Below are 57,671 nucleotides of genomic sequence, written 5' to 3'. Positions count from 1 at the left end.
TGCAGAGTTCTTCGACGAATCACAGATTTATCGTATCGACCATTATCTGGGTAAAGAAACGGTTTTAAACCTTGTAGCATTGCGCTTCGCCAACTCCATTTTTGCGACTAACTGGGATCACAATTGTATTGACCATGTGCAGATATCGGTGGCGGAATCTGTCGGCATTGAAGGGCGCTGGGGATACTTTGACGAAGCCGGTCAAATGCGGGATATGGTGCAAAACCACTTGTTGCAAATTCTTACCCTCATCGCGATGGAGCCACCTACAACGTTAGATGCTGACAGCATTCGAGACGAAAAATTAAAGGTGTTAAAAGCGCTTCGACCAATAGATGCCTCTAATGTTCGTGAAAATACAGTACGTGGTCAATACATCAGTGGCTTTGTTAAAGGTCAAGAGGTTCCAGGTTACTTAGAAGAGGAAGGGGCAAACGAGCGCAGTGAAACTGAAACCTTTGTTGCGCTTAAAGTTGAAATCGATAACTGGCGATGGGGCGGCGTGCCGTTTTACCTAAGAACAGGTAAACGCATGCCAAATAAAGTGAGTGAAGTCGTTATCTACTTCAAGCGACAGCCTCACAATTTATTTAAGGAAAGCTTTTCCCAATTACCACCGAATAAGCTCACCATTCGCTTGCAGCCAGATGAGGGCGTAGAAGTGACGGTGATGAACAAAGTCCCCGGCCTAACAACCTCAGGCAACATGGATTTGCAAAAATCTAAGCTTAATTTGAGCTTTTCTGAAGCGTTTAAAGATGAACGTATTGCTGACGCTTATGAGAAGTTGCTGTTGGAAGTGATGATTGGCAATCAAGCGTTGTTTGTGCGTCGTGACGAAGTCGAAGCCGCATGGAAATGGGTAGATGGTATTTTTTCAGCATGGAATGCCAGCAATGAGCCGCCAGAGCCTTATCAGGCTGGAACATGGGGACCAGTAGCCTCTATCGCATTATTGGCACGAGATGATCGCGCGTGGTACGAAAGTCGAATTGGGAAAAAACGATGACTCTTTTAGTAAATGAATTTGCCTCTCAAGAGGCGTTAGTGGAAGAATTTGCCTCAACCATTACGGCGTTATTACGTGAAGGAATTAAGGAAAAAGGGAGAGCCAGTTTGGTGGTCTCTGGTGGTAGAACACCCATTGCATTGTTCAACAAGCTATCCACCAGTCAATTACCGTGGGAGAACGTCGATGTCACCCTCGCTGATGAGCGCTGGGTGGATGCATCTGACGACGCGAGTAATGAAAAATTGGTGCGTACACACCTATTAAAGGATAACGCTGCAAACGCCAATTTTGTTAGCTTAACCACCTCTGATAATGACGCGAATAACGCAGTTGGGGAAATTTCACAACGGGTGACTAACATTTCCTCGCCTTTTGATGTCTTAATTTTAGGTATGGGTGAAGACGGCCACACTGCGTCGTTATTTCCATGCGCTAAACAAATAAAAGAAGGCTTAACGACCGAAGCTGATTGTTTGGCAGTAACGCCGGGCGAAGCGCCTCACCAACGTATGTCGTTGAGTTTAAAAAAATTATTAGAAAGTAAACGTATCTTCCTGCACCTTACAGGCAACAGTAAAAAGCGTGTTGTTGAACAAGCACAGTCGGGTGACGATCCGTACGAAATGCCAATACGCGCAATAATTCAAAACGCACAAGTTGAACTTATGTGGGCGCCTTAAGCGCCTTCAAAGGAAGAGAATATGAATACGATTATTCAAGAAGTAACCGAACGCATCATAGAACGTAGTCATAAAACGCGTAAGGCTTATTTAGAAAAGATTGAAAACGCAAGACGTAATGGACCTCACAGAGGGGTGTTGTCGTGTGGTAATTTGGCTCACGGTTTTGCAGCATGTAATCAGGAAGACAAAGCTGATTTACGGAGTATGACAAAAGCCAATATTGCGATTGTATCGTCATACAATGACATGCTGTCAGCACACCAACCCTATGAAACTTACCCGCAACGTATCAAGCAAGCCATCAGTGACGTAGGCAGTGTTGCGCAATTTGCCGGTGGCGTACCTGCGATGTGCGACGGTGTAACTCAGGGTAATCCGGGTATGGATTTAAGCTTGATGAGCCGTGACGTTATTGCAATGTCATCAGCAGTTGCACTTTCTCACAATATGTTTGATGGCGCGTTGATGCTGGGGATTTGCGATAAAATCGTTCCTGGACTGCTACTTGGCTCGCTAAGTTTTGGCCACCTTCCGGTCGTATTTGTGCCAGCCGGTCCTATGCCATCAGGGATCCCTAACAAAGAAAAAGCGCGCGTGCGTCAAGCGTTTGCCGAAGGAAAGGTCGGCCGCGAAGAGTTATTAGAAGCCGAGTCGAAAAGTTATCACTCTGCTGGAACTTGTACCTTTTATGGTACAGCCAACAGTAACCAACTGGTAGTTGAAGTGATGGGCTTACATTTGCCAGGTGCGTCATTTGTTAACCCAGGCACGCCGCTTCGGGATGCACTCACAGACGCAGCAGCGAAACAAGTAACGCGTTTAACAGATTTGGGTGATAACTACACCTCTATTGCCAGTATTCTTGATGCAAAAGCATTGGTGAATGGCCTTGTTGCATTGTTAGCAACAGGGGGATCAACCAATCACACCATGCACCTTATCGCAGTCGCAAGAGCAGCGGGCTATATCGTTAACTGGGATGATTTTTCTGATATTTCTAACGCGGTTCCATTGCTGACGCGCATTTATCCTAATGGATCGGCGGATATTAATCACTTTACGGCTGCTGGCGGTATGTCTTTATTATTCAAAGAGTTACTTGATGCTGGCTTACTCCATAACGATGTTAATACCATTTGTGGTCGAGGTTTAGAACAATATACAAAAGAGCCTCGTCTGGAAGACGGTGAGCTAGTTTGGCGCGATGGACCTACGTCCTCATTAGACAAAGATGTACTTGCGAGTGTCGCTACTCCGTTTAAGCCCGATGGTGGTTTGTCAGTGCTACACGGTAACTTGGGACGCAGTGTGATGAAAACGTCTGCCTTACGCCAGCCTCATTGTCATATGAAAGCACCTGCTGTGGTGTTTGAAGATCAGTTTGAATTAGACGAAGCGTTCAAGTCGGGTGCGTTAGATAAAGATTGTATTGTCGTAGTACGATTCCAAGGGCCATCGGCGATTGGCATGCCAGAACTTCACCGTTTAACGCCGCCTTTAGGTGTACTTCAAGACCGTGGCTACAAAGTCGCATTGGTGACAGACGGAAGAATGTCGGGTGCATCAGGTAAAGTACCCGCAGCTATACACGTGACCCCCGAAGCCTACAAAGGTGGTTTGCTTGCAAAAGTGCAAGATGGTGACATGATTGAGTTAAATACAGAAACGGGCGAAATGAATTTGCTTGTAGACGCAGAAGAATTAGCTAAGCGACCCGCAAAACAGGCAAATATTGCGCACCATCAAGTGGGCATGGGCAGAGAGATGTTTGCAGGAATGCGCACCACACTCACAGGGGCTGAGGAAGGCGCGTGTTCGTTGTTTGTAGAGCAGGAGCAGCAACATGTCGGCTAAGTTCGTGGCTGATGTTGGCGGAACCAATATTCGCATAGGGCAAACTGAAGGCGGTGAACTAACCTACATTAAAAAATTCTTATGTGCGGATTTTGACACCATTGCCGATGCGTTAAATGCCTATTTTTCGGCATTTCCAGACATGCATTTCAGTGCTGGCTGTATCGCTATCGCCTGTCCAGTGAATGGCGACTGGATTAAAATGACAAATCATACTTGGGCATTTTCGGCTAACGAGCTGCAACAAACACTATCGTTAGAATGGTTAGGGGTAATAAATGACTTCACCTCGGTAGCGCATTCTATTCCGGCACTGAGTGAGCACCAAAAAGTAAAAATTGGCGGTGGCGAGCCCTCTGAGCATGGCAATATCGCGGTATTTGGGCCAGGAACCGGACTCGGTGTCGACCACCTTACTTGGACAGAGGCTGGCTGGAAAGCACTAGACGGCGAGGGTGGACACGTAGATTTTGCTCCTATGGATGAGTTTGATTTTGCTATTTGGCAACATATTAAAGCCTTGCATGGTCATGTTTCTGCGGAAGAAGTACTGTCTGGCAGGGGGATCGTTCACATCTATCAAGGCATTGCCGCATTGCTTGATCTTGAGCCTGAACTAAACGAACCGGCCTCAATTACCCAAAAGGCGATTGAGGGTTCTTGCCACTTATGTGCCAAAACACTTCAGCAGTTTTGCAAAATAATGGGGAGTTTCGGCGGCAATTTAGCCCTCAATCTCGCGACGACAGGCGGCGTATATATCGGCGGCGGCATTGCTTCACGTTTTATTGAATTCATTCAAAGCAGTGACTTTAGGCAGCGCTTTGAAGACAAGGGACGGTTTGCTGATTACGTACAGCGGATACCGACCTATATAATCACAGAACCTGACCATGGCTTGCTGGGCGCAGCTGCCTATCTTGAACAGAACTACGCAGGATAAAATATTATGACAAAGAATTGGAAAGTGTCGTCAGACGAAGTATTTGCCCAAGGTCCTGTTGTACCTGTTCTTGTTATTAAAGACATAGAGCATGCAGTTCCTTTGGCTAAAGCCTTGATTAAAGGTGGGATAAAGGTGTTGGAGGTAACCCTGCGTACTCCTGTTGCCATTGAGGCAATTCGTCGTATCGCAGAGGAGGTGCCTGACGCTTTGGTGGGTGCTGGCACAGTCACAAACGAAGCACAATTAAAACAAGTGACAGATGCGGGCGCATTGTTTGCTATAAGCCCAGGCATGACGTCGGAACTACTTGATGCAGGTAACAGCGGCAGTATTGCCTTGATACCGGGTATTTCATCTACGTCAGATCTAATGAAAGGGTTAGATAAGGGCTACACACACTTCAAGTTTTTTCCGGCCGAAGCATCAGGTGGTGTTAAAGCGATAAAATCTATCAGTGGGCCATTTCCAGATGTGAAGTTTTGCCCCACTGGGGGAATAGGGCCTGAAAACTACTTGGAATACTTGTCGCTTCCCAATGTCATGTGTGCAGGTGGCTCGTGGCTTGCACCCGATGATGCAGTAGTAAACGGTGAGTGGGATAGAATTAGTCAATTAGCAAGTGACGCGGTAAAAGGCGCTTCATCGCTAAATACCTAAACGACACTGATTGATTATCATGATTCGTCCTACACTAGCTAGGTAGTTAAAAGGCCAGCGTCAGTCGCTGGCCTTTTATATTTATGTTTTTTTCGTGTACAGCAAGCAACTTAACGAATACGTTGTACTATCACATGTTTTTCATTGGGAGCGACTACTTTAGTCGTTGTAACAGCCGTTTCAACGCACAACATGTTTCTAAACCCTTCATTTGTCATGTCTGCCATTGATGTAGATTTATCTGCCCAAGGGTTCCACACAACAATACTGTCATGCCCCTCAGAGTGAACGAGAGTGTGCTTGTCGTTGTTGTTGATAGACAGTGATGATGGTTGACATAAGTGAACGCGATCAGTTTCTGCGCTAAAGCGATATGGCTCAGGAGTTTGAAAAATGGCAAATTGCTGAGTTTTATCTTTGTACTCTCCGCTCAAGCCTGTTAATTCCGTGTGTTTAATGTCATCCACGGCGAAGTAGGTATGCAGTGCGGCAGTGTAAGACAAACTTGCATCGCCTAGGTTTTTCGTAATAAGTGATATACAAAGCTCGTCACCGACATGAACGTCTAGAAGTAGCGAAGCCTCTCCCAGAAACCCTTTTCCTTGCACACAACTAGGTGCCAATTGTAATTGCGTGCCTGTGTCACTTTCCTGAATGTGAATAATACGCCACGTTTGGTTTCTTACGTATCCGTGGGAAGGTAGGGAAGTATCTGCTTGCCCATGAAGATCACCGAACCAAGGCCAACAAATCGGAATGCCGCCTCGTATGGCCTTGCTGCCATCCATAATGGCAGCATCACTGACCCATAGTCGATCACGGCCATCTGATTTTGGAACATACGATAGAATATGGCCACCAAATAATGAGATTGTGGCTGTAGACCAACGATTATCGATTTCAATTAAGTCGATATTATTGCGATGCACCAAGCGGGCAGATTCACTAAGCTGTTCCATTTCGTTGTCTCCTCCATAAAAAAAGGCGACCTACGTCGCCTTAATCTAAACACGTAAAAAGGTATTATTTACTGATATGCGCGACTAAGTCCAAAACTTTATTGGAGTAGCCTACTTCGTTGTCGTACCAAGAGACGACTTTTACGAATGTATCGGTTAACGCAATACCTGCGCCAGCATCAAATACCGACGTTCGAATGTCGCCATTAAAGTCAGACGATACCACTGGCGATTCGGTGTAACCCAAAATACCATTTAACTCGCCCTCAGACGCATCTTTGATGGCTTGGCAAATTTCATCGTAGCTAGCTGGCTTGCTCAAATTAACCGTTAAATCTACCACTGACACGTTGGCGGTTGGAACGCGAAATGCCATCCCCGTTAGCTTACCATTTAATGCGGGGATCACTTTTCCTACCGCTTTAGCTGCGCCAGTTGATGACGGAATAATATTTTGCGAGGCACCACGACCACCGCGCCAATCTTTTGCAGACGGTCCATCTACCGTTTTTTGCGTCGCGGTAGTGGCATGCACGGTAGTCATTAAGCCGTCAACAATGCCAAATTTATCGTTCAGTACTTTGGCTAATGGTGCTAAACAATTTGTTGTGCACGATGCATTAGAGACAATGTCTTGCCCGCCATAACTTGCATGGTTTACACCCATGACGAACATAGGCGTATCATCTTTAGATGGGGCAGACATTACGACTTTCTTTGCACCTGCCTGTATGTGTTTACGCGCACTTTCATCGGTCAAGAAAAGTCCTGTCGACTCTACGACTACGTCTACGCCGACATCGCTCCATGCTAGCTGCGCGGGGTCTTTTTCTGCTGTCACGCGAATCGTTTTGCCATTAACAATTAACTGACCATTATCTACTGACACCGTCCCCTTAAATGGGCCATGTGTGGAATCATACTGAAGCATATAAGCCATGTAATCGACATCTAATAGGTCATTAATTGCGACGACTTCAATATCTGAGCGCTCAGTCGCTGCGCGAAAAACAAATCGACCAATGCGACCGAATCCATTAATACCAACTTTAATTGTCATGGGGATTCCTTACACTTAACACTTAAAAAGAATAATTGTAGTAATATAATTACATAAAGTGCAGTAAATGTCTTACATTCCTGCGAAATAATTACATATTTACGTAAGTATATTACATTTATTCTAATGCAAACGTATTCAAATACGACTATGTTTTAGTTTCATTGATAATGTTGCCTACTAAGTTTAGTTAAGATTTTGACAGGATACCTATTTCGATGACTTCTTCTCTTATTGATGCGCTGGTCGAACAAAAGGGCATTGAATCCAATTACATCGACGCGTGGGGTGAGCCCGCAACTATTAAAGAAGAGAGCAAGAAGAAGCTCTTGCGTGCAATGGGCTATGCCATTGATAACGAAGAAGAATTAATTAGCCAACTGAATCAAGAGTGGCAAAGTGCGTGGTTAAGGCCCCTTAATCCCGTTCAGGTAAATAGGCAGTCTGATAGCTTACTTACCACGATACGTCTGCCGCTTGAGCTGGTCAATGACAGCTACACGCTTGTTGTTGAAACCGAACAAGGCGATACACACACTCACACCATTGTCCCATCAGATGCTGAGCTGATAAACGCTGAACACATTAACGACATGGAGTGTCAGGAATATTTAATCGAATTACCGTTTGAACTCCCGCTGGGATACCATACCGTAACCCTCAATGCGGATGACGGCGAGCACTTAGGGGACATGCGGCTTATTATGGCTCCCGTATCGTGTTATCACCCTGAAAAAATTGAGAACGGTGAAAAAGCGTGGGGGTTGAGTGTCCAGTTGTATTGTGTGCGCAGTCAGCACAATTGGGGAGTAGGTGACTTCACTGACTTAGCCGAATTGGTAAAGCATGCTGCCAACAATGGCGCGCAGTTTATTGGCCTCAACCCGATACATGCGCTATATCCAGCTAACCCAGATGCTTGCAGCCCTTATGGGCCAAGTAGTCGTCGCTGGCTAAATTTTATCTATATTGACGTTGAGTCGGTTGAGGGATTTGATGATGCTTCCGTTCAAGCCATCTATTCAAATACCGAATTCCAAGCCGCATTGCAAACAGCAAAACAAGCAGAGTATGTTGATTATAAAACAGTTAGCAACCTTAAGTTGCAAGTGCTACGTGCTATTTTCGACAACAAGTACACGTCTTTGGTTGAGCGCAACAATAAGCAATCCCGCGCCTTTAAAGCCTTTATAAAAGACGGGGGCGAGAGCCTTGAAATGCTGGCGGTATATGATGCAATTCAAGCTCATTTGTCAGAACAGGGAAAGCCCAGCTGGGGTTGGCCAGTGTTTCCTGACAACCTTAATGAGTTCCACAAGCCGGCCGTGAAGAAGTTTAAACAGTCACACAAAAAAGACGTCTACTTTTATTTTTACTTGCAGTGGTTGGCAGCTAAACAACTAGAAACAGCCAACCAAGTAGCAAAAGACAGCGGCATGTTGATCGGACTTTACCGTGACCTAGCCGTTGGCGTAAGCGAGGGAAGTGCCGAAATATGGGGCAACCGTGATCTTTATAGCACCGAGGCGAGCGTTGGCGCGCCGCCTGATATTTTAGGGCCGCTTGGCCAGAATTGGGGGTTGCCTCCAATGCTTCCTGAAAAACTCTATGAGCAGCGTTACCAACCCATTATTGATTTGTTTGATGCGAATATGAAAGCAACAGGCGCATTGCGTATCGATCACGTGATGGCACTGTTACGTTTGTGGTGGGTACACAAAGGAGATAACGCTAAAGAAGGCGGGTACGTTTACTACCCTGTAGATGATCTTTTGGCTATTTTGGCATTAGAAAGCCACAGACATAAGAGTTTGGTAATCGGCGAAGATTTGGGTACGGTTCCGGAGGAAATCCGCGAAAAACTAGCTGAAAACGGCGTATATTCATATCGTGTTTTCTTTTTTGAACAAGCAGAGGATGGCGGTTTTTATTCTCCCTCTCACTATCCTGTTCAATCCATGTCGACACTGACCACACATGATATGCCCACATTGATCGGGTATTGGCATTGTTTAGATCTAGCACTAGGTAAAGACATTGGCTTGTATCCAACGGAAACGATTTTATCGACCTTGTACCACAGCCGCCATCAGGATAAACAACGCATTTTGGACAGTCTTCACGGTCATCATTCCATTCCAGAATGGATGGATAGACACGTCGATCATCTGGGCATGTCGCAAGAATTGAACTATGGTATTCAAAAGCATATGGCGTCGGGTTCCAGCGCATTATTAAGCTTGCAGCTTGAAGATTGGCTGGAAATGGATAAACCTGTCAATATTCCAGGAACGTTTAACGAATATCCAAACTGGCGCAGAAAGCTGTCGAAAAACTTAGAAGACATTTTTTCCGATGAGAATGTTCAGCAACTTGCTGCTGATTTAACCTACTTGCGGAAAAAAGCAGGTCAATAATCATTAATGCAGCGTGAGGGTTCTGTATGCAGCTCCCTCACATATCACAAGGTTCGTGCATGCAGTTATATCACCAATTCGAGCAGGCGATTTGCGATTCGCCTTTTGATTTTTTAGGTTTAACACCCAACAAAAACACAACCAGGGTTCGAAGCTGGCAACCCGGAGCATTGACGGTGATGTTGTTTGATCTCGAATCTGGACGTGACATTGCAGCCTTACAGCGCGTTGATAAAAGTGATTTGTTCGAGGCATCGATAAAAACGAAAAGCTTGCCTAAGCGTTATGGGTTTCGAATTGAAAACCGTGAACATGTCTATGAGGTGATTGACCCTTATCAATTTCAGGACGAAGCTTATCATGCCGTACATTTTATTGATCATGCCCCCGCTAATATTTATAAACAGCTAGGCGCGCAGGTTATATCGCTAGATGTGGGAATTGATGCACCTGTAAATGGCACGCGTTTCGCCGTATATGCACCAGACGCGCGTGCAGTATCAGTCATTGGTGATTTTAACTTTTGGGATGCGACATGCCATCCCATGCAAAAAACCTCACTGGGCTACTGGGTCTTGTTCGTGCCAGGTGTGCATGCGGGCCAAAGGTATAAATATCAGATTAAAGATAACAGCGGTAACGTACTTCCACACAAAGCCGATCCGGTTGGCTTTAGTGCCGAGCAATATCCCTCTCATGCTTCTATCGTTTACGATCATCACAACTACGAGTGGAACGACAGCGAATGGTTCGACACAACTAAAGGGCAGTCTCCTTATCAACGCCCTATGAGTATTTATGAAGTGCATTTAGGTTCGTGGAAGCGACCTGATCATCCCACGGGTAGGCGTTATTTAAGCTACATTGAGTTAGCAGACGATCTAATTGATTATGTTAAATCCATGTCGTTTACCCACATTGAAATTCTCCCTGTATCGGAATATCCGTTTGATGGCTCGTGGGGGTATCAGCCAGTAGGGCTTTTTGCCCCGACCAGTCGATTCGGCGACCCAGATGCCTTTAAGTATTTTGTGGACCAGTGCCATCAACAAGGAATTGGAGTGATTATTGATTGGGTTCCGGCGCATTTTCCTGAAGATGGACATGGATTAGCGCGCTTTGATGGCTCACATGTGTATGAATATGCCGACCCGCAAAAAGGTTGGCACCCAGACTGGAATTCATGCATTTACGATTTTGGTAAGGAATATGTCAGGCAGTTTCTGGTTGCAAACGCCTTATATTGGTTCGAACACTTCCATGTAGATGGGATACGCGTCGATGCAGTTGCATCCATGTTGTATTTGGATTATTCCCGGAAAGAAGGAGAGTGGACGCCAAATATTGATGGCGGTAATCACAATTATGAGGCTATCAGCTTACTTCAATGGATGAACACAGAAGTATACCAAGCTTTTCCGTATGCGATCACGATAGCCGAGGAATCTACCTCTTTTGCTGGGGTATCAAAGCCAGTTCACCACGGAGGCTTAGGATTTGGATTTAAATGGAATATGGGATGGATGCACGACTCTCTGCATTACATGAGTAAAGATTCTGCATATCGGCGCTATCACCACAACGAAATGACCTTTAGTATGGTGTATAGCTACTATGAGAATTTCATATTGCCACTCTCACATGATGAAGTGGTACACGGAAAAGGCGCTTTGCTGCGGAAAATGCCGGGAGACGAATGGCAGCAAGCAGCTAATTTACGTGCTTATTTAGCCTTTATGTTTGCTCATCCTGGCAAAAAACTTAACTTTATGGGCAACGAAATAGGCCAAACCACCGAATGGAACCATGACAGCAGCGTTGCGTGGGACTTACTGCAATACGATAAGCACAAAGGCATTCAAGAACTAATAAAACGATTAAATGATGTCTATCGCTCGATACCGGCTTTACATGAACTTGATCATGACCCTGCGGGGTTTAGCTGGATCGATCATCAAAACGCTCAGCAAAGTATTTTTAGTTTTATTCGCCGTAGTACAAACAATGTGCGCAATGTGTACGTCATCTCTAACTTTACACCCGAGCCTAAAAAAGGTTTTCGTTTGGGCGTTGAACATGAGGGCCAATACGAGGTTATCGTAGATACCGACTCCAAACATTTTTGGGGTAGCGGGTTTGCGCCTGAAGACACCACCATTTCATCAGATCCATTAGGTTGGAATCAACTGCCATACTCAATTAATCTTATCTTGCCGCCTTTGGCAACCTTGTTTATTGTGAGCAAAGGCTAAATACATGGGGACACAAGCCTTTAATGTCAGCCGCGATGGTTCACCTTTTCCATTAGGTTCAACACCTGAACAATCAGGCACTAATTTCGCGGTATATTGTCCCCATGCAGAAAGCGTAGAACTGTGTTTCTTTAGATCTGAAACAGAAGAATTTATCGGTTCAGTGATGCTGCCGGCTAAAACAGGAAAAGTCTGGCATGGTTTCGTTGAGGGAGTTCAGGTAGGTCAGCTATACGGCTACCGAACGCATGGTAAGTCATTGCCTGAAATGGGTTTACACTTTCACCCACAAAAACTCCTTATTGATCCCTACACTGTGTGCCTAAATCGTCCTCTTGTATGGAACGATCGACAATACAAAAATGACAGCCAATTTATGATGGCTAAGTCTGTTGTCGTTGATTTATCTGGTATAAAAGACAAAGACCCTGAATCACGCCCTAAGATACCCGCATCGCAAACCTTGATTTATGAAGCCCATGTAAAAGGGTTAACCGCGTTGCATCCAGATGTCCCCGACGCACTGCGCGGTAAATATAAAGGCGCTGCTTCTTCAGCGATCATTTCCCATTTAAACGCATTGGGCGTGACCACCATTCAGTTCATGCCTGTGATGTCTTTTATGCCAGAACCCTTTATCGTAAACAAAGGGCTGACTAATTATTGGGGATACAATCCAGTTAACTTTTTTGCACCCGAGTCACGTTATGCCATCGTGAATCCCATTACCGAATTCCGTGAAATGGTAGACGCCTACCACAATGCGGGGATTGAAGTGATTATTGACGTAGTATTTAATCATACCGCTGAAGCAGGCGCTAACGGGCCCGTTTTATCGTTTAAAGGATTTGACAATACATCCAGTTACCTATTTGCAAAAAGTGAGTACGGTGTCATGGATTACCAACATTATTTGAACAACTCAGGGTGTGGTAACAGTCTTAACATGTCGAGTCCGTTTATTCTGACGTTAATAATGGATGCCTTGCGCTTTTGGGTCTCCAAAATGGGGGTGGATGGATTCCGTTTTGACCTTGCAGGCAGTTTGGGTCGTGATCCTTATGAATTCTCATCCCAATCCGGCTTTTTTAAAGCCATTCGACAAGATCCTATTTTACGCTCCGTGAAGCTAATTGCTGAACCTTGGGATATTGGACATGGCGGATATCGGCTTGGACAATTTCCATCAAATTGGTTTGAATGTAATGACAAATACCGAGATACCATTCGTCATTTTTGGCGCGGTGATAAAGGGATGACGGGCGATTTTGCAACGCGTATTTTGGGATCTAGAGATATCTTTCCTAAAGGTAGTCGGCATATTCATTCTTCTATTAACTTCGTGACGTACCATGATGGTTTTACGCTTCAAGATTTAGTTCAATACGAACAAAAACATAACGATGCCAACAAAGAGAATAATCAAGATGGGCATAACCACAATATCAGTGCGAATTATGGTGTAGAGGGTCTTACCAGTGATACCCGAATTTTAGCGTTACGAGAGAAGCAAAAAAGGAACCTGTTCGCAACACTGCTGCTTTCTCAGGGCATTCCACACATGCTGGCAGGAGATGAATTAAGCCGAACGCAACAGGGTAATAACAATGCGTACTGCCAAGATAATGATATTAATTATCTTGACTGGGACCTTAACGATACTCAAGAAGACTTTTTAGCATTTTGTCGGCATGTGATTGCACTTCGCAAAGCAAAGCAGTTATTGCGCAACATGTCGTTGCCCGATGATCATTATTTCAAAGGCCACAATGTTGCCGCCGTTAATTGGTTTAAAATGGATGGCGCGAAAAAGATCCCCCAAGATTGGCAAGATCCTGAAAATCAAGCGTTTGCAGTCGAGATTATTGGCTGTCATCGTTGCGACAATGAGCATCTCCTCATTGTATTTAATGCGTTTGATAATGACGTAAGGTTTCAACTACCGGATTTATCTTCAGGTTGTTGGCAGCTTCGTCTAGATACACGATACAAAAAAATAACAGACATGCCTGAGGTGAAAACACACGGATTTTTCCTTCAGGCATACCGAAGTATTACTCTGTTCGAAAGAGTAACTGGTTAATCTTTAGGGGATGTGTATAATCCGCCCCGAAACGACAATATGACAAAGTGAGAGAGCAAATGGCAGGCGATAACACATTGTGTGATATAGGGTTTATTGGTCTTGGAGTGATGGGGAAAAACCTGACACTCAACTTAGCCGATAATGGGTACAAAATTGCTTGTTTTGACTTAGACAAAGAAAAAATTGAAGGCATAGTTAAGCAAGACGAATTGGAAAGGGGAGACAAACCTCCACGTGTTATTCCTTGTCAATCTTATACTGAACTTCTCAATCATCTTAAAGCTCCTCATCTCATCATTCTCTCTGTTCCCGCTGGTGCCCCTGTAGACCATGTTTGTCAACTGCTTATCGATGCAGGTATCAAACCTGATGATATCGTTATCGACACTGGAAATAGCTTGTGGACAGACTCTGTTGAACGTGAACAACTGTACAAAGGTAAGTTTATCTTTTTCTCTACCGCCGTCTCTGGCGGAGAAGTGGGCGCGCGATTTGGGCCCTCTTTGATGCCGTCAGGTGATCCTTATGCGTGGACACGAATAGAGCCCGTATTAAAGGCAATTTCCGCGAAAGTCGATCCGAAAACCGGTAAGCCTCTAGAGTCATTTGAACCTGGTAAGCCCATTAAAGAAGGCGATCCGTGTGCAACCTATATAGGCCCAGTAGGCGCAGGGCATTATGTCAAGATGGTCCACAACGGGATCGAATATGCCGATATGCAGCTCATTTGCGAAGTGTATCAAATCATGCGTGATAGCCTGCATATGTCACCAAAAGAGATTGCAGCCACGTTTAAAGAATGGAATCAGGGTAAGCTAAATAGTTATTTGATTGAAATCAGCGCGGAAGTTTTGGAGCAAAATGATGCAAAGACTGGTAAGCCCCTTGTTGATTTGATTCTTGATCAAGCAGGTCAAAAGGGAACCGGTTTATGGACTGCTGTGAGCGCACTGCAAGTAGGTAGCCCAGCACAAACCATCACGCAAGCCGTGTTTGCTCGAAGTATTTCAAGTTTGAAAGACGAACGAATTGAAGCAAGTAAAATATTGAAGGGGCCTGCGTGCATTCCTGTTCCGGAAGAAGAGAAGCAAGCGGCAATTACCCGTTTACATGATGCGCTGTACTGTTCAAAAATTTGTGCTTATGCACAAGGCTTCCAATTGATGGCGTTAGCGTCTAAAGAGCAGGGCTGGTCACTGGATTTCGCTGAAATCGCGAAAATTTGGCGAGCAGGGTGTATTATCCGTGCGGTTTTTCTTCAGTCGATTACAAACGCCTACGAGAACAATGATAGCCTTGCCAATTTGTTGTTGGATCCGTTTTTCGCTGAGCAAATTGCGACTTTTCAACAAAATTGGCGACAAGCCATTGCGGATGCAACGATGTCGGGTATTCCTTGCGCGGCGATGAGCTCTGCGCTGAATTACTATGATTCTTACCGCACAGAAACATTACCTGCAAACTTATTACAGGGGCAACGGGACTTTTTTGGTGCGCACACTTACGAGCGCACTGACGAAGCAAGGGGTAAAAAGTTCCATACAGAATGGAGCCAACCCGGCAGACCAGAAATTAAAATCAAAAAATGATCCTAGCCACTGGCTATGCTATAAAAAGACGACCTTGTGTCGTCTTTTTTAATGTTATGACTCTAAAAACACCTAGCCAATGGCAATCTGAATTAACCCCTGAAGAATACCGTGTTTGTCGAGAGCAGGGTACCGAACGGCCATTTACAGGAACGTTGTTATCTGTGAATGATAAAGGAGAGTACTTTTGCAAATGTTGTCAGGCAAAGTTATTTGATAGCGAGAGCAAATTTGATGCTCATTGTGGATGGCCCTCATTTGATCAACACAGCGAAGAGGACAACGTTGCGTTCAAAGAAGATAACAGCCACGGCATGCAACGCATAGAGATTGTGTGTAAACAATGCGATGCCCATTTGGGACATATCTTTGATGATGGACCGACTCGGACGGGCAAACGCTATTGTGTCAACTCTGTATCCCTCACGTTTAAAAACGAAAACGGAACGATTCAGGGATGAAACACCCATTATGGTGAATATTTGTGCAAACAGCATTTAATTTGCATGAAATGTTTTTTCAGTAATTTGACTATTTAGTCAGGTTTGAATGGTGAATTTGGTTCTTGTATCTCGTATTTATGACTAATATTTCAAAAATTGGTGTAAAAGCGTCCATCGTTTGAGCATATGGACGTAACACCAATTCTTAATGGTAAAAACTTTCAGAAATATATCGCTTAAACCGCCTAATTTTTGATTTTTCGTAACTTTCCAACAATTTGGTGATTCCGAAAGTTTTCATTACACTAGCGCCGTTTTTTATACAGGAGAGATCATATTCTCTCTCAAAGAAGCGGTAGACCAATAATAATAAAAACGGCAATTTCTCATCGAGAGATTTACCATCCTACCCACCCTACATTTATTGTTGTTAAAGGCGTTAAGTAATGAACCAACAATTAGAACAGGAATTGTTAAATAGCTGGCAGGAGCGTCAGGAATACGCAGAAATGATGCAGCCTTTGCTTGGTAAACTTTACCGTGACAAGGCAATCGAAATTTCAGTATTCGGCAGACCGCTTCTAGGTGCAAGTGCGATTGATATCATCAAAGCACACAGAACTGTTCGCCTTCACAAAGGCAACAAACTTCGCCTACGTGAAAGCTGGCCGCTTCTAGAAGAAATGAGCAAACTTTCGCTTTCTCCTGCGGAAATTGATTTAGGCAAACTTGCTTATACCTACCATTATGAGCTGGAGAGCCAGCCTGATGTTAAAACCTTCCTTCAAGAACAACTTGCAGACATCGTAGATAAAGACGATCAGCACAAACCACAAGACATTGTTTTGTATGGTTTTGGCCGCATCGGTCGCTTACTCGCCAGACTACTGATTGAGCGCCAGGGTAAAAGTAATAAACTTCGTCTTAAAGCGATTGTCGTGCGTGGCGGTAAAGAAGGTGACTTAGAAAAACGTGCAAGTTTGTTACGCCGTGATTCTGTGCACGGTCCATTTAACGGCAGTATCACTGTGGATGAAGAGCGCAGCGCCATAAAGGCGAATGGTGCTTACATTCAAGTTATCTACGCTGATAGCCCTGATCAAATTGACTATACACAGTACGGCATCGAAGATGCGATTGTCATCGACAATACAGGGAAATGGCGTGACCGCGACGGTTTAGGACTTCACCTTAAAGCGAAAGGCACGAAAAAGGCCATGTTGACTGCGCCGGGCAAAGGCGATATCAAAAATATCGTGTATGGCGTAAATCATGAAGACATCAAGCCTGAAGACACTATTATGTCAGCAGCTAGTTGTACTACCAACGCAATCACACCGGTGCTAAAAGTGTTGGATGAAGAGTTTGGTATTAACGATGGCCACGTAGAAACAGTGCATTCGTATACTAATGACCAAAACCTTATTGATAATTACCATAAAGCGGAGCGTCGCGGACGCAGCGCACCACTGAATATGGTTATTACAGAAACAGGTGCTGCAAAAGCCGTAGCGAAAGCCTATCCGAAACTGGAAGGTAAGCTAACGGGCAACGCGATACGCGTGCCGACGCCTAATGTATCAATGGCGATTCTAAATTTGAATCTGGAAAAAGCGGTTAGTAAAGACGATCTGAATGACTTCTTGAGAAAAACATCACTTTTCTCAGATTTACAGCATCAAATCGATTTCACTAGCTCGACAGAAATCGTATCAACTGACTTAGTCGGCTCAAGAGCGGCGTCTGTTGTGGATTCACAAGCAACTATCGTATCAGGTAATCGAGCAACCCTTTATGTTTGGTACGACAACGAGTTCGGTTATAGCTGTCAGGTCATGCGCGTAGTGCAGGAAATGGCAGGGTTAACCTACCCAATGATTCCGGCTAAATAACCGGATCACGAACACACAAAAATCACACACAAAAGTAAAGCCGGCAGGAAGCTGGCTTTTTCTTTTTGTAAGCGAAAGAAATCTGTTATTAGTAGGTTCATATTCAAGAAATAACGTATTTAGCGATCTGAAATGGATAAAGTGCCACCACCTAACGTCTCTGTTAACCCGAATCAAACGAAAACGAATGTATATAAATTAAAAAAAGCATTTCGTGATGCCATCCTGTTTATTCTATTTGTTACCGGGATCGTGTTATTTCAGAATCGTCACTTGCTGCCCAGTGATGCAACGATAGATGCGCCAGCATTTGTGCTTCCTGAATTAGACAGCACAAACATGGTCAGTATTCCGTCAAAAGAAAAAAGAACCCTATTGTACTTTTTTGCACCTTGGTGTCATGTGTGTGCCGCAAGTATTAATAATCTCAATGGCTTTGGTGAATCAGAGATTGAAGTGATACGTGTTGCATTGGATTATTCTTCCATTGAAGAGGTGGAACGCTTTCAATCCCGTCATAACGTTCAAGGAACCATTGTTTTAGGCACTATGGATGTCAGAGAGGCCTATCAAATCAGGGGTTATCCGACATACTACATTGTTAATGAAAAAGGGAGTGTAGTCGCTGGTGGAATGGGCTACAGCACCGAAATAGGCATGCGAATTAACAATTTTTTAAACAACGAATGACCCATTAATCACTAACTTGTGATAAATTACCGCCCGTCAATTATAACGCCTCATGTATGGAACAAATTATGAGAATAAGCAGCAACTTCGACAGCGGGAACATTCAGGTTGTCACAGCCTCATCCCCTGAGCAGATCCAGCTTAAGATCAACAAAGATAACCAGTCTGAATTCTACCAGTGGTTTCATTTTAAACTAGAATCTCAGCCATTTATCACCCATAAAATTCAACTTATCGATCTCAAAAATTCAGCGTATCCTGAAGGATGGAAGAACTATCAGGCTGTCGCCTCTTACGACAGACAAGAGTGGTTCCGCGTAGAAACACACTTTGATGGAGACACCTTAACCATTGAACACACGCCTGAGTGTGAAAATGTTTACTTCGCCTATTTTGCTCCTTACAGCTACGAAAGGCATTTAGACTTGCTAGCGAATGCACAAATGTCTTTTGACTGCGTGGCAGAACACCTTGGTGAAACCCTTGACGGGCGAGACATGACCTTGCTGACTATCGGTGAACCAGATGACAATAAAAAGAAAATCTGGGTAACGGGTCGTCAACATCCGGGGGAAACAATGGCAGAGTGGTGCATTGAGGGACTATTAATGCGTCTGTTAGATGAGCATGATGGTGTTGCAAAAGCCTTGTTAAACGAAGCCGTTTTTTACGTTGTACCTAATATGAATCCCGATGGTTCGGTTAGAGGGCATTTAAGAACAAACGCAGCGGGCGTAAATTTAAATCGAGAGTGGGAAGCCCCGTCTTTAGAAAAAAGCCCAGAAGTGTATTACGTACTCAATAAAATGGCAGCAACTGGCGTAGACATGTTTCTTGATGTTCATGGCGACGAAGCGCTACCGTATAATTTTGTAGCGGGCTGCGAAGGCAATCCGTCTTATTCACCGCGTATTAAGTCATTAGAAGATAATTTTAAACAGGCGTTGTTAGCCGTGACGCCAGAATTTCAAGACGTATATGGCTATGACAAAGATGAACCTGGTAAAGCTAACATGACTGTCGCAGCGAATGCCGTTGGAGAGCGTTTTGACTGTTTGTCTTATACATTAGAAATGCCGTTTAAAGATAACATCGAACTACCGGATGCCGTTTATGGCTGGTCTCCTGAGCGTAGTATGCAATTGGGCGAGGATGTACTTTCGGCCATGCTCAACGTAGTGAAAACCTTACGTTAATGATAATACCCATAAAAATGGGACAGGAAACATAATAAGAAAAGGGGAACACCTTGGAGTTTTTACAATCAATTCTCACGTTTCTGGATGGAAACTTGGGTGGGGCAGTATGGTTTCCATATGTGCTTCTCGGAGTAGGTTTATTTTTTACGATATACCTAAAATTTCCTCAAGTGCGCTATTTCAAACACGCTTGGAAAGTGGTCACTGGAAAATATGACAAAAAGGATGCCGCCGGTGACACGACTCACTTTCGTGCATTAGCGACAGCGCTGTCGGGCACGGTTGGAACCGGTAATATCAGCGGTGTTGCATTTGCTATTTTCTTGGGGGGGCCGGCTGCCTTGTTTTGGATGTGGGCAACGGCTTTCTTAGGAATGACCACCAAGTTTGTAGAGGTAACATTATCTCACAAATACCGCGTCAAAACAGAAGATGGCACCATGGCCGGCGGACCGATGTACTATATGGATCGCCGCCTTAACATGAAATGGCTAGCTGTCGCTTTCGCCATTGCTACTGTGATCAGCTCATTTGGTACAGGTAACTTGCCACAGAGTAATGGTATTGCGACCAGTATTGAAGCCACCTTTGGTATCGAGCCATGGATTGTGGGCAGCGTGTTAGGCATTTGCCTTGCCCTTGTTATTTTAGGTGGTATTCAGCGCATTGCCGCAGTGACGTCTAAGATCGTTCCAGTCATGGCGGTTTTATATGTGATTGGCGCCTTCGCAGTGATTTTTGCCAACATTGAAAACATCGGGCCAGCGTTTGCCGCTATTGTGGGAGACATATTCACGGGCTCAGCTGCAACTGGTGGTTTCTTGGGTGCGACTATCGCGTATGCGTTCAACCGAGGTGTTAACCGTGGGTTGTTCTCAAACGAAGCGGGGCAAGGTTCAGCACCTATTGCACACGCGGCAGCGAAAGCAGATGAACCCGTCTCCGAAGGGATGGTATCGATTTTAGAGCCCTTCATTGACACTATTTTGATTTGTACCTTGACGGGCTTGGTGATTCTGTCATCAGGTGTATGGCAAGAGAAACATCAAAACGTGTTTGAACGTACGAGTTTGAAGATTGTTGAAGGCAACTACAACGAAACACTTGAAGAAGACCGCCATGATTTATTCAAATACCTGAACCAAGTTTCTGGTCACGGGGTAGAGCACTACAACGGAAATATCGAGGTAGTTGCAGGTAAAGCGGTGAATCAAGGCTACACCATAATTCACGCGCGCTCTATTGCCGAAGACGTGGTGTTTACAGTGGGTGGTGATGATGACCTGTACACTGGAAATCTTAAAGTGGTTGATGGCGACATCTTAAAAGACAATATTGTTTTGTCGGGTAAGTCACTGATTCACTCAGCCGCATTAACGACTAAGGCGTTTACACGTGGTTACTTTGGTGATTACGGGCAGTATATCGTGTCGATTGGTCTGTTGTTATTTGCTTTTTCTACCGCGATCGCTTGGTCATATTATGGTGACCGCGCCATGACCTATTTGCTCGGTCCACGCTCAGTTATGCCGTATCGCGTAATTTATGTGGCGGGCTTTGTATGGGCTTCCTTCTCTGATACCGAGCTCGTATGGCTTATGGCAAGCGTTGCCATTGTCGTTATGACGCTACCAAACTTGTTTGGTATAATGATGCTCAGAAAAGAGATGAAAGAAACAGTGGATACCTACTGGGAAGACTTTAAAAAGGAATTTCCCAACGAGAAGTAAACGCTAATGTAAACGCATTATCTGCACGAACAAGCATAAACCCTCGATATCTATCGGGGGTTTATTTTTTCTAGGTGAGCCTTGTTTTCCTCGCAACGATTTTTCAATTCCAATCGCGCCTTGCGACTTTGAAAACCCTCTGCCATACGGTATAGTCCGACATATCTTTTCTGTGTGGGAAAGCGTATAAAAGCCCGCACTGATTCATTTTCGGAGTAGTAATGGCGTTAACAAATTGTCCGTCCTGTAATAAAACCATTTCTGATAAAGCCAAGTCTTGCCAGCATTGTGGCTTTGCGATTGGCAGTGCATCTGCCGATGATATCCTGCGCAAAAAAAGCTTACAGAAGTTTCAAAAACATCACAGCATTCAGAATCAGTCTATGTTAGCGATGCTGATGTTTATCGCAGGTTTCGGTTTCATGTACTGGGGTGGGGCACAGCCTGGCGATATTCAGCATACGCTCGCAATTGGATGCAGTATCGTTGGATTCGGCTGGTATATCGTTAACCGAGTTCGCTTGATCATTCTTAAGAGAAAAGACTAAATATGAACATTGATGCATTACTTGCAAGTGTGACGCCGGAAATCTACCAAAAATTGCGTACAGCGGTCGAATTAGGAAAATGGGAAGATGGTACTCCGCTCACACAAGAGCAAAAAGACAACACTTTGCATATGGTCATGCTTTATCAAAGCAAAATACTCCAATCTGACGAGTTTATGACCGTCGGTGAAAGTGGAGAAATTGTTCACAAAACCAAGCGTGAACTTAAACAGGAGCTTAGCGCAAATGCGCTAAAAGAAGACCCAAATACAATAGCACGGTTCAGTCAGGATGATATTTAAAACCCTTTTTAGACCAAAGTTCAAACATACCGATCCAAAGATCAGGCTTGCGTCAATTCAAGACCTTGATGCAAGCAATAATGAACACAAGCAAGCACTGCACGAGCTTGCTTTTAATGATGAAGATACCAACGTAAGAATCGCTGCGTTAGAGCAGTTAAACAGTTTTACACTTTGGTCTAAATCGGCTGATTCGTCCGACTCAGAAAAAGTCAAACGCTTAGCAAAAAAACGCGTCGAAGCGACACTTCTGGGGAAGAGTGATATCCAGATTTCTGACTCAGATCGTCTGACCTATATTGAACAGTCTGGTAATAACGCTCTCTTAGAATCGATGCTGAAGTCTCTATCTCATGAGAAGGAGTCAACACTCGTTCTGCATATTTTGGCGCACTTAGGCAAAGAGCACGTTACACGGCAAGTGTTACTATCTTCACCGTCTGAAACTATACAACTGGCGTTGTTAGACAAAATACATGACAAAAATACACTACAAAAATTATTAAAACGCACGACATTTCAAACAGTAAAAGACAAGATTAACCATGAACTTCTCGTGCAACATGAAAGGCTTACCAAGCCAATAGAGCTAGAAAAGCAAATCACACTTACGCTATCCAAGTTATTCTCTCTTAAAGAAAGTCAGAATTTACCTCACATCCGTGAGCAGTTAGCCTTGGAGTCGGCTAATTATGAAGCACAGACAAAGCAATTGGTCGTGTGGTCTGAAGAAAAAGCCCATGCATGCAATGAAAAATATGCCTCTATACACGCACAGATTCAAAAGCACATTGCCTCACTTGAGCCTCAATGGCGTGATAAAGAAGCAAAAGCACTTCTTCAGCAAAACGCCGAAGCACTTAATGCGTCTGCGCAAGTTATTATTGAGCAAGTGCAAGCGAGACTCTCCACAGATCTTCACACTATCACTGAGGCGGAAAGCACTAAGTTATCTGCGCAGCTAAAGGCAATTTCAGATGATATGGAGCGGTTGAGGCAATCAGCGCAGCAACAAGTTAACGTAATCAAACTTATCGAACACACGTTAAATCGCGTAACATCATTAACCTACACGTTGGCCACTATTCCTGCATTTCAACACGCAGTGAAAGATGCACAAGCCCTAATCGATGATTTGAAGGCAATGCCTGAGCCGACATCTTTGGTGGAAGCGGTCGACATTGAAAACGATTTAAACGCACGAAAACAAATACTCAGAGAATTGATAAAGCCATTTCGTGATAACTGGCCAAAACCACTAAAAGACGAAGAGCGCACAGCAACCAGTAAACTTCAACAAGCGATAGCAACACGCAAAGAGGAAGAGAAAAAGCACGTTACTAAATGCTTAGGCAAGATCTCAGCCAGTAAACGCATGATCGAGCAGGGCCGATTTAAAGCTGCATTCGCAATTTTTGATGCTGTACTTGAATTATATAATGGGCTGTCTGAACGCGGGCAACTCAGTGTAAAACGAAAGTTTGAGGCACTCCAGACCGACATAGAAAATTTGAAAGGCTGGCAAACCTATATTGCGGCACCAAGAAAGCCAGAGCTGCTAGAACAAGTAAAGGCACTGATAGAGAACCCTCTTAGTCCTCAAAAACAAGCGGACGAAGTGAAACGCTTGCGTAAAAATTGGCGCAGCTTGGGAAGAAGCGAAACTTCTGAACAGCAAGCGTTAGATACAGAATTTGAAGCACTACTAGAAACGGCTTTCCAACCATGTCGAGATCATTACGAGTCGGAAAGAGTTAAGCGTGCTGATAACGAAAAGCGTAAACGTGCGTTAATAGCGGATATTCAACACTATGTTGAGCAAGTAAACGGCGAATCAGAACGTGATATCGTAAAGGCATACCAAGGTTTCACCCGGCAGTGGCGTGAAATCGGCGAGGTTGACTTTAAGGTTGTACCCGAAATTTCTGAGCATTACAGTGAAGCGATAGCGCAACTTAAACAACGTGTTACAGCGATTTACACCGCAAACGAAACAGCAAAAGCACAACTGGTAAAACAGGCTGCTGGGTTGATATCGATGGATAATATTGATGAAGCCGCGGAAATAGCTAAAACATTACAGCAAAAATGGAAAGAGGTGGGGCCAACACAGCGCAAAGTTGATAATACCTTATGGACTGAATTTCGCGAAGCGAATGATGCGGTGTTCACTGTGAAAGCAACTAAATACCAAGCTCAGAAACAAGAAGATGATGAGATTGCGTCTTCTTGCAAGATCAAATTAGAGGCATTAGAGCAGCAAATTCAATCAGCAGAAACACAGCAAGTTTTGTCTGACGTTGATAATACGCTTGAGAATATTGCGAAACTTTGGGAATCCTTGCCTCCAAAGCGTCAACTGGGTTTAACAAAACGCGCTGAAGGACTCGCACAACTTGCTAAAAGTAAGCGTGCAGAGTTTACAAAAGCATCTCGACAAGAGCAGGTGAGCCTCCTTATCAACTCGCTTCAACGGTGGAAAGATAAGAATACTGCACCTGATGTTGAGGCATTTGATAGCCGATATAAAAGCTGGTTTACGTCTAGCGACAATGCACAAGATCGAAGAAAACTACTGGTAGAAATGGAAAGCATCGCTGGATTACATTCACCAGACGAAGATAGTCAACTTCGCTCAGAATTGCAGGTGGCGTTAATGGCGCAAAAGTTGGAAACAGGCACCATGCCAGATATTCAGTCGCTGGGGAAATCGTTTGTATCTCAAGGGCCGTTGTCAGAGGAAGAAATGGACATGCTACCTCGGTTTAAAAAAGTACTGGAATCTCAGGTCGTCTGATATTGCAAAATAATATTTATCCAGAATAGTTAAATAGGCCGCTTACTCAGCGGCCTAAGTGTTTTTATTCACTTGGCGTCAACTCACCCCGTAGGTTTTGCGTTAGTGCCTCTCGCACTTCGTTAAACGATAATCCTTTACTTAATAGATAGTGAAGTTTGGCCAATGCCGCTTCGGGTGTCATATCTGTACCTGATACTACGCCTGCATGTTTTAGTGCAGAACCCGTTGCATATCCGCCCATATTGACTTTACCGCGCAAACATTGGGTACAATTGAGTACAACAATTTCTTTTTCATTGGCTTGTTTAAGTTGTGACAGCAACGCATCAGACTGTGGTGCGTTACCTACACCGTAGCTGAGTAAAATTAATGCCTTAACAGGCTGCATAAGGGTATTTCGGATCACCTCTGGACTAATTCCCGGATAAAGTGTCACAACCCCGATTGGCTGAGATTTTACGCTACTGACTTTGAGTGGCTTTGGAGTCAAAGCTTCAATGGGCATACGTGTTTCGATATTAATGCCAGCTTCAAGTAGCGGCTCAAAGTTGGGAGAGTCAAACGCATCAAAGCCATCTGCATCGACTTTACGAGAGCGATTGCCCCGAAAAAGTTTGTTATTAAAAAACAACGTCACTTCAGGAATAGGGTAATTAGCTGCAATGTAGAGCGCGTTCAACAGATTCACCTGGCCATCAGATCTGAGTTCAGACAAGGGTATTTGGGAACCTGTAACGATAACGGGCTTAGTAAGGTTTTCTAGCATAAACGACAACGCTGATGCGGTGTACGCCATCGTATCAGTGCCGTGAAGAATAATGAAGCCATCGTATTGATCGTAATGCTGAGCAATATCATCAGCAATTTGCTGCCAATCAGTTGGCTGCATATCTGAAGAATCAATCAAGCTTTCATATTCGTGAATAGTAAAGTCTGGCATTTCTTCGCGATGAAACTCCGGCATGTTCTTTAAGGTTTCAGAAAGGTAACCTGCAACGGGAATATAACCTTGAGAGGACGGACGCATTCCGATTGTGCCGCCTGTGTACGCCACGTAAATCTGTTTTTTCATAACATCATCAATAAACTTTTTGCAGATTGTACCGTGTAATCAAAGTCAGGGGCAATCTTATGACTGCTCGGATTTCTTGTACATTCTGACGACTATAAGGCTTGATACCATGCACCAATTAGCGCACGTTCACTGTCGGTGATTTGATGTTCATCAAGTAGCGGCATATCTTGCGTTACATAGGTTCGCCGATAAATACTTTGAGAAGCTTGCTTGATTTGAGCCCAGTCATCTAACACTAGCCCCATTGGCGGAGCCGAGAAGGCTGCATGTGTCGGTGTTGCACTGTGGCACTGTAGGCAATGCTGGGCGACAACACCATACACTGCGTGCTCTATATTCGACGATGGCTGTATGGTTTGTATTGCCCCCTCAGCAACATCAAAGGCATGGTGTGCTGTACGTGTTTTATTCACGATATACGCTGTAATAAGCACACCAACACCGCATACCGCCAAGATGGAATAGCGTACATGTCCCTGATGGCGCAGATTAAAAAAATGCCGACAGTAAGCAGATAAAACAAAAATCACCACCAGTATCAAACCGTTATAGGCATGCTGGTACGTAAATGCAAAATGGTTGCTAATCATGGTAAAGATTAGAGGCAGCGTGAGATAGTTATTGTGTACCGAGCGTTGTTTGGCTTTTTCTCCCCAACTTGGCCGAACCTTTTGATTCTGTTCAACCGCAGACACCATTTTTCGCTGCGACGGAATGATCGTAGTAAATACATTCGCAGCCATAATAGTGCCTACTAGCGCGCCTACGTGAATATAAGCAGCTCGCCCCGGCAAGACAAAGCATGCCAACAAAATAGCAATGATAAATAGCGTGCCGAGCACTGAATGTCTAACCCATGCACCATGATTAGACAATAGTCTGCACAGTAATTCATAGCAGGCTAACCCACTAAGCACATACATAGCGCCAAACAATATGGCATGGGAGGAATTTGTGAATAAGCTATCTTGGTCAACAAGATAAATATCAGCATTAAAGTAATAAATCAGAATAAGGAGCAGGGTGCCACTTAACCACGTCGTATACGCCTCCCATTTAAACCAATGTAAGGTTGAAGGCAACGTAGCAGGGCCTTGTCGGTACTTTTGCACTTCATAAAAGCCGCCACTGTGAATCGCCCATAATTCACCTTTTATGCCTTTTTGCTGCTTAAGTAGACTCGGCTCCTCTAAATGGTTATCTAACCAAATAAAGTAGAATGACGCGCCAATCCATGCGATACCTGCCACTACATGAAGCCATTTAGTGAGGATAACGAGCCAATCTACTACCATACATTACTCCTGCTGGTTTTTTACCTCTTTCCCGCTTACATAGGTCGCATGCACAGCGCGATCATCGCCTAACATGCTAAGTGCGAACAAAATATCTTGGGGTGATGACGTGCCACCCTCAAGGCGCAACTGCGTCAATGAGTCAAAATGTGGATCCAGTACAACAAAATCCGCATCCGTTCCTTTATTAAGGTTACCAATCGATTCAGTCAGTTGTAAGCTCGCTGCCGCACCCATGGTCATCATGTACAACCCTTGTAATGAAGACAGCTTGGTATGCCTCAACTGGCAGACCTTATACGCCTCGCCCATTGTGCGTAACATGCTAAAGCTAGTTCCAGCACCAACATCTGTAGCCAGTGCTAGGTTCACGTTATGACCCTTAGCAGTCTCTAAATCGAATAAACCACTACCCAAAAACAGATTTGACGTGGGGCAAAATGCCGCCACAGCGCCTGACTCGTTGAAGCGTTGCCATTCACGTTCGCTTAAATGCAAGCAATGTCCATATACGGCACGTGGACGCACCATGCCATAATGGTCATAGACATCCAGATAGTCGATATGATTGGGGTATAGAGATTTTACCCATTCAATTTCGTTTTTGTTTTCTGACAGGTGCGTTTGAATAAATACGTCTGGGTAAGACGCGGCTAACTCTCCCAACGCTGCCATTTGTTCTGGTGAGCTGGTGGGAGCAAACCGTGGCGTCAATGCATAAAGGTTTCGGCCTTTACCATGCCAGCGCTGAATCAATTCATCGCTATCTTTTTGTGCCTGAGAAGGCGTGTCGCGCAATGGTTCTGGGCAGTGTCTGTCCATGCAAACCTTACCCGCAATCATCATCATGTTATGTGCTGTGGCCGCCTCAAAAAGCGCGTCACACGCTTCCTTGTGCACTGTAGAGTAGACCATTGCGGTCGTTGTACCGTTACGATAAAGCTGTTTTAAAAAGATATCTGCAATACGTTCTGCATACGACTTGTCACTGAACTTCTGCTCAGTGGGAAAAGTGTAGTTTTCAAGCCACTCTAGCAGTTGCTCACCATAACTTGCTATCATCTCTGTTTGAGGGAAATGTAAGTGAGCGTCAATAAAGCCCGGTACAATTAATTTTCCAGTGTAGTCGACAACAGTGGCATCTGGATATTTCAAGGTGATTGATGCTTTATCGCCAACATCTACTACTTTTCCGTTACGCGTAACCAATGCGCCGCGCTCAAAATAAGCGAAATTCTCATCAGGAGAATCGGTAATGGAAGGAAAGTGAAGGATAGAACCAAGATAAATACAGGGTGTCATTAAAATCTAATACCTCAGCTACCGCGGTAGCTACTAAAACCAAAAGGTGAAATAAGAAGCGGGACGTGAAGATGCTTTTCATCATTCACAATAAACGTTATGTCAATATGCGGATAGAACGCCTTTCCGTGGGTTTGAATTAAATACTCCCCTACATGAAATCGAATTTGGTAGGTGCCAGCAGATAATTCGCCGACCCAATCGCTACATCTGCCATCAGCATTGGTTTGCGTGTCAAATCGTTGATTGTCAAAACTAAACACCTGAACAGTAATGCCTTCTACTGGCAATCCTGTTGTTGTATCAAGAATATGTGAAGAAAGTGTCGTCACGTATTAACTTCCTTTGCGCATTGTTCCACAGCTAAGTGTAGGCGCTGTTTAATAATTTTTAATTTTTCTTCACCTGCAACAGACAATTCTTGTTGTAGATGGTGATTAAATCGCTCTTTAAGCGCAGCCAACATAAACTCGGCACTCAAACCACGTGCACAAATGAGAAAAACAAATCCAAATTTTTCGCGGTAACGCGCATTCCATTGTTTAAGCGCTAACAGGGTGGCATCATCTGCGTCTTGTGCGCCTGCTTGTTCTTTAAACGTCATGTCAGACGTTGAAGCAAAGCGAGTGCGCAGGCTATCGATATCGCCTATTTCGGGATGTCCAGAAAACGCCTTGAGCCACTCCGTCTTATCCAGCGCAAGCCAGTTCTCCTCAGCTTTGGCTAGCATGGAATCGACATCTGAAAAGGGCCTTTCTGCCATCATCAACCTTATCCACTTGTCAGACACACATGCACGCTCAAAGTGATAACGTGCTTGGTCATCACTTAGTTGATTGAACGGGATAATAGAACGTTGACTGTGTGTACTGCTTTTCGCCATATCTGTTTATGCTTCTACCTTGTTTGTTTGAACTTGGTGCGACACAACTGAATTGTCTATAGCGTCAGATTTACCTTTGTTAAGCATCAAAATCAGTTGCGCGGCAATCGAGACAGCCACTTCAATGGGCTTTTTGCCAGGTATGCGCAAATCTCCTACGGGCGAGACAAATGATCGCATCTGCTGTTCAGACACATCTCGGGCTTTCAGGCGATGGGTAAAGCGCTGTGCTTTAGTGTCAGACCCAATCATGCCAACATACGAAAAGGTATTTGCCAGCAGTGCGTGGCGGGCAATATCAAAATCTAACTGGTGATTGTGGGTCATGATGAGCGCCCAGTTATGATTTGATTGAGTTGTTTCAATCACCTCGGTGGGATCGTCTGTCACCACCGTAGTTACATTTGAATATGATACAGTGTGCCCAAACAACGCTTCTCGTTCATCTATCCAGTAAATAGTCAGCGGCAATTGTGCCAATATGGGAACAAGCGCAGAAGCAACATGACCCGCACCAAATAAATACAGGGTTTGTTGGTGCGTCACGAAAGATTCGATCAGTATGTGCATTTCGCCACCACAACATTGCCCCAGTTTAGCAGAAAGTGGGTAGCGCTCTGTTAGCTGACGATTTTCCTCAGATAACAATGCGTCCCGTGCCTTTTGGATAGCATCAAATTCTAAATGCCCACCGCCAATGGTGTCGTATGTATCCTCGGGTGTTACGACCATTTTAGCACCCACATCACGGGGCGTAGAGCCAGAACTTGGCAATACGGTAAGTAAAGCAAATGGTTGCCCCGTTTTCTTGCAATGCGCTACGGCATCACACCAATTATTAGGACGATTCATTTCCACTGCCTTGGGTCGTTGATACGCCACGTAACGAACGAATAATTTCTTCAGGCGTAGCAGGGGCATTTAGCGTAGGACTGACCTGATAGTTACTCACACTGGCGATCGCGTCGCGAATGGCACACCATACGCTGATAGCCAGCATAAAGGGGGGTTCTCCTACTGCCTTAGAATGATAAATACTGTCTTCCGCGTTAGCGCGATCAAATAACTTCACCTTAAAATGTGAAGGCGTATCACCAATCGCAGGAATTTTATAGGTCGCTGGATTATTACTAATGAGCTGCCCCTGTTCATCCCATTTAAGATCCTCTGTTGTTAACCATCCCATGCCTTGTATAAACGCACCTTCAATTTGTCCAATGTCGATCTCAGGATGAATACTGGTGCCAACATCATGAAGAATATCGACGCGCGTCACTCGGTTTTCACCGGTTAATGTGTCAATTTCTACCTCTGAACAGGCTGCTCCAAACGCAAAATAGAAAAATGGTCGGCCTTTACCAGTATCGCGGTTGTAGTGAATTTTGGGTGTTTTGTAAAAACCGGTAGACGATAACGATACACGGTGCATATAGGCATCCTGAACAACCTCGGCAAAAGGCAGAGAATGCGCTCCTACGCCGACATAACCACTATCAAAGGTGATATTTTCCTCTTGAGTATCGTATTTTTTGGCCAAAAACGTTATCAGATTTTCAAGGATGATTTGGCAAGCGTTTTGAACAGCCTTGCCATTCAAGTCTGTACCTGATGATGCCGCTGTCGGAGACGTATTAGGCACTTTATCGGTTCTCGTTGCAGTAACCCTGACAGCATCAAGGGCAACACCAAACTCTCTGGCTGCAATGATCTGAATCTTACTGTGCAACCCTTGCCCCATTTCCGTACCACCATGATTAACTTGTATACTTCCATCCGTGTAGACATGCACCAATGCACCCGCCTGATTCAGGTGCTTCGCGGTAAAGGATATACCAAATTTAACCGGTGTCAGGGCTAATCCTTTTTTAATATATGGACTATTCGCATTGAATTCCGAAATAGCCGCTCGGCGCTGCCAATAATCACAATCGTTTTCCAATGTGCTGATAATGTCATGTAGTAAGTTATTCTCAACCTGCATGCCATAATGCGTCGTATCCGTGCCATCGGCACTGTATAAATTTTGCTTTCGCACACTAAGAGGGTCGGCGCCGATTTTTCGAGCGATATCGTCTAACATCGCCTCTGCCGCCATCATGCCTTGCGGTCCGCCAAAGCCCCTAAAAGCAGTGTGAGAAACCATGTTCGTCTGACAACGATAGCCGCTAATATTGGCGCTCGGGTAAAAATAAGCGTTGTCAGCGTGAAACATTGCTCGGTCAACAATTGCATCAGACAGATCGGGAGAGTGACCGCAATTGCCCAACAGCGTCATATCGCAATGCAGAATGTTGCCTTTTGCATCGATCTCTGCTGCATAGGTATTTGTGAAAGGATGGCGTTTTCCCGTTGCCATCATATCTGTTTGTCGGGGCAAGCGGAGCTTTACTGCACGCTTTTGTCGATGAGCAAAAATAGCGGCTATACATGCCCACTGAGCGGCTTGCGTTTCTTTGCCGCCAAAGCCGCCGCCCATTCTACGCATATCAACAGTTATTTTATGGAGAGGCCAATCCAACACTTCAGCGACTAGCTTTTGTACTTCACTCGGATGCTGGCTAGAGGTGTAAATTAGCATACCTTCTTCATCAGGCACGGCCATCGATACCTGACCTTCCAAGTAAAGGTGTTCTTGCCCACCAATCGTAAACGTATTACTTACCCGATGTGCTGATTTTTGCGTTGTTGCGCCGTCACGCACCATTTGCAATGGTGGGCGCACGTATCGCTTATCCTTATGGGCTACTTCTGTATCTAAGCAGGGGCTGGCATCTTCATACGTCACCTTGGCTAACTTGGCTGCGCGCCTTGCCAAATCGGTTGTTTGAGCCAGTACAGCGAAAAGGGGCTGCCCCCAAAATTTAATTTTGTCGTCAACAAAAACAGGATCGCCATCAAAAACAGGCGCAATATCTCGCATTCCCGGCACATCATTGATTGTAATAACATCAACAACGCCTTCTGCTTCTCTTACTGCGGCTAAATCCAATGTTTTCACTGAACCTGAAGCGCGTGCAGTCAGCCCAATCGCGGCATACGCACAATCTAATGGTTCGACTTTATCGTCTACATATATTGCCTGCCCAGTCACATGTGCAATGGCACTTTCGTGCACCGAGGGCTTATGTTTCTCATGTACTGGCGAAGCAAGTGGAGTATCAATCAGTTTACGCATCTGTCACCTCGCTATGATCTAGCATTACCACTACATCAGATGTTGAAAGCGTCCAAAAACGTGTCCATAACGATGTCACCAAGTGTTGTCGATATTCGGCTGAGGCACGAACATCAGTGAGAGGGGTAAACGCTTGATTAAGTGCGCTAATCCCTTCATCTAGAGTCGCTTTATCAAGCCACGTTTTATGGGTGAGGACGCGTTCAAATACGGTCGCCATTGCAGGTGTGGCAGCTACGCCACCAAACCCCGTATTGATCTTAACAATCTTGTTATCGTCGATTTCCACCATAAACGCTGCACACACTGCTGAAATATCGTCCTCAAAGCGTTTTGACACCTTGTATACATCGAATATTTGATTACTGTTTAGTAATGGAAGTTCAAATCGATGTAACCATTCGTTTTGGTGCAGTTGCGTTTTTTTGTATCCTTCAAAAAAGGTACGTATGGGAATGCTACGCTCGTTTAATTTCGTGTCTTTAACCACAACATGGGCATCCAATGCCAACAGTGCAGGTGCCAGGTCACCTATTGGAGACGCATTGGCAATATTTCCGCCAATGGTAGCAACATTGCGAATTTGTTGAGACGCAAAACGTGTTAGCAATTCAGCCAATGGGGGAAAATGCGCTTCAAGTTCGGGTAATAATCGGGTTAGTGTAACGCCTGCGCCAATAATCAAATGTGTATCAGTAACATCTAGCGTTTGTAATGAAGCGATAGATGACAAATTTATCGTGTGGCCAAGGTCTTGATGTTGTTGTGTAACGGCTAGCATCAGATCTGTACCACCTGATACAAGTTTGGCATCTGGATATTTTTTCAATGCGTTGGCTAGAGCTTGTTCAGTGCGGGGTAGATAATCTTCGTTGACGTCTTGAAGCGCCAGTAAGCGTTGCTTAATCAATAGCGAGGTGTGATCAAACTTATCAGGCTCTGGCGAGTGGCAGCTTTCAAGCGCAGCGTCGATAATAGGGCGATAGCCGGTACAACGACATAGATTCCCGCCTAATTGCTCATTTACCGTATGCCGAGACAAAGGGATATCAGTATTGACTTGACGAGACTTGTAAAGCGAAAACATCGACATCACAAACCCAGGCGTACAAAAGCCACATTGGCTACCGTGATGGTCAACCATGGCTTGCTGAACAGGGTGGAGCCTATCGCCATCGGCAAGATGCTCTACCGTAATGACTTGTTTTGCATGCAGTTGCGACATGGGCGCAATGCAGCTGTTGATGGTTTCGTACTTAAGGGAATCATTTTCAACAGCGGCAACAACTACAGTGCATGCACCGCAATCTCCAGATGCACAACCTTCTTTGGTTCCACACTGTTTTTTATTGTCTCGGAGATAGTTCAGCACAGTCTGGCGAGCATGTTGCTCTTCTTCGATCTGGCACAAGGTATCGTTCAGCAAGAAGCTGATCATAGGTTTCTCCGAGTAAATCAATTTAATTATGACCAGTAAATCAAAAACCTGACCATCTGGTCAACCGATAATTAACGTTAATTTATACTTTGGTTATAGTAGCGGGAGGAGGGCTGTCAATGTTACAGTAAAAAAGATGACTGCAAGGTCAAACTTCGTAGGACTTAAAAAGTAGTAGCGACGAGATGACACAAGCTAAAAAAAACAAAGATGGACGTATCAGTGCGCAAAATAAAGCGCTAATTTTGGCCGCCGCGGAAAAGGAATTCGCTAAACACGGATTCAATGGCACGCGCATACAACAAGTAGCGGATGCTGCGGGATTACCTAAAACAAACGTGTTGTATTACTTTAAGTCTAAACACGATCTCTATGTTGAAGTGTTAGAACAGATATTATCTCTGTGGAACTCAGCCTTCGACGAAGCCAGTATCGACGATGATCCAGCTGACGTTTTAGCAAGATATATTGCTGAAAAAATGGAAATATCTCGAACAAAACCAGAAGCATCTAAGATTTTTGCGCTAGAAATTATTAATGGTGCACCGAATTTGCATAGTTTTTTCAAAGAGCAACATATTCATTGGATGGATGGACGGGTGTCTTTGCTCCAAAGTTGGATTGATCAAGGGCGCTTGCATACGCGAGACCCCTATGCGCTATTATTCCATATTTGGGCATGTAGCCAGCATTATGCTGATTTTGGTGCTCAAATAGAGGTACTCAAAGGCGAGCCATTCGATGAACACGCCTTCAGCGAAGCAACCAAAGATTTGATCGAACTCATATTAAAAGGGTGCGGCTTACACGTTCCCGAGCGCTATAAATAACGCAAACAGGAGATCACGATGCAGGCTTACCCAAGAGACTTAATAGGTTACGGCGGGAAGCCTGTTCATCCTAAATGGCCAAACCAGGCCAGAATTGCTGTACAGTTTGTATTAAATTATGAGGAAGGAGGTGAGTATTCGGTATTACATGGCGATGCGCACAGCGAAACCTTCCTAAGCGATATTGCTCAAGCAGAACCTTATACTTCCAGACATTTGAGCATGGAGTCTCTTTACGAGTATGGCAGTAGAGCGGGGTTCTGGCGAATTCACGACACCTTTGTAACGCGTAAGCTCCCTTTGACGGTGTTTGCCGTTACCATGGCAATGCAACGCAATCCCGATGTGGTTGAAGCTATTGTTAATGCCAATTGGGAAATAGCCAGTCATGGTATGCGATGGATCCACTATCAAAATATGGAAAAAGCCAAAGAGGCTCAACATATTGAAGCATCCGTTCAATTGCATCAAGCAATGCTAGGGGAGAAACCCACAGGTTGGTATACGGGACGAACAAGCCCTCATACACTGGCATTATTGGCTGAGCGAGACGATATTTTATATTGCTCAGACTCGTACGCCGATGATCTACCTTATTACGATAATCACTACAGCAAACCCCTTTTGATGATTCCCTATACGTTGGATGTCAATGATATGCGATTTGTGAATCAGCAGGGGTTTTGTACGTCTAACCATTTTTACACGTACTTAAGAGACAGCTTTGATGTGTTATATGATGAGGGCGAAACTTGCCCGAAAATGCTTTCTATTGGATTGCATTGTCGCATTATCGGACACCCCGGAAGATTCGCTGGATTAAAACGATTTCTTGATTATATAGCGAAAAAAGATAAAGTGTGGGTTTGCACTCGTGAAGAAATCGCTCGGCACTGGCTGCAGCATTTTCCCTATAAGCAGGAGGGTTAACTATGTCGATGAGCTTGATTCAAGCATTGCCTAAAGCAGAACTGCATCTACATATTGAGGGAACGTTAACGCCATCTCGAATGATGGCGCTTGCGAAAAAACACAATATATCCTTACCATACGTAACGTTAGAAGACATCCAAGCCGCGTATCAGTTTGACGATCTCCAGAGCTTTCTTAACCTGTATTATCAGGGTGCTGATGTATTACGCGAAGAGGAAGACTTTTTTCAGTTAATGTGGGATTACCTGCTCGTTTGCAAAGAAGAAAATATCGTTCATACCGAAATTATGTTTGACCCTCAAACCCATACGAATAGAGGGGTGGGGTTTGACGTATTTATGCCAGGATTTTTGAGTGCAATTCGTAAGGCGAAACGAGAATGGGGACAGTCAACAAAATTGATCATGTCGTTTTTACGTGACTTAACCGAAGCGCAAGCCTTTGACACCCTAGATGCGTCCATGCCCTATCTTGCAGATATCGAGGCGGTTGGATTAGACAGTGCAGAAAAAGCGAATCCTCCTGAAAAGTTCAGAAAAGTATTTGCCAAAGCCAAATCTCTCGGCTTAAAGCGTGTTGCGCATGCTGGCGAAGAAGGCCCTGCTGAATATATCTGGGGCGCGATCAACGAGTTAAATGTTGCACGCATCGACCACGGTGTTCGCGCTACGGAAGACAATGTGCTGCTTCGTTTTTTGAGAGAACACCAAATACCGCTGACGGTTTGCCCGCTTTCAAATATTAAACTGAACGTTTTCGATAAAATGGACCAGCATAATATTCTTTCACTATTAAATGATGGCCTATGTGTAACGGTAAATTCAGATGATCCTAGCTATTTTGGCGGCTACCTGAACCAAAACTACAAAGAATTGCAACATCACCTCGATGCAACAGACGATCAAATTGTTCAGCTGATAAAAAACAGCTTTCTTGCTAGCTTTTTAGCACCTGACGAGAAAGAATATTGGCTCGTTGAAATAGATCGCATGTTAGACAGATTCACGAGTGAGCTGAGTAATTAATTCACAACATCCAGGGTAGTCACGCATAAGCGACTCTCTATCTCCTAATTGCATATCTTGATAGTCAAAGCCGGGGGCGACGGCCTCCCCAATTAAACCGTACCCGTTGACACCATTTCGTAGTCTGGATGCTTTCCATTTTCCGCCTTTGACCACAAGTTGTAATTTGTGGCCTGCAATAATATCGAACCCCAGTGTTGTTTGTTCTAACTCTCCATCCTCGTTTAATAGAAAATAATCAATCGGATCACCGCCGTGATAGTAATGCACGATATCAGAGCGATTTTTATGAAAATGCCCGATGGGTGCGTCATGGGTCAGTAAATAGTAAATCGATGTTTGAATCGCTCTTTCAGCATCACCGAATGATATTGATTTGTCAGAGCGAAAGGTCTCTGCAAAATATCCACCTTCTATGTGTCGCTCTAAACCTAGCGCAGTAATCAATGCTTCTATGTTGGGTAAAGACATACTTTTCCTTTGCCGTGATTTTTCTGGAATAGAATTCTAATTCTACGGATTTCCTCTTGTTAGGTAAGTTGCTATAGTAGAGCGAGTCGCGCTAGATACAAGTGAAATTATGGACTTACCTCAAACTCCTAGCATGTCAGCATCCACATTACACAGGCTGTTAGAACAATCAGAGCAGCGGGTAGTGGTGTTAGTCACGTCCATGAAGCATCCGATATCAAAAGCGCCCGAGCCAGAGCCTAGCATGTATATTCCACACGCTCATTGGTTTGACTTTGAGAAAGTATTTTGTAAACACGATGGGTTTCCCCACACGATGCCAGATTTAGATAGCTTCTCGATCGAAGCATCAAAGCTTGGCCTTAAACATAACGATATTATTGTTGTATATGACAACATCGGTATCTATTCATCCGCGAGAGTGTGGGGAATGTTAAAAGCAATGGGGCATCGAGCGGTTTATGTGTTAGACGGTGGTTTACCCGCTTGGCTAAAAGCAGGATATGAAACCGTTCAAGCAACTGCGGCTTCATTACCTGCTTCATTGTACGAGGCACAATCAACGTCATTTTTTGTTAACACCCATGCCGTCTTTAAGGCGCTTACCGATGAGAAGTGTAAAATTGTTGATGCGCGCTCTGAGGGCCGCTTTTTAGGAAAAGAGCCAGAGCCCAGAAAAGGATTGCGCAGTGGTCATATGCCTGGCGCAATAAATATTCCCTTTCAACACGTACTTACATCGAATCAAACATTAAAAGACAAATCAGCATTGAAAGCGCTGTTCCAAGATAACGGCATGGTACCGGATGACAGCCTTATCTTTACCTGCGGTTCGGGCGTGACGGCCTGTATATTAGCGTTGGCGGCTGAAGAGGCAGGGTTTAGTAGCATTCACGTTTATGACGGGTCTTGGTCGCAGTGGGGAGCCGATGACTCGCTACCTATCGAAACATAATGTGCCCCTATTTTTACTGTCAAACAAAAATACGTGGAGCAAAAGCCGACTTAGCGTATAATTCTCTGATTAGTTTTGGCTCCATGCTTAATGTGCTGTGAACACGCCGTGAAAAAGATGAATTACGAAAACATTGTTATTTTAACGGGGGCGGGTATCTCTGCGGAGTCGGGTCTTAAAACGTTTAGGGATAATGACGGACTGTGGGAAAACCACCGTGTTGAAGACGTCGCGACACCAGAGGCCTTTATTAGAAACCCAAGGTTAGTATACACGTTTTATAACCAGCGCCGCGCACAGCTACAAATGTCAGATGTCAAGCCAAACCTTGCGCACTTGGCACTGGCAAAACTTGAGGCTGAACATGCAGGCAATGTAACGATTGTCACACAAAATGTAGACAATCTGCATGAGCAAGCAGGAAGCAAACAGGTATTACACATGCACGGAGAGTTGCTCAGTGCTCGTTGCACTCGCTCGGGAAAGTCTGAAGTCTGGACAAATGAGATTGACAACACAACGCGCTGTTCGTGTTGTAACAGCCCGAGTAGTTTGCGTCCCGATATCGTTTGGTTTGGTGAGATGCCACTTTATCTTGATGAGATATCTGAGGCCATCGCGAACGCTGATCTTTTCATATCAATTGGTACCTCAGGAACGGTGTATCCTGCAGCAGGCTTTGTGAGTGAAGCGAAGTTTCACAATGTGCATACTGTTGAGCTAAACCTTGAACCGACAGGTACACGCGGACAATTTGATGAGGGTTACTACGGGCCTGCGTCTGCTGTTGTACCACATTACATTCACGACCTTTTAAAAGAATCAATATGACCGAATTTTTGACAACGTATTGGGTAGAATTTGCCACTATCGCAGCCGTTCATTTGCTTGCTGTTGCCAGTCCTGGGCCAGACTTTGCTATCGTGATGAAGCACAGTATTAGCCACGGCCGAAGAGCGGCAATGTTAACCAGCATTGGCATTGGCTTAGGTATTTTCATTCACGTGGCTTACTCGTTACTTGGAATTGGACTTATCATTAAAACGACGCCTTGGCTATTTCAAGCTCTGACGTATGTTGCGGCAGCTTATTTACTGTACATTGGGTGGGGAGCACTACGAAGCCCAGCACCCAAAACGCTAACTTCGGCTGATATGGACTTAGATCAGTCTAAAATATTGTCTGATAAAAAAGCGTTTTTGGTTGGCTTAATGACTAATGGATTAAATCCTAAGGCAACGCTGTTCTTTTTATCTGTTTTTGCTGTTGCGGTGAGTCCCGATACACCGAATATGGTTAAATTAGGTTATGGGGTTTATTTAGCGTTTGCCACTGGCGTCTGGTTTTGTACCTTATCTTTTTTCCTCAGTTCGAAACCAGTTAGGGACTTTATTGGTCAAAAAGGGTATTGGTTCGATCGACTTATGGGCTCAGTATTGGTGTTATTGGCCATTAAGCTGGTCGCATCAAGTTAATAATTAGTATTCATGGTTATTAGCTCTGTGAATTAGGATCTCAGACTAATACACCGTATAATTGGCGTTTTTATCAGTTTAAAGTAGTTAGGAAGTAAGCTTGTCAGAGCAAAAAATTGTAATTGGAGGGGATGTCAATCGTTCTCTCAATGGTGACTATCAATTTGATATCAAATCACTTTTTAAGCAAGCCTGGGCGCTAACACAGGAAAATAAATGGCAAATTCTTCAAATGCTGATATTTGTCTTAGGGTTAGCGTACCTTGTTGTGATGGTGTTGTTAAACATCTCTGGAATTGATGATATTCAGAAGATAACCCTAGAAATACAATCTTTTATCGACTTAACGCTGACGTTTTTATTCGCGCCTTTTGTTACTGCTATCATGGCCGTGGCCGCCACGCACAGTATTGGCGGTCAGAGCAAGTTTTCTCATGTGTTTAGTCTATTGTCGCGCACGCTTTCGTTAGGCGCTGCGGCTCTTATCGTATCACTGTGTATTCAACTTGGGCTAGGGTTGCTTATCATACCTGGCTTATATCTCATGTTGGCGACAAGCTTCACGCTACTGATTGTTGCGGAAAAAAAACAGGGTGGTATTGCCGCCATGATCCTTTCTATTAAGGTGGTTAATACTTATCTACTTGACTTTATCAAGCTGTATCTCCTGATTGGCCTGATGTCATTAACTGTGCCTCTTACTTTAGGTATCAGTCTAATTTGGGTCGCCCCTATGTATTACTACCTGAAAGGCATTCTTTATCGTGATCTTTTTGGAATAACGGTGCTTAAACAGGAAGATAGCCAATTTACAGAACGTAACGAATCAAAAGAAGAGTCAACATTTGATGCATAACAAGAAGCGTATCAACGTTTTCATTTATCTTGCGCGTATAGCGGTTGCTTGCGGAATATTGTTTATTTTTGCTTATCCCTTTTTGGATAAAGAAACACTTGAAGACATTGTTGTTGATATCGCACCGCGAGAAGAAGTGCCTGACTTTAATCGTTTTAGAAATGTCTCTGATAAAAAGCGTGCCTTTTTCGCGTATCTAATGCCTGCGATAGAAAAAGAAAATGAAGCGATTTTAGAAACTCGTTTATTTCTACTTGATATCAAAAAGCGCCGCCAAATTGGTAAAACGATAGGTAGAAGCCAGCAACAACGCTTAAGTGCGCTGGCTAAAAAATATCGCGTAAAAAATGCCAAGCATCAACAAGATCTCGTTGCCCGTTTGTTGAAACGTGTCGACGTCGTGCCAGCTGAATTAGTACTTGCACAAGCGGCCAATGAATCAGCTTGGGGTACGTCGAGATTTGCAAAGCAAGGGTATAATTTTTTCGGTTTATGGTGCTTTAAAAAGGGGTGTGGATTTGTTCCTCGAAGACGGGGAGATAACGCTAATCACGAAGTCGCTAAATTCGAAAACTTACAAGACGCGGTGAATACCTATATGCTCAATCTTAATCGACACTTTGCCTATGAAGAACTGCGCAATATTCGCGCGGCACTGCGAAAAAGCCAACAGAAGATTACGGCACCTGCGCTTGCGCAGGGATTACTTCGATACTCCGAGCGAGGACAAGACTATATTGACGAATTAATCGCAATGATCGACTACAACAGGAAATACATGCCACAATGATTAAACCGCTTTTAGCTGCAAGTTTAGTATTTACATCTACGTTTAGCTTTGCTGATCCTCTCGCATTGGAATACAAAACCTTCTATAGCCATGTAAAAAAGATAGATGATGAGGACACTAATGCATTGCAGTTTTCTTTTGGGTTCAAACACATTCATGAAAACCGTTTGTGTGACGTTAAAAGTGCACTGATTAAAACGCAAAAACAAGATATTCCTCTAACGGTAACCAGCGAAAATCGTTTTACTGTTCCCAATGAAAAAGCATTAAAGCTTGCCGATGCATTAGTGATCATTGAACTTGATGATCAAGACAATCAGTGTGATATGTCTGTTCAACTAGAAACTAAACCTGAGTGGCTGAAGCAAAATTACACGCAAGACGAATTAATGCAGTTATTCAGCCAATATGAAAATTTCTTTGATGATATTGGTGGCTTTATGTCATTTTTACTGCCTTCTGTCACAGGGTTGCAGTTTACATTTAATGACGATGTTGCCGTAGAAGGAATGAAAACGCGTTTTACAGAAGGCGAGCTGTCTTCCGTTAAAGAAGTGAGTTTTAACGCTCTGCCCAAACGCATTACAGCCATCACTAAACAAGACGACGATAAATAGCCGGGGCTATTGTCATTGGCTAGCTAGGCCAACATGATGGCCTAGCGTTGATGAACTGGGGCTTAGTTCAGCATTAATTGGTAGCGTATTTGCTCTTTTAACCGTTCAACAGAGCGCTCACCCTCAGCGATGAGTTCTTTCGCACGGTAGAACTCCATAATCCCAAAATCTCTTAATTGTGGCTCGATAAGAATATCAGGCGGATCGCCTGCCAAACGAGAGCGCGTTACTCTGGCTTGAAGAATTTCTAACGAGCTAGACATCACGCCAATGATACTTGGTGCGCCAAGTTTCTTTTTCAGGATTGTCTCAGCTTGTGTATTGTCATCCATTGTCTCGTCTGTCTTTGGGGTTTCATCTTTGTCATTGCCTGAAAACCATTGCTGAAAAATCGCCTGACTCTTACTGAAAAAATCATTGGTTTTTTGTTGATTTTGCTCATGCTCTGCAAATGCGGCTTTTTGCATGCTTGGCCTAAAATCGGCACTCAAGTTGACTGCAATGACGAAGTCAGCTCCCATTTGTCGGCAAAGGTTTACTGGAACGGGGTTGACTACCGCGCCATCGACTAGCCAACGATCTTCATGAAGGTGAGGGGCAAATAGCCCAGGAATCGCACAAGATGCTTTAACCGCTGGCATAATTGGGCCGTTCATAAAGGTCACTTCATTGCCGCTATATAAATCGGTAGCAGAAACAGCAAGTGGCTTTTTAAGCTCTTCGAAATGTTCTGGAGTAAACTTTTCACGGAGCACGTCAAATACTTTTTGCCCCGAGGCTAAACCACCTTTATATAATCCCACTCCCATCAATGATAATACCTGCCACTCGGTGAGCTCACTGGCCCAATCCCCGAGTTCATCAAGCTTATTATTTGCATAAGCAGCGCCTACATAGGCGCCGATAGAGCAGCCGGCAACCACATCCACTTTTATTTCTAGGGATTCAAGTGCTTTAATTATACCTATATGTGCCCAACCGCGAGCAGCACCACTTCCAAGAGCCAGTCCAATTTTCACACACACTCCTTAGGTGATTTCAATTACCTGTACAATTTTTGATGGGTCTTCTTCCATTAATTGAGGGGACTCAATATCAGGTTGATCGAAACCGATGTCTCCATCTTCATAGGGGGTTTCTTGTGTTTTTAGATCAATAAAATTAAATAAATTGGGATCAGCTAAATGTGAAGGTGTGACATTTTGAAGCGCGCGGAACATGCTTTCTACGCGTCCGGGGAACTGTTTATCCCACGATGCAATCATCTCTTTAATCACTTTTCGCTGAAGGTTCTCCTGCGAGCCACATAAATTGCAGGGAATAATCGGAAAAGCGACAAGTTCTGCGTAGCTAGCAATATCTTTTTCTGCACAATAAGCCAAAGGGCGAATAACCATCTGCTTACCATCGTCTGACACCAACTTTGGCGGCATGGATTTTAACTTTCCACCATGAAACATGTTCAGAAACAGGGTTTCTAACATATCTTCACGATGGTGTCCTAATGCAATTTTAGTCGCCCCCAACTCTGTTGCAGTACGATAAAGAATACCTCGGCGTAAACGAGAACACAGCGAACAGGTCGTTTTCCCCTCAGGAATTTTGTCTTTAACAATCGAGTAGGTGTCTTCTTCCACGATTTTATATTCGACATCCAATGTGTCGAGGTATTCTGGAAGAATGTGTTCAGGAAATCCAGGTTGCTTCTGATCAAGGTTGACTGCGACGATATCAAAATGAATCGGCGCCTGCTTTTTTAAAAACATTAAAATATCTAGCAGGGTGTAGCTGTCTTTTCCGCCAGATAAACACACCATGACTTTGTCGCCGTCCTCAATCATATTGAAGTCTGCGATTGCCTTACCCACATGCCTGCGTAAGCGCTTTTGAAGCTTATTAAAGCTGTATTTTTGTTTTGCTGAAAGACTGTCTAACTGGCTCATTCGTATTCTACCGACCACTGCATTTTAGGGGGCGCAATTATAGCGAATTCTGTGCAAAAGAAAATCGCATTCAGCCGCTTTCAGCACACTATCACCAACAACGATTGGCCATTCTTTATTTTATGAGTGGGCAGGTAAAGTCTTTCGGTTTCAACGCCAGCACATCGCAATTTAATCGATCAATAACATGCTCTGCTGTATTGCCTATTAGCGCAGCAGATATGCCATGACGCCCAACCGTGCCAATCACCACTAATTCAGCATCGATATTGCGTGCAACAGCAGGAATAACATCTTCAGGAAGCCCTTCTTTTACAAAACAATGGTCCATTTGAACCTGATATTGAGAACCCAGTTTTTCTATCGATTCAAGGTGATAATTCTTAATTGACTCATTGTAGTCGTGAGGATCAAATTCTGGAATTTCGATGGCGATGTTGACAGGCGTGCCTGGATACGCATTCACTAAATTCACGTTTGCCTCAAAAACCTGCCCAAGTTGTTTCGTAACATCGCAAATCGTGTGATTTAACTCTGCATGATCAGGATCCTCTGTACCGGCATTTACCGCTGCGATAATTTGTCCGTTAGGCAGCCATTCGTGATCTTTCACTAACAACACTGGGGTAGGCGCTTTACGTAAGATGTGCCAATCGGTAGGCGTGAATATAACAGCTTTTAATGTATCGTGCTCTTGGGTGCCTTTAACAATAAGATCATATGCGCCTTCTACTGCTTCAATGATAATGCTCTCGTAAGGTCGATTGTGCCAAACTACCTTTACGTCAACAGAAATCATTCTATTTTGCGACACAGTTTCAACTAAATCAGATAACCAGTCTGTACGCTGATCGACAGCAGCCTGACGCAAGGTTTCGCGATCTTTAGCAGATAGCAAAGACGTAAACTCATAGGAGGAGTCATACGTGGTGAGTAAAGCAGTAACACTTGCTCCAGTTTTCTCCGCTATTTCAAGTGCGCGACTCAGAGCCTTTTGCGAATCGGCATCAGGATCAACCACGGCAAGAATTTTTTGAAAATCACTCATATTAACTCCCTCAGCGAAGAGCAAAACTTAATACAAGTGTATGGGGTTTGAAAAGAATTGCCAGATCATCTTACAATCTGGCAAGATCAATTGCTGCTATCGACACGCTGAAGAAAGTGGCGCTGAGTCACTCAGCTCTTCTTTCAACCCATCAATGCTAAGTAATTCAATTAGCTTTCCATCTACACTGATCAAATTTTGCTTATTTAGTTTACTCAGAATACGACTCACAGTTTCTACTGTCAGGCCAAGATAGTTGCCAATTTCACCACGCGTCATGGTTAAATTAAAAGAACTTCCCGACATACCTCGTGCTTTAAATCGCGCACTCAGATTCAGTAGAAAGTGTATGATACGTTCTTGCGCATTACGCTTATTGATCAACATCAACACTTGTTGTTCATGAGAAATTTCTTCACTCATTAATTTCGTCATTTGTCGTCTTAGTGCAGGCAAGGTTGACGACATATCATCAAGCATTGTGTAGGGAATTTCACACACCATCGACGTTTCTAATGCCTGCGTGAAACTTTGATGGCTTTGGGTGGATAGTCCGTCAAACCCAATAATATCACCTGGTAAGTGAAACCCTGTAATTTGTTGCTCACCGTCAGCCGACATAATGTAAGACTTAAACGAGCCACTTCTTACCGCAAATAACGACGTAAGGGGTTTACCATATTCGGTAATACACTGTCCGGGCTGAAGCGGTTTGTTACGTCGAATAATGTCATCCAAGACAGAAATTTCACTATCACTTAATGAGAAGGGGATGCATAGGTGGCTGAAGCTGCAATTTTGACAGCGAATACTAAATTCCATTACTTTTCTAGCACGTTAAATACAAGATAGCGTTAATTTACACTTTCTTTGATTAATATCAAACCATAGATAATTAAACTTGTGCCTATTATCTTCTGGATCATGGGTTTTGCCAGCCAGGTTTTGACAGAGTTTGCACTCAATCCCATGGCTAACATCGCAGGCAGCGTTCCTAATCCAAAGCAAATCATAATCAATGCACCTTGGATAAAACTGCCCGAAGCGACGCTCCAAGTGAGTGTTGAATAAACAAGGCCACAGGGCAGCCATCCCCACAACATCCCAAAGGGCAGTGCCTTGATGGGAGAGCTTAGAGGCAGTAGCTTTTTGGTAAGAGGCTGAACATATTTCCAGACATGTTTTCCGACTTTTTCAAGCTGTGTCAGAATTTTCCACCAGTTGGCGATATAAAGCCCCAATAAAATTAGCATCAGCGCGGCAAACAAGGTTAACCAGTGCATTGCCTGCTGATGGCTTTGCGCAAAGCCGCTACCAAGCGCACCTGCGAGGGCACCAATCACCCCATAGGAGCTAATTCGGCCAATATTATACAGTAAGTAATAGGGTAACGAAGCACTTCCCTTAGGAATAAAAACACTAAATGCACTCACAATACCACCGCACATACCTACGCAGTGAACGCTTCCAGCAACGCCAATTAAAAAAGCGGTTACCAATGAAATACTTTCCATGTTTTATACTTCTTTTAACTATTCCGTGCCTGATTCGTTCGTTGATGCGGTGTTTTCTTTCTTGGACTTTTCCTTCGTATCGTCATCAAATAAGATGCTATACCCTTGTCGATCTAGATCTTCAAACTGGTTGCTTCTAACTGCCCAGAAAAAAATAATCACCGCGATGGTCACGATAATAATAGCGAGCGGGATCAACACATAGATAACATTCATTTTTTTACTTTCCGTAACGTAAAAGACGGGTGGAGTTACTTACCACAATGATGGAGCTTAACGACATACCAATGACTGCCATCCAAGGTGTTAAAAAGCCAGTCACGGCAAGAGGTAAAATAAGCAGATTATACCCGATAGCCCACGCCATATTTTGTTTAACTTTTTGACGCGTTTTGCGCGCCATTTGAATCAAAAACTGAATGCCCGATATTTGCTTATTTAACAACAATACATCGGCAGACTGCCGCGCAAGATCAGTCGCTTCACTCACGGCGACAGACACATCTGCTTGCGCGAGGACTGGCGCATCATTGATGCCATCACCAACCATGAGCACCCGTTCTCCAGCTTGCTGTAATTCTTGCAAAGTAAACATTTTATCTTGAGGCTGCATATCATAGTGTGTATGTAAAATCCCAACTTGCTCTGCGACTGACTCAACATTCTTTTTATTATCGCCACTTATCAACCTTACCGTGTAAGCTGATAGTGAACGAGACAAATCCCGAGCATCATCTTTGATTGTGTCAGTTACAACAAAACCTGCGACACACATACCATCTTGTTGCATGAGTACATTACAATGAGAGAATGCGTCAGGGATTGAGCTAGTTAATGCAGAACGGTTACCTAGCGTGTACCTAACACCCTCGTAAGTCGCCGAAATTCCTTGTCCCGCCAACACCGTGATGTCTGACACTTTCAACATCTGTTGAGCTGAAGAAAATGCTTTTGCGATAGGATGTTCAGAGTGAGACTCAATACTGGCAGCAATGTGCAATAGACGATTTTTATTTTGTCCTTCAATTGCAAGTATTGACTCTAGTGAAAATACGCCTTCTGTCAATGTACCTGTTTTATCAAACGCCACCGTGGTGATATCGGCTAGATTTTCTAACGCGTCTGCATGCCTAACCAGCATTCCTTTTTCATTTAAATTGGCGACTGCGCTACTCAATGCCGATGGCGTGGCCAAACTTAATGCACATGGGCAGGTGGCAACAAGCACGGCGATCGCAACCCAAAGGGCTTGCTGAGTGTCAATGAAAAACCACCATACGCCAAAGCTCACAATCGCGATAACCAGTACCCAAAATATGAATTGCTGAGAGGTTCTATCTGCAAATCGCGCAATACGCGGCTTTTGTGATAAAGCCAGCTCCTGCATTAATACAATCTGATTAATCAGAGAGTCTTTGGCTGCCGCTGTGATTTTAACCTGTATGGCGTTAGTTTCATTGACTGTTCCGCCATAGACTGCGTCTCCAGAATGTTTGCGAACAGGGGCAAATTCCCCAGTCAGCATAGATTCGTTAATTGCGGCATCACCTTCTACTATAACGCCGTCTAAGGGGATCGTTTCCCCTGCTTTTATTAGCACAACATCGCCAACAGTCAGATGTTTCGCCACCACCGACTCAAACTGACCGTCTTTAACAATAGTCGCGGTTAGCGGCTGATACTTAAGCATATTCGCCGATATCAGCGCGGCTTTGTGTCGACTTCTATGTTCAAGGTAACGGCTAATCAAGAGTAAAAATGTGAACATGCACACAGATTCAAAGTAAATCTGGCCCTGATTAGAAATGGTAGCCCATGCACTCGCAATAAACGTTCCCCAAATGGCTATCGATACAGAAACATCCATATTCAATACGCCACCTTTGATGCCATTTATCGCGCTTGAATAAAACTGTGCACCACCGTAAAACACCACGGGTGTGGTCAATACCAAGCTTACCCAATGGAAGTAAACCTTGGTTTCTTCTTCGATATAGCCAAATAATCCGAAATACAGACCCACAGCTAGCATCATTACCTGCATGGTCATTAAGCCGGACAATCCCAACTTTTTTAAAAAGCGTTTGTCTTCTTTCTGGTACGTAGCTTCATGCTGATCGGGTTGAAAGGGAAGGGCATGATAGCCAAACTTCTCTAATGTTTTCAGAATCCGGCTCAAAGGCAGTTGTGCATTGTCCCATTTAACGGTTAAACGCCTGTTGGTGGTATTCACTGCAATTTGCTTAATGCCTGGCAACGTGCCCACTTGTTTTTCAATCAGCCATGCGCAAGCTGCACAGGTTATGCCCTCTACAGTTAGTTGAATAGTACTTATGTCGCTAGATACAGACACAAATTCATCTTGAATAGCGGGATCGTCAAACGCAGACAGTGCATCCATCGTGCTTTCTAACAGTGGATCGCCTTTTACTGCTTTTTCTGTACGATAGCGATAATAGTCCTCTAATCCAGCAGATACGATTGACTCCGCAACGGCTTGGCATCCAGGACAACACATTTCCCGCTCTTCTCCTAGCACAGTCACTTGGAATTGACTGTTGAGGGGAACGGGAAGATCGCAATGGTAACAGGTGTCCAACGATTTACTTTCGGTCATTAACTCGGATCAAACGCTATGACATCTTCGCGAGGGAAGGTTAACTTGTGGGTGATTTTCCATTCGGTGTCGAGTGGATGCAATGTAACGCGCCATTTTCCTGTGATAGGTCTATCAAGCGACGCTCTGTAATTTCCAGATGCATCTTTAGAAAGTAACAACTCAAAGTCATTTTTAGCAATAGTGGCATGGTGAAAATCCAACACTAACGCTTCTGCGGTATCTGGTGCGCCTGCATTAAATCTAAGCGCAACGCTATCAGACGACACGGTCAAATCGGCTTTGATGCCTCTTACTTTCGCTTCTTGGTACTTGATGAGTTGAAGATTTATTCCTTTACCTTCTTTGTAGTAATCGTCAATCACCAAGGTATCTTGGCCGTTCGTTGCAAGGTGCATCATGGTTGTGCTTAAGATAACAGATGCAAAGGGAATAGAAATTAAAAACCATGGCCAAAATTGTTTGTACCAAGGTCGAGTATTTAGTTCTTTCATGCTTACTCAATAAAAGTTGATAAAAAAAAGCCCCGGAAAATACCGAGGCAATTTTAAATGATTTTTACTTATTTGTCTTGGGACAAACTGTAAACATAGGTAGCAACAACGTGAATTTTGTCTTCACTCAAACGATCTTTGAATGAAGGCATTACACCATTACGACCATACTTCAATGTTTCGGTTACATCTTTATGTGATGCGCCATACAACCAAATATTGTCGGTTAGGTTAGGTGCACCAAGCATTTGATTACCCTTACCATCTGCACCGTGACATGCAGCACAGGCAGCGAATCGTGCTTCGCCCGCATTTTTGAGCTGTTCGTCAACCTGACGGCCGCTTAAACTCAATGCGTAAGCAACGATTTCTTCGATACCTTGCTCACCAAATGCGTCTAACCAACCTGGCATCATGCCAGAGCGACCGTTTAACAGTGTTTCTTTGATTTTCTCAGGCGAACCACCGTATAACCAATCATTGTCTGTCAGGTTAGGGAAGCCACGTTGGCCTCGCGCATCAGAACCGTGACACTGTGAACAGTTTTGCAAGAATAGACGTTGACCGACTTTAATCGCTTCTGCATCGTTCACCAATTCTGTCACTGGGACTTTCGCATACTCAGCGAAAATTGGGTCAAAACGCTCTTCAGCAAATTTCATTTGGCGATCATATTCAACCAAGTAACCTTCTTCAAAGCCACGTTTGGTTGCTTCGCGAGATTCTGCAAGAGACTGAACATTTTGATTCGAGCTCTTCCACTTCCATAGGCCTTCCCAATTCCCTAAGCCAGGGTAGAGGGCCAAATAGATTAATCCCCAAACAATCACCATGTAAAACATGATTGTCCACCAACGAGGAAGCGGGTTGTTTATCTCAACAATACCATCAAACGAGTGATGCATATTGTCGCCTTCCTCAATCCCAGTTTTGTTTAATAGACACCAGCGTAGTAGCAAGTAGCAACCAAGAATGGTGCCCAGCGTGATCACTGTTATCCAAATGCTCCAAAAGCTACTCATTTAGAAGACTCCCGCTTTTTTTCTGTTGTTTGTTGTTCTTTTTCATCGTCGAAAACCAAATTGGCTGCCTCGTCGAAGCTATCTTTGTTGCGTTTACTAAACGCCCACCAGACAACACCAGCGAAGCAGACGAATACAACGACAGTGAATATGCTGCCTACTGTACCAAAATCCATTTTATTTCAACGCCGTTCCAAGAGATTGAAGGTATGCAATCAACGCTTCCATCTCTGTTTTGCCTTTTACAGCCGCTTGTGCGCCAGCGATGTCTTCGTCAGTGTAGGGCACGCCAAATCCACGGAAAACTTCCATCTTTTTAGCCGTAAGCTCGCCATCCAACGTGTTCTCCATCAACCAAGGGAAGCCTGGCATGTTTGATTCTGGCACTACGTCACGTGGGTTGATCAAGTGAACACGGTGCCACTCATCACTATAACGACCACCTACACGGGCCAAATCTGGACCAGTACGCTTAGAACCCCATAGGAACGGGTGTTCCCATACTGATTCACCGGCAACAGAGTAGTGACCGTAACGTTCTGTTTCTGCACGGAAAGGGCGAATCATCTGGCTGTGACAACCTACACATCCTTCACGGATGTAGATGTCACGACCTTCCAATTCAAGCGCCGTGTAAGGCTTTAAACCTTCGACCGGTTCCATCACTTGTTGTTGGAACATTAATGGTGTGATTTGCACCATTCCACCTAAGCTGATAGCAATCAACATGAAAATGGTTAGCAGGCCGACATTCTTTTCTACGATATCGTGCACGTTTTTCATCAACTACTCCTTACGCTGCCTGTGCCTGAGGTTCTGCTGCAAATGACTCGCGAGGAGTACGAATTGTCTTGTACACGTTGTATGCCATTACCAACATACCTGCTACAACAAATACGCCACCCACCATTCGCATGAAGTAGAACGGTTTAGAGGCTTCTAATGACTCTACAAAGCTATATGTCAGTGTGCCGTCAGCGTTAACTGCGCGCCACATTAAGCCTTGTAGAACACCAGACATCCACATAGCGACGATGTAAAGTACTACACCGATTGTTGCCAACCAGAAATGTACGTTTACAAGACGCGTGCTATACATAGACGGCTTGTTAAACAAAATGGGGAATAAGTGATACAACGAACCAATAGATACCATTGCAACCCAACCTAGTGCACCAGAGTGTACGTGACCAATGGTCCAGTCTGTGTAGTGAGACAAGGCATTAACGGTTTTAATTGCCATCATCGGGCCTTCGAAGGTCGACATACCGTAGAATGACAATGAAACAATCAAGAAGCGTAGAATCGGGTCAGTACGAAGTTTGTGCCAAGCACCTGACAGCGTCATGATACCGTTGATCATACCACCCCAAGATGGAACAAATAGAATCACCGACATTACCATGCCCAATGACTGAGTCCAGTCAGGAAGTGCAGTGTAGTGTAGGTGGTGAGGACCAGCCCAAATATACAGAGATACTAGCGCCCAGAAGTGAATTACTGATAGACGGTAAGAATATACTGGTCGACCCGCTTGCTTAGGTACGAAATAGTACATCATGCCTAAGAAACCCGCAGTTAAGAAGAATCCAACCGCGTTATGGCCATACCACCATTGCATCATCGCATCTACTGCACCGCCATAGAGTGAGTAAGATTTGGTGAATGAAACAGGGACTGCCATGCTGTTACCAATGTGAAGCACAGCAACCGTCATGATAAAGCCGCCAAAGAACCAGTTCGCAACATAGATATGCGATACTTTTCTGACAATGATGGTACCAAAGAAGTTAATGGCGTATGCAACCCAAACCAACGTGATAAGAATATCAATTGGCCATTCTAGTTCTGCATACTCTTTAGTAGACGTTAGACCCAATGGAAGCGTGATTGCAGCTGCAACTATTACAGCTTGCCAACCCCAAAACGTAAATGAAGCTAACTTGTCGCTAAACAATCTGACTTGCGAGGTACGCTGTACCACATAATACGACGTTGCGAACAATGCGCAGCCACCAAACGCGAAAATAACCGCATTAGTGTGCAATGGACGTAACCTCGAGAACGTCAGGTAAGGGATGTCAAAATTGAGGGCAGGCCAGTACAGCTGAGCGGCGATAAATACGCCAATTGCCATACCCACGATGCCCCAAATTACTGTCATAACAGCAAACTGTCTGACAATTTTATAATTGTATTCAGGGTGTGCTTGACTGATTTCACTCATATCGATGGATCTTCCAAAACAAATGTATTTTTGTTTTACCCATACTAATCAAAGGCAAAACAGCGTGGAGTTAGCTAATTTTTAACCTAAACGTTTGATTACTATGCGCAATAAGACAAATTCGTCGCGCATGATAAATATTTTTGCTTTAAAAAGATAGCTTAACTTTAGGAAGCTTGATCTCAATCAAAGATCGGTTGCCGATAACGTCGTTTCCAGTTAATTTGGTAACACATGTGCCAAAAAACGATGGAATTTCAGCCTCTTGTTAAAGCAAACCTTCCCAATTATAGCTCTGATTTTAATACTTTCCGCTGTATATTTATCGAATCAGCGTAATCTTCCCGTTGAGGAAGGTACATCATGCCAGTTTGACGGTAATATGTGCAATATACGTTTCAAGAATCTTGACCATTCGGTTCGTATCGAAACCTTTCCACCTAAAGTAGAAGAAATGACACAACTGACACTATCACAGCATGAATCAGTGACGGTTGAGTCTGCGTGGGTAGAAGGGGTAAACATGTATATGGGGAAAACCCACCTTCCCATTACACATATGACCCAGACTTTCAGCCAATCGGATATGTTTTTGGGCGCATGTAATGAGCCCGAAATGACGTGGCGAATAGTGGTTAACTATTCGAAATCGACTAAGGGTGCAAATAACAGCACGGCGGCAGAACCTTACACGCTATTTTATTATTTCACCACGCGTCTTTACTAAGCGTCGTTAACACAATTGCTAACGGGAAAAGAAAAAGCCAGCATAAAACTGGCTCTGAATCATTAAAGTTGTGACTGAAGATAATTTTGTATGCCCAATCTTTTGATAAGACCAAGCTGTTGCTCTAGCCAGTAAGCATGATCCATTTCGGTATCATCAAGCAATTCCACTAGCATGTCGCGCGTCACGAAATCTTCTTCTTTTTCACACAATGCAATCGCTTCTTTCAGTTTTGCATCTACTGTGTACTCAACACGCAAATCGCTCTCTAACATAGAGGGCACGTCAGTTCCCACTTTAAAGCCTTCGCGCGTTACCATGTCTGGTGTGCCTTCAAGAAATAAAATGCGTTCGATTAATTTTTTAGCATGGCCTTTCTCGTCTTCAAACTCATGTGCTATTCGCTCATACAGTTTGTTGAACCCCCAATCGGCATACATTTCCGAATGTATGAAATACTGATCCATCGCAGCCAATTCATAAGCGAGAAGGCCATTCAGTGCGTCGATGATATTGGATTTACCTTGCATTAGTCGTCTCCTTCATGAATTTGCGATTGCAGATAATTTTCAAGGGTGATAGCGTCGATTTGATATTGCTGAGCTTCTAACCAATCAACATGGCCTTCCTCATAGCTGAGGATATCTTCTAACAATTCACGGGTAACGAAGTCTTTTTCGTTTTCGCACAGCACAATCGCTTTTTTAAGCAAGGGTAATTGCTCTAACTGAAACTTCAAATCGCACTCAAGCATCTCTACTGGCTCTTCGCCAATGTACAACTTATTTAATGCTTGCAGGTTAGGGATACCATTAAGAAACAAAATTCGCTCAATTAAATCATCGGCTTGTTTCATGTCTTTGATCGACTTTTTATAGCAAACCTCATTTAAGTTACTGAATCCCCAGTTTTTAAACATGCGGGCATGCAGAAAATACTGATTAATTGATGTTAATTCGGCAGTAAGCACCTCGTTTAACATACTCACTACTTTTTTATTGCCGTCCATATAAAACGCCCTAAATAACTCGTTGTATCTCGTCAGCAAGTATAGCCAACTTCGTTGAAATTACAATTTTATCTTTAAAAATCAATCAGATAACAATGATAACAATTCTCATTGTTTACCACGTTATCACTCACAAATGCGGCAGGTTAAAATAGCGAGTGCTGTAAGTTACGCTGGTTATTTAACATCGCTAGGCTTTCTTCTGCAAAGCCTGTCCCTGCCTCGGTAAAGAAGTTAAATACTTTATCGGAGCCTGCTTCCAACAATGGCTCAATTTCATCTTCATACCGCGCAATAGACGCTATCTGTCCTTGATAATTCGCATTGCGCAACTGATTAGCAATATTGCGCATATCTTCTACAGAAGGTAGTGCCAATAAAACTAAACGAATATCGTTTAGCTCAACATTTTCCCAAAAATCAATATCTTCACCATCGCCAACAATCACTTGCATGCCTTTACGCTTGAGTCGATTGATACGGATGGGATCTGCATCCATTCCCCATACTTTATCACCTAGCTCGTTGCGTAATGCAGTATAGGCGCCTTTACCCACGCGGCCCAAGCCAAGTACCAATACTTCAGCGTCTTGAGGTTGAACGTATACATCGTTGGGAAGGCGATTGGGGTTTTCATAATACTTGAGTTTTGTTTTTAAGCGCGTGTACTGACGATGACTCGTTCTGTATGCAATGCTGGTAATTAAGAAGGATATAGAGACGACAATCGCTAAAACAACCAGCCATTCTTTGGCCAGCAACGACATAGATACCAACATTGCCGCAACAATCAATCCAAATTCACTGAAATTATTCAGTACTAAACTCGACAAGTACGCAGTTCTTGCGCGTAGGCGTAGTTTGGTGAAAAGAAAGAAGAACAGCACGAAGTTAAGAGGCAACAATGCGCATATTGCAAGGGCTGTCATTAGCATTTCCATGTTTGGCAGCGCGGTGAATCCAATAGTAAGAAAAAAGCCGACTAAGAAGATATCTTTGAAGCTCAACAGTGACTTTGCTAATTCCGAAGATTTTTCATGAGGGGCAATTAACATTCCTACAATTAATGCGCCAAGATCGCCTTTAATGCCAACTAACGTGAACAATTCATAGCCACCTAACGCGAGAAAAAATCCCATTAATGGTAGCATTTCTCCGTGACCCGCCACGTTAAGCAATTTACTCCAAAGCGGCTTAAGAAAGGGTAGAATTAATAAGCCCAATGCCCACAAGGAGGGAACTTTTCCAGTGGCGATAACCATAAAGAGCACAGCAAAGATGTCTTGCATGACCAGTACACCAATCGCGAGCTTGCCGTGACGGGTTTTCATTTCACCGCTTTCTTCTAAAATTTTTACTACACACACAGTGCTACTGAAGCTCAAGGCGAATGCCAGCAACGCACAGGTTTGCAAATCAAGTGCGCCAAAATAACCGATACCAGTGAGTGATACGCCGAAGAACACCAAGGTGATTAGTACTACCCATACGATCATGTGCATTGAACTACCCAACCACACTTCGCGTTTGGAGAGATCCCGTATGTTTAGCTTGAGGCCGATGGTAAATAACATGAGCGTGATGCCAATATCAGCCAGCTTAAAGAGGCCATCATCAGGAGTAAACTCAAGAAAATTGAGCAAAAAGCCCGCACCTAAAAAGCCAATTAAGGGCGGAAGTCCCACGTATTTCAACGCAAGCCCACAGAAAAAGGCGAAAAGAATAAAGGCGAAATCCATCTGTTGACCTCAGTAGTCAAATAAATTCAATAACTTCAGAAATAATATCATCAAAATTTGCTATATGGCTGATTAAAAAGAAAGAAAATTGTAGTTTCTCGACAATCTTACCGTTTTATTTACGATAACCAGCGTGTAGATAGTATTTGCAGCCATGGGGTCAATGTAGTTGAATGGAAATGGACATTAGCGCTGCTGAAAATCGCCATGCAGTCGACATTTTTTATGAATTTGCACGTGCAGACAAAAAAATTTTTCTGTTCATGTAGAAAATTAATAAGTCAAAACGTCCTTGGAGTATGAGACACCAAAACAGAAGGAAACGTAAGATGAAATATATGCTTTTGCTCTATTCAGCACCGGATAAAGAACCGGCCTATGGCACTCCTGAGTTTGATAAAATGATGACCGATTTTGCCGTTACTAGTGAAACCTTTGAGAAGAAAGGAATACTGGTTGGGGGTGAGGGTTTGCAGGGCACCGAAACCGCGACATCACTGCGAATTAATGCAGGCAAAGTAGAAACAATGGATGGCCCTTTTGCTGAAACACACGAACACTTAGGGGGATTCTACGTTATCGATGTGCCTGACTTAGACATGGCCCTTCAGTGTGCCGCAATGATTCCCGTGGCTAAATTTGGCACCGTCGAAGTACGCCCGCTGTTGGATTATGACCAAGCGTAAAGTATGAATAGTGCCGCCTCCAAAGCCATTGCAGTGAATCATGTGCTCAATAGCATTCTAATCAAGGATAGAGGGCGGCTCTTAGCTGCGCTGATAGCGCGACTGAATGATTTTCAATTGGCTGAGGATGCACTGCAAGAAGCCGTGTTCGCTGCGTTGAAACATTGGAGTCGCACTGGCCCACCTGACAACCCTCAGGCATGGCTGCTAAAAGTGGGGTTGAATAAAGGCATAGACCTCATTCGAAAGGGACAACGAGAGCAGCGAAAAACTGACGATCTTGAAGAAATATCTGTTGATTACATGGAGCATGATAGCCCCGAGGCGATTCCAGATGAACGTCTGCGCCTAATATTTAGCTGCTGTCATCCGAGTTTGGAAGAAAAGTCTCGTGTTGCGTTAACTC

At 44.0% G+C, this 57,671-nt stretch carries 55 protein-coding genes (2 of these 55 running past the window's edge); 29 read left to right on the top strand and 26 right to left on the bottom strand.

The genetic code is table 11. The features are described 5' to 3' along the window. The 5 genes in view from zwf to OE749_RS06045 are tightly spaced (at most 21 nt apart) and all read left to right on the top strand, a layout consistent with a single transcriptional unit that may run on beyond the window. Positions 1-1,009: the 3' portion of a glucose-6-phosphate dehydrogenase gene (gene zwf, locus OE749_RS06065; protein ID WP_263711460.1), read on the top strand. The gene continues 485 nt to the left of window position 1, outside the view; only the last 1,009 of its 1,494 coding nucleotides appear in the window; its start codon lies off the left edge, out of view; its stop codon occupies positions 1,007-1,009. Continuing rightward, entirely contained in the window at positions 1,006-1,692 is a 687-nt protein-coding gene (pgl, locus tag OE749_RS06060) for a 6-phosphogluconolactonase (protein WP_263711459.1), read from the top strand. Before zwf ends, pgl begins: the two co-directional genes overlap by 4 nt. A 21-nt stretch (positions 1,693-1,713) precedes the next feature. Continuing rightward, positions 1,714-3,549 (top strand): phosphogluconate dehydratase, encoded by a 1,836-nt coding sequence (gene edd / locus OE749_RS06055; RefSeq protein ID WP_263711458.1) that lies wholly within the window; start codon positions 1,714-1,716, stop codon positions 3,547-3,549. Then, positions 3,539-4,492, top strand: coding sequence for a glucokinase (locus OE749_RS06050; protein ID WP_263711457.1), 954 nt, complete (start codon positions 3,539-3,541; stop codon positions 4,490-4,492). The genes edd and OE749_RS06050 overlap by 11 nt, the downstream gene beginning before the upstream one ends. Positions 4,493-4,498: 6 nt before the next feature. After that, positions 4,499-5,152, top strand: coding sequence for a bifunctional 4-hydroxy-2-oxoglutarate aldolase/2-dehydro-3-deoxy-phosphogluconate aldolase (locus OE749_RS06045; protein WP_263711456.1), 654 nt, complete (start codon positions 4,499-4,501; stop codon positions 5,150-5,152). Positions 5,153-5,262: 110 nt separating this feature from the next. Here OE749_RS06045 and OE749_RS06040 read toward each other — a convergent pair whose 3' ends face one another. Beyond that, entirely contained in the window at positions 5,263-6,111 is an 849-nt protein-coding gene (locus OE749_RS06040; RefSeq protein ID WP_263711455.1) for a D-hexose-6-phosphate mutarotase, read from the bottom strand. A 64-nt stretch (positions 6,112-6,175) separates the two neighbouring features. Continuing rightward, positions 6,176-7,171 (bottom strand): type I glyceraldehyde-3-phosphate dehydrogenase, encoded by a 996-nt coding sequence (gap, locus tag OE749_RS06035; RefSeq protein ID WP_263711454.1) that lies wholly within the window; start codon positions 7,169-7,171, stop codon positions 6,176-6,178. Between the two features lie 218 nt (positions 7,172-7,389). Between gap and malQ the strand changes: the two genes are divergently transcribed. From malQ to OE749_RS05975, 12 genes are all read left to right on the top strand, one after another. Continuing rightward, the gene (gene malQ / locus OE749_RS06030) at positions 7,390-9,588 is read left to right on the top strand and encodes a 4-alpha-glucanotransferase (protein ID WP_263711453.1); all 2,199 of its coding nucleotides are present in this window, start codon (positions 7,390-7,392) and stop codon (positions 9,586-9,588) included. A 59-nt stretch (positions 9,589-9,647) separates the two neighbouring features. Next, entirely contained in the window at positions 9,648-11,840 is a 2,193-nt protein-coding gene (gene glgB / locus OE749_RS06025; protein WP_263711452.1) for a 1,4-alpha-glucan branching protein GlgB, read from the top strand. 4 nt (positions 11,841-11,844) lie between these two features. Further along, entirely contained in the window at positions 11,845-13,923 is a 2,079-nt protein-coding gene (gene glgX, locus OE749_RS06020) for a glycogen debranching protein GlgX (protein ID WP_263711451.1), read from the top strand. Between the two features lie 59 nt (positions 13,924-13,982). Beyond that, the gene (gene gndA, locus OE749_RS06015) at positions 13,983-15,515 is read left to right on the top strand and encodes an NADP-dependent phosphogluconate dehydrogenase (protein ID WP_263711450.1); all 1,533 of its coding nucleotides are present in this window, start codon (positions 13,983-13,985) and stop codon (positions 15,513-15,515) included. Between the two features lie 56 nt (positions 15,516-15,571). Beyond that, positions 15,572-15,976, top strand: a complete 405-nt coding sequence (gene msrB / locus OE749_RS06010) for a peptide-methionine (R)-S-oxide reductase MsrB (protein WP_263711449.1) — start codon at positions 15,572-15,574, stop codon at positions 15,974-15,976. A gap of 428 nt (positions 15,977-16,404) precedes the next feature. Continuing rightward, on the top strand, positions 16,405-17,850 hold the full coding sequence (locus tag OE749_RS06005; protein ID WP_263711448.1) for a glyceraldehyde-3-phosphate dehydrogenase: 1,446 nt from the start codon (positions 16,405-16,407) through the stop codon (positions 17,848-17,850). 132 nt (positions 17,851-17,982) lie between these two features. Beyond that, positions 17,983-18,540: a TlpA family protein disulfide reductase gene (locus OE749_RS06000; RefSeq protein ID WP_263711447.1), complete on the top strand. Its 558-nt coding sequence runs from the start codon at positions 17,983-17,985 to the stop codon at positions 18,538-18,540. A gap of 68 nt (positions 18,541-18,608) precedes the next feature. After that, positions 18,609-19,736, top strand: a complete 1,128-nt coding sequence (locus OE749_RS05995; RefSeq protein WP_263711446.1) for a M14 family metallopeptidase — start codon at positions 18,609-18,611, stop codon at positions 19,734-19,736. A 53-nt stretch (positions 19,737-19,789) separates the two neighbouring features. Further along, the gene (locus tag OE749_RS05990) at positions 19,790-21,469 is read left to right on the top strand and encodes an alanine/glycine:cation symporter family protein (RefSeq protein ID WP_263711445.1); all 1,680 of its coding nucleotides are present in this window, start codon (positions 19,790-19,792) and stop codon (positions 21,467-21,469) included. A gap of 221 nt (positions 21,470-21,690) precedes the next feature. Then, on the top strand, positions 21,691-22,017 hold the full coding sequence (locus tag OE749_RS05985) for a hypothetical protein (RefSeq protein ID WP_263711444.1): 327 nt from the start codon (positions 21,691-21,693) through the stop codon (positions 22,015-22,017). 2 nt (positions 22,018-22,019) lie between these two features. Continuing rightward, on the top strand, positions 22,020-22,319 hold the full coding sequence (locus OE749_RS05980) for a YeaC family protein (RefSeq protein ID WP_263711443.1): 300 nt from the start codon (positions 22,020-22,022) through the stop codon (positions 22,317-22,319). Then, a complete protein-coding gene (locus tag OE749_RS05975; protein WP_263711442.1) occupies positions 22,309-25,116 on the top strand; it encodes a DUF349 domain-containing protein in 2,808 nt (935 codons plus the stop codon). Before OE749_RS05980 ends, OE749_RS05975 begins: the two co-directional genes overlap by 11 nt. 64 nt (positions 25,117-25,180) lie before the next feature. On the opposite strand, the gene ansA is transcribed toward OE749_RS05975, so the two are convergent. The 8 genes from ansA to xdhA form a co-directional block, all read right to left on the bottom strand. After that, positions 25,181-26,191 (bottom strand): asparaginase, encoded by a 1,011-nt coding sequence (ansA, locus tag OE749_RS05970; protein WP_263711441.1) that lies wholly within the window; start codon positions 26,189-26,191, stop codon positions 25,181-25,183. Between the two features lie 92 nt (positions 26,192-26,283). Then, complete coding sequence (locus tag OE749_RS05965) at positions 26,284-27,489, bottom strand: urate hydroxylase PuuD (RefSeq protein ID WP_263711440.1); 1,206 nt, start codon at positions 27,487-27,489, stop codon at positions 26,284-26,286. Between the two features lie 3 nt (positions 27,490-27,492). Next, the gene (gene guaD, locus OE749_RS05960) at positions 27,493-28,791 is read right to left on the bottom strand and encodes a guanine deaminase (protein WP_263711439.1); all 1,299 of its coding nucleotides are present in this window, start codon (positions 28,789-28,791) and stop codon (positions 27,493-27,495) included. A 14-nt stretch (positions 28,792-28,805) separates the two neighbouring features. Then, complete coding sequence (gene uraH / locus OE749_RS05955) at positions 28,806-29,123, bottom strand: hydroxyisourate hydrolase (protein ID WP_263711438.1); 318 nt, start codon at positions 29,121-29,123, stop codon at positions 28,806-28,808. Beyond that, a complete protein-coding gene (gene uraD / locus OE749_RS05950) occupies positions 29,120-29,674 on the bottom strand; it encodes a 2-oxo-4-hydroxy-4-carboxy-5-ureidoimidazoline decarboxylase (RefSeq protein WP_263711437.1) in 555 nt (184 codons plus the stop codon). The genes uraH and uraD overlap by 4 nt, the downstream gene beginning before the upstream one ends. A gap of 6 nt (positions 29,675-29,680) precedes the next feature. Then, positions 29,681-30,526 carry a xanthine dehydrogenase accessory protein XdhC gene (gene xdhC, locus OE749_RS05945; protein ID WP_263711436.1) on the bottom strand — a complete coding sequence of 282 codons (846 nt, stop codon included), beginning with the start codon at positions 30,524-30,526 and terminating at the stop codon, positions 29,681-29,683. After that, positions 30,513-32,849 (bottom strand): xanthine dehydrogenase molybdopterin binding subunit, encoded by a 2,337-nt coding sequence (gene xdhB / locus OE749_RS05940; protein WP_263711435.1) that lies wholly within the window; start codon positions 32,847-32,849, stop codon positions 30,513-30,515. Before xdhB ends, xdhC begins: the two co-directional genes overlap by 14 nt. Continuing rightward, the gene (gene xdhA, locus OE749_RS05935; protein WP_263711434.1) at positions 32,842-34,287 is read right to left on the bottom strand and encodes a xanthine dehydrogenase small subunit; all 1,446 of its coding nucleotides are present in this window, start codon (positions 34,285-34,287) and stop codon (positions 32,842-32,844) included. The genes xdhB and xdhA overlap by 8 nt, the downstream gene beginning before the upstream one ends. Before the next feature lie 185 nt (positions 34,288-34,472). Between xdhA and OE749_RS05930 the strand changes: the two genes are divergently transcribed. From OE749_RS05930 to OE749_RS05920, 3 genes are read left to right on the top strand one after another with little or no spacing between them, the layout of a single operon-like run. After that, complete coding sequence (locus tag OE749_RS05930; RefSeq protein WP_263711433.1) at positions 34,473-35,117, top strand: TetR family transcriptional regulator C-terminal domain-containing protein; 645 nt, start codon at positions 34,473-34,475, stop codon at positions 35,115-35,117. A gap of 18 nt (positions 35,118-35,135) precedes the next feature. Then, on the top strand, positions 35,136-36,047 hold the full coding sequence (puuE, locus tag OE749_RS05925; protein ID WP_263711432.1) for an allantoinase PuuE: 912 nt from the start codon (positions 35,136-35,138) through the stop codon (positions 36,045-36,047). A 2-nt stretch (positions 36,048-36,049) separates the two neighbouring features. Next, entirely contained in the window at positions 36,050-37,075 is a 1,026-nt protein-coding gene (locus tag OE749_RS05920) for an adenosine deaminase (protein ID WP_263711431.1), read from the top strand. Here OE749_RS05920 and OE749_RS05915 read toward each other — a convergent pair. Then, positions 37,043-37,546, bottom strand: a complete 504-nt coding sequence (locus OE749_RS05915; RefSeq protein WP_263711430.1) for a cupin domain-containing protein — start codon at positions 37,544-37,546, stop codon at positions 37,043-37,045. The two genes, OE749_RS05920 and OE749_RS05915, sit on opposite strands and share 33 nt — an antisense overlap. 109 nt (positions 37,547-37,655) lie before the next feature. Between OE749_RS05915 and OE749_RS05910 the strand changes: the two genes are divergently transcribed. From OE749_RS05910 to OE749_RS05885, 6 genes are all read left to right on the top strand, one after another. Beyond that, positions 37,656-38,501: a sulfurtransferase gene (locus OE749_RS05910; RefSeq protein ID WP_263711429.1), complete on the top strand. Its 846-nt coding sequence runs from the start codon at positions 37,656-37,658 to the stop codon at positions 38,499-38,501. A gap of 117 nt (positions 38,502-38,618) precedes the next feature. Further along, entirely contained in the window at positions 38,619-39,332 is a 714-nt protein-coding gene (cobB, locus tag OE749_RS05905; RefSeq protein ID WP_263711512.1) for a Sir2 family NAD+-dependent deacetylase, read from the top strand. Continuing rightward, a complete protein-coding gene (locus tag OE749_RS05900) occupies positions 39,329-39,976 on the top strand; it encodes a LysE family translocator (protein ID WP_263711428.1) in 648 nt (215 codons plus the stop codon). The genes cobB and OE749_RS05900 overlap by 4 nt, the downstream gene beginning before the upstream one ends. Positions 39,977-40,076: 100 nt before the next feature. Then, positions 40,077-40,832 carry a hypothetical protein gene (locus tag OE749_RS05895; protein WP_263711427.1) on the top strand — a complete coding sequence of 252 codons (756 nt, stop codon included), beginning with the start codon at positions 40,077-40,079 and terminating at the stop codon, positions 40,830-40,832. Next, complete coding sequence (locus OE749_RS05890) at positions 40,825-41,622, top strand: glucosaminidase domain-containing protein (RefSeq protein ID WP_263711426.1); 798 nt, start codon at positions 40,825-40,827, stop codon at positions 41,620-41,622. The genes OE749_RS05895 and OE749_RS05890 overlap by 8 nt, the downstream gene beginning before the upstream one ends. Next, complete coding sequence (locus OE749_RS05885) at positions 41,619-42,239, top strand: DUF2987 domain-containing protein (RefSeq protein ID WP_263711425.1); 621 nt, start codon at positions 41,619-41,621, stop codon at positions 42,237-42,239. Before OE749_RS05890 ends, OE749_RS05885 begins: the two co-directional genes overlap by 4 nt. 62 nt (positions 42,240-42,301) lie before the next feature. On the opposite strand, the gene rssA is transcribed toward OE749_RS05885, so the two are convergent. The 12 genes from rssA to ccoN all read right to left on the bottom strand — a co-directional run bounded on the left by rssA (position 42,302) and on the right by ccoN (position 53,104). Beyond that, complete coding sequence (gene rssA, locus OE749_RS05880) at positions 42,302-43,258, bottom strand: patatin-like phospholipase RssA (RefSeq protein WP_263711424.1); 957 nt, start codon at positions 43,256-43,258, stop codon at positions 42,302-42,304. Between the two features lie 9 nt (positions 43,259-43,267). Beyond that, a complete protein-coding gene (ttcA, locus tag OE749_RS05875; RefSeq protein ID WP_263711423.1) occupies positions 43,268-44,182 on the bottom strand; it encodes a tRNA 2-thiocytidine(32) synthetase TtcA in 915 nt (304 codons plus the stop codon). A gap of 115 nt (positions 44,183-44,297) precedes the next feature. Next, a complete protein-coding gene (gene uspE / locus OE749_RS05870; protein WP_263711422.1) occupies positions 44,298-45,230 on the bottom strand; it encodes a universal stress protein UspE in 933 nt (310 codons plus the stop codon). Between the two features lie 96 nt (positions 45,231-45,326). Next, a complete protein-coding gene (fnr, locus tag OE749_RS05865) occupies positions 45,327-46,052 on the bottom strand; it encodes a fumarate/nitrate reduction transcriptional regulator Fnr (protein WP_263711421.1) in 726 nt (241 codons plus the stop codon). A gap of 32 nt (positions 46,053-46,084) precedes the next feature. Next, positions 46,085-46,744, bottom strand: coding sequence for a sulfite exporter TauE/SafE family protein (locus OE749_RS05860; protein WP_263711420.1), 660 nt, complete (start codon positions 46,742-46,744; stop codon positions 46,085-46,087). Between the two features lie 18 nt (positions 46,745-46,762). Beyond that, the gene (gene ccoS, locus OE749_RS05855; protein WP_263711419.1) at positions 46,763-46,960 is read right to left on the bottom strand and encodes a cbb3-type cytochrome oxidase assembly protein CcoS; all 198 of its coding nucleotides are present in this window, start codon (positions 46,958-46,960) and stop codon (positions 46,763-46,765) included. 4 nt (positions 46,961-46,964) lie between these two features. Continuing rightward, positions 46,965-49,361 (bottom strand): heavy metal translocating P-type ATPase, encoded by a 2,397-nt coding sequence (locus OE749_RS05850; RefSeq protein ID WP_263711418.1) that lies wholly within the window; start codon positions 49,359-49,361, stop codon positions 46,965-46,967. Further along, a complete protein-coding gene (locus OE749_RS05845; RefSeq protein WP_263711417.1) occupies positions 49,361-49,855 on the bottom strand; it encodes a FixH family protein in 495 nt (164 codons plus the stop codon). Before OE749_RS05845 ends, OE749_RS05850 begins: the two co-directional genes overlap by 1 nt. A 68-nt stretch (positions 49,856-49,923) precedes the next feature. Beyond that, positions 49,924-50,877: a cytochrome-c oxidase, cbb3-type subunit III gene (gene ccoP / locus OE749_RS05840; RefSeq protein WP_263711416.1), complete on the bottom strand. Its 954-nt coding sequence runs from the start codon at positions 50,875-50,877 to the stop codon at positions 49,924-49,926. Continuing rightward, on the bottom strand, positions 50,874-51,053 hold the full coding sequence (locus tag OE749_RS05835) for a cbb3-type cytochrome oxidase subunit 3 (RefSeq protein WP_263711414.1): 180 nt from the start codon (positions 51,051-51,053) through the stop codon (positions 50,874-50,876). Before OE749_RS05835 ends, ccoP begins: the two co-directional genes overlap by 4 nt. A 1-nt stretch (position 51,054) precedes the next feature. Next, positions 51,055-51,660, bottom strand: a complete 606-nt coding sequence (gene ccoO, locus OE749_RS05830) for a cytochrome-c oxidase, cbb3-type subunit II (protein ID WP_263711413.1) — start codon at positions 51,658-51,660, stop codon at positions 51,055-51,057. Positions 51,661-51,670: 10 nt separating this feature from the next. Continuing rightward, complete coding sequence (gene ccoN / locus OE749_RS05825) at positions 51,671-53,104, bottom strand: cytochrome-c oxidase, cbb3-type subunit I (RefSeq protein ID WP_263711412.1); 1,434 nt, start codon at positions 53,102-53,104, stop codon at positions 51,671-51,673. 265 nt (positions 53,105-53,369) lie between these two features. On the opposite strand from ccoN, the gene OE749_RS05820 reads away from it, so the two are divergent. Next, positions 53,370-53,831 (top strand): hypothetical protein, encoded by a 462-nt coding sequence (locus OE749_RS05820; protein WP_263711411.1) that lies wholly within the window; start codon positions 53,370-53,372, stop codon positions 53,829-53,831. Positions 53,832-53,893: 62 nt separating this feature from the next. Here the strand turns inward: OE749_RS05820 and bfr (OE749_RS05815) are convergent, their stop codons facing one another. The 3 genes from bfr (OE749_RS05815) to OE749_RS05805 all read right to left on the bottom strand — a co-directional run bounded on the left by bfr (OE749_RS05815) (position 53,894) and on the right by OE749_RS05805 (position 56,579). Next, a complete protein-coding gene (bfr, locus tag OE749_RS05815; protein WP_263711410.1) occupies positions 53,894-54,361 on the bottom strand; it encodes a bacterioferritin in 468 nt (155 codons plus the stop codon). Next, positions 54,361-54,840, bottom strand: a complete 480-nt coding sequence (bfr, locus tag OE749_RS05810) for a bacterioferritin (RefSeq protein WP_263711409.1) — start codon at positions 54,838-54,840, stop codon at positions 54,361-54,363. Before bfr (OE749_RS05810) ends, bfr (OE749_RS05815) begins: the two co-directional genes overlap by 1 nt. A 146-nt stretch (positions 54,841-54,986) precedes the next feature. Further along, positions 54,987-56,579, bottom strand: coding sequence for a cation:proton antiporter family protein (locus OE749_RS05805; protein ID WP_263711408.1), 1,593 nt, complete (start codon positions 56,577-56,579; stop codon positions 54,987-54,989). 329 nt (positions 56,580-56,908) lie between these two features. Between OE749_RS05805 and OE749_RS05800 the strand changes: the two genes are divergently transcribed. Both OE749_RS05800 and OE749_RS05795 read left to right on the top strand, forming a co-directional pair. Further along, positions 56,909-57,265 (top strand): YciI family protein, encoded by a 357-nt coding sequence (locus tag OE749_RS05800; protein ID WP_263711407.1) that lies wholly within the window; start codon positions 56,909-56,911, stop codon positions 57,263-57,265. 3 nt (positions 57,266-57,268) lie between these two features. Next, positions 57,269-57,671, top strand: partial view of an RNA polymerase sigma factor gene (locus tag OE749_RS05795; protein WP_263711406.1) — the beginning only. The gene runs 827 nt beyond the window's last position; the window shows 403 of its 1,230 coding nt (coding positions 1-403); its start codon is at positions 57,269-57,271; its stop codon lies beyond the right edge, outside the window.

Source organism: Fluctibacter corallii, assembly GCF_025751585.1.
GTDB classification, from domain to species: domain Bacteria; phylum Pseudomonadota; class Gammaproteobacteria; order Enterobacterales; family Alteromonadaceae; genus Fluctibacter_A; species Fluctibacter_A corallii.
The sequence above is the reverse complement of the archived record's forward strand: the minus strand, read 5'-3'. Positions and strand labels throughout refer to the sequence as shown.

What these genes read in the sequence shown, in the direction of transcription:
- pgl (WP_263711459.1), top strand. Translation starts at nt 1,006, where the DNA reads ATGACTCTTTTAGTAAATGAATTTGCCTCTCAAGAGGCGTTAGTGGAA.
- edd (WP_263711458.1), top strand. Translation starts at nt 1,714, where the DNA reads ATGAATACGATTATTCAAGAAGTAACCGAACGCATCATAGAACGTAGT.
- OE749_RS06050 (WP_263711457.1), top strand. Translation starts at nt 3,539, where the DNA reads ATGTCGGCTAAGTTCGTGGCTGATGTTGGCGGAACCAATATTCGCATA.
- OE749_RS06045 (WP_263711456.1), top strand. Translation starts at nt 4,499, where the DNA reads ATGACAAAGAATTGGAAAGTGTCGTCAGACGAAGTATTTGCCCAAGGT.
- OE749_RS06040 (WP_263711455.1), bottom strand. Translation starts at nt 6,111, where the DNA reads ATGGAACAGCTTAGTGAATCTGCCCGCTTGGTGCATCGCAATAATATC.
- gap (WP_263711454.1), bottom strand. Translation starts at nt 7,171, where the DNA reads ATGACAATTAAAGTTGGTATTAATGGATTCGGTCGCATTGGTCGATTT.
- malQ (WP_263711453.1), top strand. Translation starts at nt 7,390, where the DNA reads ATGACTTCTTCTCTTATTGATGCGCTGGTCGAACAAAAGGGCATTGAA.
- glgB (WP_263711452.1), top strand. Translation starts at nt 9,648, where the DNA reads ATGCAGTTATATCACCAATTCGAGCAGGCGATTTGCGATTCGCCTTTT.
- glgX (WP_263711451.1), top strand. Translation starts at nt 11,845, where the DNA reads ATGGGGACACAAGCCTTTAATGTCAGCCGCGATGGTTCACCTTTTCCA.
- gndA (WP_263711450.1), top strand. Translation starts at nt 13,983, where the DNA reads ATGGCAGGCGATAACACATTGTGTGATATAGGGTTTATTGGTCTTGGA.
- msrB (WP_263711449.1), top strand. Translation starts at nt 15,572, where the DNA reads ATGACTCTAAAAACACCTAGCCAATGGCAATCTGAATTAACCCCTGAA.
- OE749_RS06005 (WP_263711448.1), top strand. Translation starts at nt 16,405, where the DNA reads ATGAACCAACAATTAGAACAGGAATTGTTAAATAGCTGGCAGGAGCGT.
- OE749_RS06000 (WP_263711447.1), top strand. Translation starts at nt 17,983, where the DNA reads ATGGATAAAGTGCCACCACCTAACGTCTCTGTTAACCCGAATCAAACG.
- OE749_RS05995 (WP_263711446.1), top strand. Translation starts at nt 18,609, where the DNA reads ATGAGAATAAGCAGCAACTTCGACAGCGGGAACATTCAGGTTGTCACA.
- OE749_RS05985 (WP_263711444.1), top strand. Translation starts at nt 21,691, where the DNA reads ATGGCGTTAACAAATTGTCCGTCCTGTAATAAAACCATTTCTGATAAA.
- OE749_RS05980 (WP_263711443.1), top strand. Translation starts at nt 22,020, where the DNA reads ATGAACATTGATGCATTACTTGCAAGTGTGACGCCGGAAATCTACCAA.
- OE749_RS05975 (WP_263711442.1), top strand. Translation starts at nt 22,309, where the DNA reads ATGATATTTAAAACCCTTTTTAGACCAAAGTTCAAACATACCGATCCA.
- ansA (WP_263711441.1), bottom strand. Translation starts at nt 26,191, where the DNA reads ATGAAAAAACAGATTTACGTGGCGTACACAGGCGGCACAATCGGAATG.
- OE749_RS05965 (WP_263711440.1), bottom strand. Translation starts at nt 27,489, where the DNA reads ATGGTAGTAGATTGGCTCGTTATCCTCACTAAATGGCTTCATGTAGTG.
- guaD (WP_263711439.1), bottom strand. Translation starts at nt 28,791, where the DNA reads ATGACACCCTGTATTTATCTTGGTTCTATCCTTCACTTTCCTTCCATT.
- uraD (WP_263711437.1), bottom strand. Translation starts at nt 29,674, where the DNA reads ATGGCGAAAAGCAGTACACACAGTCAACGTTCTATTATCCCGTTCAAT.
- xdhC (WP_263711436.1), bottom strand. Translation starts at nt 30,526, where the DNA reads ATGAATCGTCCTAATAATTGGTGTGATGCCGTAGCGCATTGCAAGAAA.
- xdhB (WP_263711435.1), bottom strand. Translation starts at nt 32,849, where the DNA reads ATGCGTAAACTGATTGATACTCCACTTGCTTCGCCAGTACATGAGAAA.
- xdhA (WP_263711434.1), bottom strand. Translation starts at nt 34,287, where the DNA reads ATGATCAGCTTCTTGCTGAACGATACCTTGTGCCAGATCGAAGAAGAG.
- OE749_RS05930 (WP_263711433.1), top strand. Translation starts at nt 34,473, where the DNA reads ATGACACAAGCTAAAAAAAACAAAGATGGACGTATCAGTGCGCAAAAT.
- puuE (WP_263711432.1), top strand. Translation starts at nt 35,136, where the DNA reads ATGCAGGCTTACCCAAGAGACTTAATAGGTTACGGCGGGAAGCCTGTT.
- OE749_RS05920 (WP_263711431.1), top strand. Translation starts at nt 36,050, where the DNA reads ATGTCGATGAGCTTGATTCAAGCATTGCCTAAAGCAGAACTGCATCTA.
- OE749_RS05915 (WP_263711430.1), bottom strand. Translation starts at nt 37,546, where the DNA reads ATGTCTTTACCCAACATAGAAGCATTGATTACTGCGCTAGGTTTAGAG.
- OE749_RS05910 (WP_263711429.1), top strand. Translation starts at nt 37,656, where the DNA reads ATGGACTTACCTCAAACTCCTAGCATGTCAGCATCCACATTACACAGG.
- cobB (WP_263711512.1), top strand. Translation starts at nt 38,619, where the DNA reads ATGAATTACGAAAACATTGTTATTTTAACGGGGGCGGGTATCTCTGCG.
- OE749_RS05900 (WP_263711428.1), top strand. Translation starts at nt 39,329, where the DNA reads ATGACCGAATTTTTGACAACGTATTGGGTAGAATTTGCCACTATCGCA.
- OE749_RS05890 (WP_263711426.1), top strand. Translation starts at nt 40,825, where the DNA reads ATGCATAACAAGAAGCGTATCAACGTTTTCATTTATCTTGCGCGTATA.
- OE749_RS05885 (WP_263711425.1), top strand. Translation starts at nt 41,619, where the DNA reads ATGATTAAACCGCTTTTAGCTGCAAGTTTAGTATTTACATCTACGTTT.
- ttcA (WP_263711423.1), bottom strand. Translation starts at nt 44,182, where the DNA reads ATGAGCCAGTTAGACAGTCTTTCAGCAAAACAAAAATACAGCTTTAAT.
- uspE (WP_263711422.1), bottom strand. Translation starts at nt 45,230, where the DNA reads ATGAGTGATTTTCAAAAAATTCTTGCCGTGGTTGATCCTGATGCCGAT.
- fnr (WP_263711421.1), bottom strand. Translation starts at nt 46,052, where the DNA reads ATGGAATTTAGTATTCGCTGTCAAAATTGCAGCTTCAGCCACCTATGC.
- OE749_RS05860 (WP_263711420.1), bottom strand. Translation starts at nt 46,744, where the DNA reads ATGGAAAGTATTTCATTGGTAACCGCTTTTTTAATTGGCGTTGCTGGA.
- ccoS (WP_263711419.1), bottom strand. Translation starts at nt 46,960, where the DNA reads ATGAATGTTATCTATGTGTTGATCCCGCTCGCTATTATTATCGTGACC.
- OE749_RS05850 (WP_263711418.1), bottom strand. Translation starts at nt 49,361, where the DNA reads ATGACCGAAAGTAAATCGTTGGACACCTGTTACCATTGCGATCTTCCC.
- OE749_RS05845 (WP_263711417.1), bottom strand. Translation starts at nt 49,855, where the DNA reads ATGAAAGAACTAAATACTCGACCTTGGTACAAACAATTTTGGCCATGG.
- ccoP (WP_263711416.1), bottom strand. Translation starts at nt 50,877, where the DNA reads ATGAGTAGCTTTTGGAGCATTTGGATAACAGTGATCACGCTGGGCACC.
- OE749_RS05835 (WP_263711414.1), bottom strand. Translation starts at nt 51,053, where the DNA reads ATGGATTTTGGTACAGTAGGCAGCATATTCACTGTCGTTGTATTCGTC.
- ccoO (WP_263711413.1), bottom strand. Translation starts at nt 51,660, where the DNA reads ATGAAAAACGTGCACGATATCGTAGAAAAGAATGTCGGCCTGCTAACC.
- ccoN (WP_263711412.1), bottom strand. Translation starts at nt 53,104, where the DNA reads ATGAGTGAAATCAGTCAAGCACACCCTGAATACAATTATAAAATTGTC.
- bfr (WP_263711410.1), bottom strand. Translation starts at nt 54,361, where the DNA reads ATGCAAGGTAAATCCAATATCATCGACGCACTGAATGGCCTTCTCGCT.
- bfr (WP_263711409.1), bottom strand. Translation starts at nt 54,840, where the DNA reads ATGGACGGCAATAAAAAAGTAGTGAGTATGTTAAACGAGGTGCTTACT.
- OE749_RS05805 (WP_263711408.1), bottom strand. Translation starts at nt 56,579, where the DNA reads ATGGATTTCGCCTTTATTCTTTTCGCCTTTTTCTGTGGGCTTGCGTTG.
- OE749_RS05800 (WP_263711407.1), top strand. Translation starts at nt 56,909, where the DNA reads ATGAAATATATGCTTTTGCTCTATTCAGCACCGGATAAAGAACCGGCC.